General features: G+C 60.0%; 61 protein-coding genes, 2 tRNA genes and 1 pseudogene. 49 read left to right on the forward strand and 15 right to left on the reverse strand.

The window, feature by feature from the left end; all coding sequences use genetic code 11:
- Nucleotides 1-12 precede the first annotated feature (12 nt).
- The gene (gene fdxA, locus KKQ10_RS14020) at nt 13-336 is read right to left on the reverse strand and encodes a ferredoxin FdxA (RefSeq protein WP_007908827.1); all 324 of its coding nucleotides are present in this window, start codon (nt 334-336) and stop codon (nt 13-15) included.
- 163 nt (nt 337-499) lie between these two features.
- Nucleotides 500-3,082: a DNA mismatch repair protein MutS gene (mutS, locus tag KKQ10_RS14025; protein WP_007964305.1), complete on the reverse strand. Its 2,583-nt coding sequence runs from the start codon at nt 3,080-3,082 to the stop codon at nt 500-502.
- A 201-nt stretch (nt 3,083-3,283) separates the two neighbouring features.
- Here mutS and KKQ10_RS14030 point away from each other — a divergent pair, with 201 nt between their 5' ends.
- From KKQ10_RS14030 to recX, 43 genes and pseudogenes are all read left to right on the forward strand, one after another.
- Nucleotides 3,284-4,027, forward strand: coding sequence for a LexA family transcriptional regulator (locus KKQ10_RS14030; RefSeq protein WP_215501430.1), 744 nt, complete (start codon nt 3,284-3,286; stop codon nt 4,025-4,027).
- 527 nt (nt 4,028-4,554) lie between these two features.
- Nucleotides 4,555-4,899, forward strand: coding sequence for a phage holin family protein (locus tag KKQ10_RS14035; RefSeq protein WP_215501431.1), 345 nt, complete (start codon nt 4,555-4,557; stop codon nt 4,897-4,899).
- A 38-nt stretch (nt 4,900-4,937) separates the two neighbouring features.
- A complete protein-coding gene (locus tag KKQ10_RS14040; RefSeq protein WP_215501432.1) occupies nt 4,938-5,096 on the forward strand; it encodes a Com family DNA-binding transcriptional regulator in 159 nt (52 codons plus the stop codon).
- Between the two features lie 36 nt (nt 5,097-5,132).
- On the forward strand, nt 5,133-5,978 hold the full coding sequence (locus KKQ10_RS14045) for a putidacin L1 family lectin-like bacteriocin (RefSeq protein WP_215501433.1): 846 nt from the start codon (nt 5,133-5,135) through the stop codon (nt 5,976-5,978).
- A gap of 215 nt (nt 5,979-6,193) precedes the next feature.
- Nucleotides 6,194-6,715: a hypothetical protein gene (locus tag KKQ10_RS14050; RefSeq protein ID WP_215501434.1), complete on the forward strand. Its 522-nt coding sequence runs from the start codon at nt 6,194-6,196 to the stop codon at nt 6,713-6,715.
- Nucleotides 6,716-6,718: 3 nt separating this feature from the next.
- Entirely contained in the window at nt 6,719-7,327 is a 609-nt protein-coding gene (locus tag KKQ10_RS14055) for a phage baseplate assembly protein V (RefSeq protein WP_215501435.1), read from the forward strand.
- A gap of 14 nt (nt 7,328-7,341) precedes the next feature.
- On the forward strand, nt 7,342-7,674 hold the full coding sequence (locus KKQ10_RS14060) for a phage baseplate protein (RefSeq protein ID WP_047291927.1): 333 nt from the start codon (nt 7,342-7,344) through the stop codon (nt 7,672-7,674).
- The gene (locus tag KKQ10_RS14065; RefSeq protein ID WP_215501436.1) at nt 7,671-8,666 is read left to right on the forward strand and encodes a baseplate J/gp47 family protein; all 996 of its coding nucleotides are present in this window, start codon (nt 7,671-7,673) and stop codon (nt 8,664-8,666) included. Before KKQ10_RS14060 ends, KKQ10_RS14065 begins: the two co-directional genes overlap by 4 nt.
- On the forward strand, nt 8,663-9,298 hold the full coding sequence (locus tag KKQ10_RS14070) for a phage tail protein I (protein ID WP_215501437.1): 636 nt from the start codon (nt 8,663-8,665) through the stop codon (nt 9,296-9,298). The genes KKQ10_RS14065 and KKQ10_RS14070 overlap by 4 nt, the downstream gene beginning before the upstream one ends.
- Nucleotides 9,299-10,096: pseudogene (locus KKQ10_RS28760) on the forward strand (phage tail protein); the annotation flags it as partial. It abuts the gene before it with no gap.
- 483 nt (nt 10,097-10,579) lie between these two features.
- Nucleotides 10,580-10,837 (forward strand): gp53-like domain-containing protein, encoded by a 258-nt coding sequence (locus tag KKQ10_RS28765; protein ID WP_425518804.1) that lies wholly within the window; start codon nt 10,580-10,582, stop codon nt 10,835-10,837.
- Between the two features lie 2 nt (nt 10,838-10,839).
- The gene (locus tag KKQ10_RS14080; protein WP_252191614.1) at nt 10,840-11,283 is read left to right on the forward strand and encodes a tail fiber assembly protein; all 444 of its coding nucleotides are present in this window, start codon (nt 10,840-10,842) and stop codon (nt 11,281-11,283) included.
- A gap of 100 nt (nt 11,284-11,383) precedes the next feature.
- On the forward strand, nt 11,384-11,569 hold the full coding sequence (locus KKQ10_RS14085; RefSeq protein WP_007964321.1) for a hypothetical protein: 186 nt from the start codon (nt 11,384-11,386) through the stop codon (nt 11,567-11,569).
- Between the two features lie 2 nt (nt 11,570-11,571).
- Entirely contained in the window at nt 11,572-12,738 is a 1,167-nt protein-coding gene (locus KKQ10_RS14090; protein WP_215501440.1) for a phage tail sheath protein, read from the forward strand.
- Entirely contained in the window at nt 12,738-13,244 is a 507-nt protein-coding gene (locus tag KKQ10_RS14095) for a phage major tail tube protein (RefSeq protein ID WP_215501441.1), read from the forward strand. The genes KKQ10_RS14090 and KKQ10_RS14095 overlap by 1 nt, the downstream gene beginning before the upstream one ends.
- Nucleotides 13,245-13,401: 157 nt before the next feature.
- The gene (locus KKQ10_RS14100; protein WP_215501442.1) at nt 13,402-13,983 is read left to right on the forward strand and encodes a phage tail assembly protein; all 582 of its coding nucleotides are present in this window, start codon (nt 13,402-13,404) and stop codon (nt 13,981-13,983) included.
- A 128-nt stretch (nt 13,984-14,111) separates the two neighbouring features.
- Nucleotides 14,112-16,226, forward strand: coding sequence for a phage tail tape measure protein (locus tag KKQ10_RS14105; protein WP_215501443.1), 2,115 nt, complete (start codon nt 14,112-14,114; stop codon nt 16,224-16,226).
- The gene (locus KKQ10_RS14110) at nt 16,223-16,606 is read left to right on the forward strand and encodes a phage tail protein (RefSeq protein ID WP_127652508.1); all 384 of its coding nucleotides are present in this window, start codon (nt 16,223-16,225) and stop codon (nt 16,604-16,606) included. Before KKQ10_RS14105 ends, KKQ10_RS14110 begins: the two co-directional genes overlap by 4 nt.
- On the forward strand, nt 16,599-16,811 hold the full coding sequence (locus KKQ10_RS14115) for a tail protein X (RefSeq protein WP_127652509.1): 213 nt from the start codon (nt 16,599-16,601) through the stop codon (nt 16,809-16,811). Before KKQ10_RS14110 ends, KKQ10_RS14115 begins: the two co-directional genes overlap by 8 nt.
- 9 nt (nt 16,812-16,820) lie before the next feature.
- Nucleotides 16,821-17,849: a phage late control D family protein gene (locus KKQ10_RS14120; RefSeq protein WP_215501444.1), complete on the forward strand. Its 1,029-nt coding sequence runs from the start codon at nt 16,821-16,823 to the stop codon at nt 17,847-17,849.
- A gap of 148 nt (nt 17,850-17,997) precedes the next feature.
- Nucleotides 17,998-18,582: a phage tail terminator protein gene (locus KKQ10_RS14125; RefSeq protein WP_215501445.1), complete on the forward strand. Its 585-nt coding sequence runs from the start codon at nt 17,998-18,000 to the stop codon at nt 18,580-18,582.
- Complete coding sequence (locus KKQ10_RS14130; RefSeq protein ID WP_041072263.1) at nt 18,579-18,761, forward strand: DUF2635 domain-containing protein; 183 nt, start codon at nt 18,579-18,581, stop codon at nt 18,759-18,761. Before KKQ10_RS14125 ends, KKQ10_RS14130 begins: the two co-directional genes overlap by 4 nt.
- On the forward strand, nt 18,761-20,257 hold the full coding sequence (locus tag KKQ10_RS14135) for a phage tail sheath subtilisin-like domain-containing protein (protein WP_215501446.1): 1,497 nt from the start codon (nt 18,761-18,763) through the stop codon (nt 20,255-20,257). Before KKQ10_RS14130 ends, KKQ10_RS14135 begins: the two co-directional genes overlap by 1 nt.
- A gap of 67 nt (nt 20,258-20,324) precedes the next feature.
- Nucleotides 20,325-20,672, forward strand: a complete 348-nt coding sequence (locus KKQ10_RS14140) for a phage tail tube protein (RefSeq protein ID WP_007964335.1) — start codon at nt 20,325-20,327, stop codon at nt 20,670-20,672.
- The gene (locus KKQ10_RS14145; protein WP_003222226.1) at nt 20,669-20,965 is read left to right on the forward strand and encodes a phage tail assembly protein; all 297 of its coding nucleotides are present in this window, start codon (nt 20,669-20,671) and stop codon (nt 20,963-20,965) included. Before KKQ10_RS14140 ends, KKQ10_RS14145 begins: the two co-directional genes overlap by 4 nt.
- A gap of 130 nt (nt 20,966-21,095) precedes the next feature.
- On the forward strand, nt 21,096-22,994 hold the full coding sequence (locus tag KKQ10_RS14150) for a phage tail protein (protein ID WP_215501447.1): 1,899 nt from the start codon (nt 21,096-21,098) through the stop codon (nt 22,992-22,994).
- The gene (locus KKQ10_RS14155; RefSeq protein WP_215501448.1) at nt 22,981-24,216 is read left to right on the forward strand and encodes a DNA circularization protein; all 1,236 of its coding nucleotides are present in this window, start codon (nt 22,981-22,983) and stop codon (nt 24,214-24,216) included. The genes KKQ10_RS14150 and KKQ10_RS14155 overlap by 14 nt, the downstream gene beginning before the upstream one ends.
- Before the next feature lie 3 nt (nt 24,217-24,219).
- A complete protein-coding gene (locus tag KKQ10_RS14160) occupies nt 24,220-25,266 on the forward strand; it encodes a phage baseplate assembly protein (protein WP_215501449.1) in 1,047 nt (348 codons plus the stop codon).
- Between the two features lie 114 nt (nt 25,267-25,380).
- Entirely contained in the window at nt 25,381-25,890 is a 510-nt protein-coding gene (locus KKQ10_RS14165) for a phage baseplate assembly protein V (RefSeq protein WP_215501450.1), read from the forward strand.
- On the forward strand, nt 25,890-26,288 hold the full coding sequence (locus KKQ10_RS14170) for a phage GP46 family protein (protein WP_003222234.1): 399 nt from the start codon (nt 25,890-25,892) through the stop codon (nt 26,286-26,288). Before KKQ10_RS14165 ends, KKQ10_RS14170 begins: the two co-directional genes overlap by 1 nt.
- Nucleotides 26,278-27,324, forward strand: a complete 1,047-nt coding sequence (locus KKQ10_RS14175) for a baseplate J/gp47 family protein (protein ID WP_215501451.1) — start codon at nt 26,278-26,280, stop codon at nt 27,322-27,324. The genes KKQ10_RS14170 and KKQ10_RS14175 overlap by 11 nt, the downstream gene beginning before the upstream one ends.
- Nucleotides 27,312-27,911, forward strand: a complete 600-nt coding sequence (locus KKQ10_RS14180) for a YmfQ family protein (RefSeq protein ID WP_215501452.1) — start codon at nt 27,312-27,314, stop codon at nt 27,909-27,911. Before KKQ10_RS14175 ends, KKQ10_RS14180 begins: the two co-directional genes overlap by 13 nt.
- Before the next feature lie 14 nt (nt 27,912-27,925).
- Nucleotides 27,926-28,861, forward strand: coding sequence for a hypothetical protein (locus tag KKQ10_RS14185; protein WP_215501453.1), 936 nt, complete (start codon nt 27,926-27,928; stop codon nt 28,859-28,861).
- A gap of 2 nt (nt 28,862-28,863) precedes the next feature.
- The gene (locus KKQ10_RS14190) at nt 28,864-29,265 is read left to right on the forward strand and encodes a phage tail assembly chaperone (RefSeq protein ID WP_215501454.1); all 402 of its coding nucleotides are present in this window, start codon (nt 28,864-28,866) and stop codon (nt 29,263-29,265) included.
- A 154-nt stretch (nt 29,266-29,419) separates the two neighbouring features.
- Nucleotides 29,420-30,499 carry a phage tail protein gene (locus KKQ10_RS14195; RefSeq protein ID WP_215501455.1) on the forward strand — a complete coding sequence of 360 codons (1,080 nt, stop codon included), beginning with the start codon at nt 29,420-29,422 and terminating at the stop codon, nt 30,497-30,499.
- Between the two features lie 8 nt (nt 30,500-30,507).
- On the forward strand, nt 30,508-31,074 hold the full coding sequence (locus KKQ10_RS14200) for a tail fiber assembly protein (protein ID WP_215501456.1): 567 nt from the start codon (nt 30,508-30,510) through the stop codon (nt 31,072-31,074).
- 24 nt (nt 31,075-31,098) lie between these two features.
- Nucleotides 31,099-31,995 carry a gp53-like domain-containing protein gene (locus KKQ10_RS14205; RefSeq protein WP_215501457.1) on the forward strand — a complete coding sequence of 299 codons (897 nt, stop codon included), beginning with the start codon at nt 31,099-31,101 and terminating at the stop codon, nt 31,993-31,995.
- Nucleotides 31,996-32,442, forward strand: a complete 447-nt coding sequence (locus KKQ10_RS14210) for a tail fiber assembly protein (RefSeq protein WP_215501458.1) — start codon at nt 31,996-31,998, stop codon at nt 32,440-32,442. It abuts the gene before it with no gap.
- 206 nt (nt 32,443-32,648) lie between these two features.
- Nucleotides 32,649-33,206, forward strand: a complete 558-nt coding sequence (locus KKQ10_RS14215) for a glycoside hydrolase family 19 protein (RefSeq protein WP_215501459.1) — start codon at nt 32,649-32,651, stop codon at nt 33,204-33,206.
- Nucleotides 33,194-33,718 (forward strand): lysis system spanin subunit, encoded by a 525-nt coding sequence (locus KKQ10_RS14220; RefSeq protein ID WP_215501460.1) that lies wholly within the window; start codon nt 33,194-33,196, stop codon nt 33,716-33,718. The genes KKQ10_RS14215 and KKQ10_RS14220 overlap by 13 nt, the downstream gene beginning before the upstream one ends.
- 68 nt (nt 33,719-33,786) lie before the next feature.
- Nucleotides 33,787-34,287: a CinA family protein gene (locus KKQ10_RS14225; protein ID WP_127652530.1), complete on the forward strand. Its 501-nt coding sequence runs from the start codon at nt 33,787-33,789 to the stop codon at nt 34,285-34,287.
- 83 nt (nt 34,288-34,370) lie between these two features.
- Complete coding sequence (recA, locus tag KKQ10_RS14230; protein ID WP_215501461.1) at nt 34,371-35,423, forward strand: recombinase RecA; 1,053 nt, start codon at nt 34,371-34,373, stop codon at nt 35,421-35,423.
- A gap of 8 nt (nt 35,424-35,431) precedes the next feature.
- Nucleotides 35,432-35,902 (forward strand): recombination regulator RecX, encoded by a 471-nt coding sequence (recX, locus tag KKQ10_RS14235; RefSeq protein WP_215501462.1) that lies wholly within the window; start codon nt 35,432-35,434, stop codon nt 35,900-35,902.
- A 54-nt stretch (nt 35,903-35,956) separates the two neighbouring features.
- Here recX and KKQ10_RS14240 read toward each other — a convergent pair whose 3' ends face one another.
- Complete coding sequence (locus KKQ10_RS14240; protein ID WP_215501463.1) at nt 35,957-37,075, reverse strand: LOG family protein; 1,119 nt, start codon at nt 37,073-37,075, stop codon at nt 35,957-35,959.
- Between the two features lie 361 nt (nt 37,076-37,436).
- On the opposite strand from KKQ10_RS14240, the gene KKQ10_RS14245 reads away from it, so the two are divergent.
- Complete coding sequence (locus KKQ10_RS14245) at nt 37,437-37,631, forward strand: hypothetical protein (protein ID WP_127652534.1); 195 nt, start codon at nt 37,437-37,439, stop codon at nt 37,629-37,631.
- Here the strand turns inward: KKQ10_RS14245 and KKQ10_RS14250 are convergent, their stop codons facing one another.
- Nucleotides 37,632-38,057 (reverse strand): PA3611 family quorum-sensing-regulated virulence factor, encoded by a 426-nt coding sequence (locus KKQ10_RS14250; protein WP_127652535.1) that lies wholly within the window; start codon nt 38,055-38,057, stop codon nt 37,632-37,634. It abuts the gene before it with no gap.
- 186 nt (nt 38,058-38,243) lie between these two features.
- Here KKQ10_RS14250 and KKQ10_RS14255 point away from each other — a divergent pair, with 186 nt between their 5' ends.
- From KKQ10_RS14255 to KKQ10_RS14265, 3 genes are all read left to right on the forward strand, one after another.
- Nucleotides 38,244-38,993: a tRNA-uridine aminocarboxypropyltransferase gene (locus KKQ10_RS14255; protein ID WP_127652536.1), complete on the forward strand. Its 750-nt coding sequence runs from the start codon at nt 38,244-38,246 to the stop codon at nt 38,991-38,993.
- A 223-nt stretch (nt 38,994-39,216) separates the two neighbouring features.
- The gene (gene erdR / locus KKQ10_RS14260) at nt 39,217-39,867 is read left to right on the forward strand and encodes a response regulator transcription factor ErdR (RefSeq protein WP_127652537.1); all 651 of its coding nucleotides are present in this window, start codon (nt 39,217-39,219) and stop codon (nt 39,865-39,867) included.
- 74 nt (nt 39,868-39,941) lie between these two features.
- Nucleotides 39,942-40,304: a diacylglycerol kinase gene (locus KKQ10_RS14265; RefSeq protein ID WP_042607041.1), complete on the forward strand. Its 363-nt coding sequence runs from the start codon at nt 39,942-39,944 to the stop codon at nt 40,302-40,304.
- Here the strand turns inward: KKQ10_RS14265 and KKQ10_RS14270 are convergent.
- Nucleotides 40,301-41,227 (reverse strand): LysR family transcriptional regulator, encoded by a 927-nt coding sequence (locus KKQ10_RS14270; protein ID WP_127652538.1) that lies wholly within the window; start codon nt 41,225-41,227, stop codon nt 40,301-40,303. The genes KKQ10_RS14265 and KKQ10_RS14270 overlap by 4 nt on opposite strands.
- Before the next feature lie 133 nt (nt 41,228-41,360).
- Between KKQ10_RS14270 and fpr the strand changes: the two genes are divergently transcribed.
- Nucleotides 41,361-42,140: a ferredoxin-NADP reductase gene (gene fpr, locus KKQ10_RS14275; RefSeq protein ID WP_003222277.1), complete on the forward strand. Its 780-nt coding sequence runs from the start codon at nt 41,361-41,363 to the stop codon at nt 42,138-42,140.
- Nucleotides 42,141-42,240: 100 nt separating this feature from the next.
- Here fpr and tsaA read toward each other — a convergent pair whose 3' ends face one another.
- From tsaA to rimO, 5 genes are all read right to left on the reverse strand, one after another.
- Nucleotides 42,241-42,939 carry a tRNA (N6-threonylcarbamoyladenosine(37)-N6)-methyltransferase TrmO gene (gene tsaA / locus KKQ10_RS14280; protein WP_215501464.1) on the reverse strand — a complete coding sequence of 233 codons (699 nt, stop codon included), beginning with the start codon at nt 42,937-42,939 and terminating at the stop codon, nt 42,241-42,243.
- A gap of 9 nt (nt 42,940-42,948) precedes the next feature.
- The gene (locus tag KKQ10_RS14285) at nt 42,949-43,416 is read right to left on the reverse strand and encodes a YehS family protein (protein ID WP_215501465.1); all 468 of its coding nucleotides are present in this window, start codon (nt 43,414-43,416) and stop codon (nt 42,949-42,951) included.
- Between the two features lie 73 nt (nt 43,417-43,489).
- The gene (locus KKQ10_RS14290; protein WP_215501466.1) at nt 43,490-44,200 is read right to left on the reverse strand and encodes an rRNA pseudouridine synthase; all 711 of its coding nucleotides are present in this window, start codon (nt 44,198-44,200) and stop codon (nt 43,490-43,492) included.
- Between the two features lie 193 nt (nt 44,201-44,393).
- The gene (locus KKQ10_RS14295; RefSeq protein WP_127649612.1) at nt 44,394-44,867 is read right to left on the reverse strand and encodes a GNAT family N-acetyltransferase; all 474 of its coding nucleotides are present in this window, start codon (nt 44,865-44,867) and stop codon (nt 44,394-44,396) included.
- A gap of 210 nt (nt 44,868-45,077) precedes the next feature.
- Nucleotides 45,078-46,415 carry a 30S ribosomal protein S12 methylthiotransferase RimO gene (gene rimO / locus KKQ10_RS14300; RefSeq protein WP_024011887.1) on the reverse strand — a complete coding sequence of 446 codons (1,338 nt, stop codon included), beginning with the start codon at nt 46,413-46,415 and terminating at the stop codon, nt 45,078-45,080.
- A 350-nt stretch (nt 46,416-46,765) separates the two neighbouring features.
- Here rimO and KKQ10_RS14305 point away from each other — a divergent pair, with 350 nt between their 5' ends.
- A complete protein-coding gene (locus tag KKQ10_RS14305; protein WP_414892094.1) occupies nt 46,766-48,607 on the forward strand; it encodes a potassium transporter Kup in 1,842 nt (613 codons plus the stop codon).
- Nucleotides 48,608-48,840: 233 nt separating this feature from the next.
- Here the strand turns inward: KKQ10_RS14305 and KKQ10_RS14310 are convergent, their stop codons facing one another.
- The 5 genes from KKQ10_RS14310 to KKQ10_RS14330 all read right to left on the reverse strand — a co-directional run bounded on the left by KKQ10_RS14310 (nt 48,841) and on the right by KKQ10_RS14330 (nt 54,431).
- Nucleotides 48,841-49,161 carry a DUF3077 domain-containing protein gene (locus tag KKQ10_RS14310; RefSeq protein ID WP_215501467.1) on the reverse strand — a complete coding sequence of 107 codons (321 nt, stop codon included), beginning with the start codon at nt 49,159-49,161 and terminating at the stop codon, nt 48,841-48,843.
- 683 nt (nt 49,162-49,844) lie between these two features.
- The gene (locus KKQ10_RS14315; RefSeq protein ID WP_127649615.1) at nt 49,845-51,140 is read right to left on the reverse strand and encodes a virulence factor family protein; all 1,296 of its coding nucleotides are present in this window, start codon (nt 51,138-51,140) and stop codon (nt 49,845-49,847) included.
- Nucleotides 51,140-53,779, reverse strand: coding sequence for a bifunctional lysylphosphatidylglycerol flippase/synthetase MprF (gene mprF, locus KKQ10_RS14320; RefSeq protein ID WP_215501468.1), 2,640 nt, complete (start codon nt 53,777-53,779; stop codon nt 51,140-51,142). The genes KKQ10_RS14315 and mprF overlap by 1 nt, the downstream gene beginning before the upstream one ends.
- Nucleotides 53,780-54,058: 279 nt before the next feature.
- A tRNA-Met gene (locus KKQ10_RS14325) sits at nt 54,059-54,135 on the reverse strand.
- A 219-nt stretch (nt 54,136-54,354) separates the two neighbouring features.
- Nucleotides 54,355-54,431: transfer RNA gene (locus KKQ10_RS14330), tRNA-Met, on the reverse strand.
- Between the last annotated feature and the right edge of the window lie 166 nt (nt 54,432-54,597).

The following is a 54,597-nucleotide window of genomic DNA, read 5'->3' on the forward strand; positions in this document are numbered from 1 at the left end:
ACGCGTGACAGATCAGCGTTCGAGGTCTTTGATCTTGCCTTTGACGCCATCCCACTCTTCGGCATCCGGCAGCGATTCTTTCTTCTCGGTGATGTTCGGCCAGATTTCGGCCAATTCAACGTTCAGTTGAATGAACTCCTGCATCTCTTCCGGAACTTCGTCCTCGGAGAAAATGGCCACGGCCGGGCATTCTGGTTCGCACAGGGCGCAGTCGATGCACTCATCCGGGTGAATTACCAGGAAGTTCGGGCCTTCGTAAAAGCAGTCCACCGGACACACTTCTACGCAGTCGGTGTACTTGCACTTGATGCAGTTGTCGGTGACGACGAAGGTCATTTCTAATTTTCTCCTCAGGCGGCGGCAGCGTTGCCCCTTCACGGTTGGGGTCGCCAGGTTCGGGAGCGATGTCTGCCAGCCAGGCTATTAGCCAGCAGCATCCCAAACCGCGCGAGATTCTAACAGCTTGAAGCCGTTTGCGTTATATCCGGTTCTTCGGTGCTTAGATCCGGTTCTTAAGTGCATATAACAATTCGAGTGCTCGACGCGGAGTCAGGTCATCGAGATCCACTTTCGCCAACTCATCCAGCACCGGATGCGGCAGGCTGGCGAACATGTCGCTCTGCTGCGGGGCGGCCGGCTTGCCTTTGACGGCAGGCTTCGGCGCCTCATGTGGCAATGCGGTGTCTTCCAGTCGGCTCAGGTGCTCACGGGCACGCACGATCACTTCGCTCGGTACGCCGGCCAGTTGCGCCACGGCCAGACCGTAGCTCTGGCTGGCAGGCCCCGGCAACACGTGGTGCAGGAACACGATGCGCTCGTTGTGCTCGGTGGCGTTGAGGTGCACGTTGGCCACCAACGGCTCGGCTTCCGGCAACACGGTGAGTTCGAAATAGTGCGTCGCAAATAGAGTATAGGCACGCAGGTGCGCCAGACGCTCGGCCGCCGCCCATGCCAGCGACAGACCGTCGAATGTGCTGGTGCCGCGACCGACTTCGTCCATCAGCACCAGGCTGCGTTCGGTGGCGTTGTGCAGGATATTGGCGGTTTCACTCATTTCGACCATGAAGGTCGAACGGCCACCGGCCAGGTCATCGCTGGAGCCGATCCGGGTGAAGATCCGGTCCACCAGCGACAATTCGCAACTGGCCGCCGGCACGAAGCTGCCGATATGTGCCAGCAGCACGATCAATGCGGTTTGCCGCATGTAGGTGGATTTACCGCCCATGTTCGGACCGGTAATCACCAGCATTCGGGTGTTGTCATCCAGGCTCAGATCGTTGGCCACGAACGGCGTGGTCAGCACTTGCTCGACCACCGGGTGACGACCCTGAGTGATGCGCATGCACGGCTCGCTGACGAAACGCGGGCAGTTCAGGTCGAGGTTCAGCGCACGCTCGGCCAGGTTGCTCAGCACGTCCAGCTCGGCCAGTGCACCGGCAGTGTCCTGCAGGGGTGGCAGCTGGCTGATCAGGTCTTCCAGCAGCGCTTCATAAAGCATCTTCTCGCGGGCCAGGGCACGGCTTTTGGCCGACAGCGCCTTGTCTTCGAATTCTTTCAGTTCCGGGGTGATGAAGCGCTCGGCGCCCTTGAGCGTCTGGCGACGGATGTAATCCGCCGGCGCGGACTCCGCCTGTTTGCTCGGCAACTCGATGAAGTAGCCGTGGATGCGGTTGTAACCGACTTTCAGGTTGGCCAGGCCAGTGCGGGCCTTCTCCCGTGCTTCGAGGTCGATCAGGAACTGGCCGGCGTTTTCGCTCAGTGATTGCAGCTCGTCGAGTTCGCTGTCGTAACCGGTTTTCAGCACGCCGCCGTCGCGGATCACCGCTGGCGGGTTGTCGATAATGGCTTTTTCCAGCAGCGCCGCCAGTTCCGGGTAGGTGCTGGTGGTGGTCGCCAGGCGTTGCAGGTGCGGCGCCTCAAGGTCGGTCATCGCCACTTGCAGTTGCGGTAGCGCGCCGAGGGCATCGCGTAGACGCGCAAGGTCACGAGGACGCGCGTTGCGCAGGCCGATCCGCGCCAGAATCCGCTCGATGTCGCCGATTTCCTTGAGTTGTGGTTGCAGCTTTTCGAAGCGATAACCGTCGAGCAGACAAGTGATCGACGTCTGCCGCGCCAGCAGCACGGTCAGATCGCGCAGCGGACGGTTCAGCCAACGGGTCAGCAGACGGCTGCCCATCGCGGTCTGGCAGCGATCGACCACCGATTGCAGGGTGTTGTCGCGGCCACCGGCCAGGTTGGTGTCGAGTTCGAGGTTGCGGCGGCTCGCGCCGTCGAGTACCACGGTGTCGTCCAGGCGCTCATGGCGCAGGCTGCGCAGATGGGGCAGGGCGGTGCGCTGGGTTTCCTTGGCGTAGGCCAGCAGGCAACCGGCGGCGCCGATGGCCAGAGTCAGGGTTTCGCAACCGAAGCCTTTCAGGTCTTGCGTGGAGAACTGCTGGCAGAGACTTTTCAGCGCCGAATCGCGCTCGAAATCCCACGGCGCACGACGACGCACGCCACGGCGTTTTTCCGCGGGCAGGTCTTTCGGCCAGTCGTCCGGGATCAGCAGTTCCACCGGGTTCACCCGTTCCAGCTCCGCCAGCAGGTTTTCCCAGCCCTTGATCTCGAGCACGGTGAAGTTGCCGCTGGTGATGTCCAGCACGGCCAGGCCGAACAGGCGCTCGTCGCCCAATACCGCCGCGATCAGGTTGTCGCGACGTTCATCCAGCAACGCCTCGTCACTGACCGTACCCGGGGTGATGATCCGCACCACCTGACGTTCCACCGGACCCTTGCTGGTGGCCGGGTCGCCGACCTGCTCGCAGATCACCACCGACTCGCCGAGCTTGACCAGTTTCGCCAGGTAACCTTCCGCCGCGTGGTATGGAATCCCGCACATCGGAATCGCCTGACCCGCCGACTGACCGCGCGCGGTCAGGGTGATGTCGAGCAACTTGGCAGCCTTCTTCGCGTCTTCATAGAAGATCTCGTAGAAGTCGCCCATGCGATAGAACATCAGCTGATCCGGGTGCTGATTCTTCAGGCGCCAGTACTGCTGCATCATCGGGGTGTGGGAGGACAGGTCGGAGACGGCTTTATTCATCGGATTGTCAGGCAACTCGTTAAAAGATGTAGGGCAAAAGCGGGGGCGACGGCCGGGCTTTTCCGCGATGGGCGCAAGGTTACCATGGGTGGTCTGCTCGACGCAGGCACGACGGTCCGCTGACACATTTCTGCGTTTAATGGTGATTTATGCACGTTTTATGCAAATCAGCATTTGTCTTCCGAAAAAACTTCAAGCACTATGCGCGTTATGCAAAAACGCAACGTATCCTCCGTCTTAAGAGCACTGCTCGACCAGCACGGGATCTCCCCCACGGAGCTCCACCGTCGCACCGGCGTGCCTCAATCAACGCTCTCGCGGATTCTCAGCGGGAAGATCGTCGATCCTTCGGATAAACACATATCGAAGATCGCCGAATACTTCAATGTGAGCACCGATCAGTTGCGCGGCCGCGCAGACCTCGCGACCGTGACCGGTGGCGCGCGTGATGACGTGCATGCGGAACTCAAGGACATAAGCCTGTGGGACGACGATACCCCTGTCGATGATGACGAGGTGTCGGTGCCCTTTCTTCGCGAGGTTGAATTGGCTGCTGGATCAGGAAGATTCGTCATTGAAGAGAGCGAACGCTCTAGCCTGCGCTTCGGCAAGCGCAGCCTGCGCCATAACGGTGTGCAGTTCGACCAGGCCAAATGCGTGACCGTACGCGGCAACAGCATGTTGCCGGTGTTGCGGGACGGCGCCACCGTCGGTGTAAATGCGGGCAAGTGTGGTATCGGCGACATCATCGATGGCGACTTGTACGCGATCAATCACAACGGTCAGTTGCGCGTGAAGCAACTCTACCGCCTGCCCACCGGTATCCGTCTGCGCAGCTTCAACCGCGATGAGCATCCGGACGAGGACTACAGCTTCCAGGATATGCAGGAAGAGCAGATCGTCATCCTCGGTCACGTCTTCTGGTGGGGCATGTACGCCCGCTAACCTGAACCCCCTCAGATAGAACCCGCCCTTGGCGGGTTTTTTTTCGTCTGTACAAAAACCTCCAACCCTTGAACGGCGTGGCTTTCATGCGTCCGTGCATTTCTCGTGCATAAATAAATGCATTTGCGCATTGACTGTATATGCATTCATGCATATCCTTGCCACCAAGCCGCTCGACAAAGCGGCTGGCAACAACAGCTCTTTAGTTCCACAAGAACAGGCAGCGATGAACCGGCCTCAACGGTTCAGAGGGTTGGCAACTGACCCGGGTGTGCAGCGTAAAGCACCAAGAGCAGTTATCCGGCGGGCAGGGACCGCGGTCGGAAAAACAATTTGAATGGACTCGTACCGCGCCAGTAGCGCCGAAAAGTCAGCTTCCTTTTTTGAACACAGGATTTAAAGGAAGGCGAAGGAGCGCATTACTGAAAAGCCCGGCTCTAGCGCCGGGCTTTTTGGAATGCCTACCTGAAGAGACATCGCTTGAACCCAACACACAACACTCATCAACTAAAAACAGGAGGCGTGACATGACAAACGAGCAACAAGCGTTGGCAGACATGCCGATCTGGCTGGTCATCCTTCTCGCCGTAGTGGGCGGGGTGTCCGGCGAGATGTGGCGCGCCGACAAGGAGGGCGCTCGCGGCTGGCCATTGCTGCGGCGTCTGGCCCTGCGCTCCGGCGCCTGCATGATCTGCGGCGTGTCGGCAATCATGCTGCTGTACGCCGCCGGCATGTCGATCTGGGCCGCTGGCGCCTTCGGCTGCTTGACGGCCATGGCCGGGGCCGACGTAGCCATTGGTCTTTACGAGCGCTGGGCGGCCAAGCGCATTGGCGTTTGCGAAGTACCGCCTGGTAATACAAACAAGGAGTAAAGAGGCGTCACAGCGGTATTTGAGAAGGAGTTCAATTCATGCTGAGCGATTTTCGTTGCGGTAAATGCAATCGTTTACTTGCAAAAGTAGATGCATTTCATCAAGTGCAAATCAAATGTCCTCGGTGCAGGACATTGAATCACACGAAGACCCGAGGTCTCGTCAGCCCGCCTGTGAGCGATCCAACGCAGCATTGACTGCCCACAATAACCAATCGGTCAATAGGTGAATATATGGCTACGCTACCACGCTACCCGTTTACTACGAACGGCAGTTCGATTTTGCTGCCTCTGCATGAGATGTCCGCTGGGCAATATCTTGAATCACCGGACAAGCGCTTCAAGTTAATTGTCCAGCCCGATGGCAATCTGGCCATTTACGAGGGGGGCAATACAGTTTGGGTGGCGATTGCCGGTCAACCGTATACAAGTTCCGGAAAGCAGATAGATAACTCAAAAATTTATTTCTACCTGATGTATTACGCGTTTCTCAATGATCCAACGCGCGGCCGTATGTGGGGCACTGCCAACAGCACGCCGCTTAACGCTGATATTTGGGCAGCTTACAATCGGGCCTATCTGTCTCTGCAAAATGACGGCAATCTCGTCGTGATCGACTCGATCCCGGTCTGGGCAAGTAACTCTGCCATCCCGATCAGCCCCTCTGTGGAATCGACCTATATTCCAGCCGGGACGACTCTCGAAGTTGATCGACGGTATGTGGTCGGTGGTACTACGCTGGTCTTCCAGTCGGACGGTAATCTGGTTGTTTCGAACGGACCGCTCGGTGTTCTTTGGGCGAGCTGGACACAGAACAAGGGCGCTACTCGTGCCGTGATGCAGGATGACGGAAATTTCGTGATCTATGGCGCGAACAATACGCCGCTTTGGTTTACCGGCACGGCTGGTCGTCCTGGGGCGATTGCGAAAATTCAGGCAAATGGAAGCTTCTCCATTGTCAGTGAAAAACCCGTCTGGGCTCGATTTGGTTTTACTCCAACTATTTTGCCGAAACGTGTTTACCACTGGGATAACAGCACTTGGAGTTTGCCTCTGAGTAAAGTTCTCTGGACCTTCTGACGTACAAATAATGATGTATGCCCCGTGTAGCAACGGGGCTTTTATATTTGAGTGTTACTCCGCCATGTGGCGGTTTTATTCTCGTTGGCAGCCGATAAAAAGCCACGTTGGCCCAGCCATCTCACACCATCATCGCAATCAGCCATCCCCCCACGTTTTTTGCCTGCAACTCCTGCGGCGGGACTGCGCGTGGACATTTGAAAAGGAGGTCATGCATGCCCGCACCGATCCAGCAGCCGTCGCAACTGTTCACGGCGATGGCGGCAACCTTGCGCAACAGCGCCGGCCTGAATCTGCAGGTTGGCAGTCACGACGACTTCACGGCACCTGGCGCTCAGGCCTGGGCGCTGATCGACTTCGACCGCAATGCACCGGGAGCACGTGCCGCTGACGGGCGTATCGCCCACATCATGAGCGTATCGCTGCAAGTCATCCCGGCCGTTTCTGCCAGCGCTTTCGCCGCCTGCGATCTGATCGCCGTGCTGAAAAACCTGATCACCGACAACCGTTGGGGCCTGCCCGGCGATCAATGCGATCTGCCGATGAACATTGATGGTTTGCCGTCAGTGCTGATTCGCGCCGACCAGCCATACAAGGCGTGGACGCTGACCTTCACCCAAACCCTCTACCTCGGCCCGACCCTGCTCGACGATCCGCTCGGTACGCCGAAATTCGCCCGCACCTGGGAAGTCAGCGACATCGACGACCCCGACCAATACACCGCGCTGGAGGCCTGATTGATGTTCGACGCATTACTGCGCATGCAACTGGGGCCGATCATCGAGCGGCTGGCGGAAATGGAAGCGGAAATCGACGACCTGCACCGACGTGCCGAGAGTTTCTGTCGCATCGGCGTCTGTCAGGCGGTCGATGCGGCGAGCAATACCTGCCAGGTCAGCCACGGTGGATTGCTGACGCCGGCCATCAAGTTCTTCAACCCGAGTGCCGGCGCCCAGAGCGAGTCGCGGATTCCCACCGTGGGCGAGCAGTGTCTGCTGTTCAACTATGGCAGTGGTGAAAGCGGAGCGCAGAGCGTGGCGTTGTTCGGCCTGAACAGCGACCGCTTTCCGCCGGTCGCGACGGTACCGACGCTGACGCGTCGGGTGCATGTCGACGGCAGCGAAAGCGGCTACGACGACGCCAGCCACACCCTGCACTGGCAGAACGGGCCGGCAGCTTTCAGCGGTTCCCGCGAATCGCTGGAACTGAGCATCGGCCCGGCGCGACTGGCCATGACGTCGCAGCTCATCAGCCTGCAACTGGGCGAAGTCGGCCTGACCATCGACGCCTCCGGCGTGCACTTCAGCGGCCCGTTGGTGGATCACCAGGGCCGCGTCATCAGTCCCTGAATCAAGAGCGTCCCATGATCGGAATCGATAGAGACAGCGGGGCCACGGTCGACGACTGGCTGCAGTTTGTGCAGCGCGCGACCCGGGCCCTGACCACGCCGCTGGGCACCCGGCAAAAAAGGCCCCTTTATGGCTCGCTGATCCCCACGCTGCTGGGGCAGAACCTTGGTGACGACGTTCTGCTTCTGGCCCAGAGCCACGCAGCTCAGGCGTTCTACAACACGCAGAACGGCATCAGCGATTTTCAGCCGAGCGTGATCGTCGCCAGCCGCCAGGGCGCCGGTCTGCTGCTGCGTTTCGCCGGCACCTGGAAAAACCGACAACAGACTTTCGAGGTAGTGACATGAGCATGTTGATCCCCGGCCAGAACCAGTTGGCCGAACCGGCGCTGATCACCGTCGACGCCTTCGAAGACCTGCTCGCCGAGTTCAAGACCTTCGTCGTCGAATACGTCGGCGCCCGAGCGCCCGACAGCGCGGCGAAACTCAAGACCAGTCTGGACAACGAAAGCGAACTGCTGACCCTGGCGCTCGAAGCCTTCTGCGTGCGCCTGCAAACCCATGAACGCAAATACAACGCTCGCATCAAGCAGATGCTGGCGTGGTGGGCGACCGGCAGCAATCTCGATGCTCGGCTGGCGGACATGGGCCTGGAGCGGCAGTTGCTCGACCCGGGCGACCCGGCGGCATTTCCGCCGGTACCGCCGATTTATGAAAGTGACGACGACGCCCGGTTGCGTTATTACCTGGCGCCACACGCCCCGGCAGCCGGTTCGCGGATGCAGTACCGCCGCGAGGTGTTCACCCTCGGTGAACGACCGACGGTGAAGGTCGAATCCAGCGATGCCGGTGTGGTGAACGTCACTTATACCTTCAACCCGGACGGCCTCGCGGCGCAGGTCAAGGACGGCAATGGTCGGCGCACTGCGCCGGGCGAAGTACAGGTCACCGTGCTTGCGCGGGACGGTGACGGCATGCCGTCCGAGGCATTGCTTGCAGGCGTGCGTCAGCACTTCGCCCGACCCGATGTACGACCGGAAACCGACCTGGTCACGGTCAAGGCTGCCGACATTCAGCGCTACAAGATTCGCGTGGTGGCGAAGATCAATTCCGGCCCCGACTCGGGCCTGACCAAAGTCGCCGCGCAGCAGCAATTGCAGGCTTACGCCGACAGTTGTCATCGCCTCGAAGGCCGGGTCGATCCGAGCTGGATCGACTACACGCTGCACAGCGCCGGCGCCGTGCAACTGCAGATTCTTGAACCGCTGAAGCCGATCGTGACCAGCGCGTTTCAGGCGCCGTACTGCGAGGCCGTCGAGGTCGAGGTGCTGACACTATGAGTGAGCCAACTCAACGTCCGACGCTGCTGCCGGCCAACAGTTCGGCGCTCGAACGCGGTCTGGATCTGGGCTTCGGTGCACTGCTGGATCGCATCGCGCCGCCGTTTCCCGAGTTGATGAACCCGAGCGAAACACCTGTCGCGTTTCTGCCCTATCTGGCAGCGGATCGTGGCGTCGCCGAGTGGAGCAGCGCTGCACCGGAAGCGGAAAAGCGCCTGACCGTCGAACTCGCCTGGCCCACCGCGCGCCAGGCCGGCACTCGCAAGGCACTGGAAAACGCGGCCAAGGGCTTGCAACTGCGCCCCGATGTCCGCGCCTGGTACGAACAGACGCCGCCCGGCGTGCCTTACAGCTTCAGCGTGCGAGCGTTCAGCGACCAACCCTACAGCGAAGAAATCGACGCCCGTCTCGACCGACGCCTGGCCGATGCCAAAAGCGAACGGGATGTGCTGTCGGTGTCGGTGGGTTTGAGCGCGTTCGGCAGTCACTCCATCGCCGCCGCGACTTTCTGCGGTGAGCTGACGACGATCTATCCGGTGTTCATCGAAGGGCTTGAAACCTCTGGCGAGGCGTTCATGGCCGCCGGTATGTACACCGTCGAAACATCCACTATTTATCCTCAGGGGGCCTGAATGGCTGACTATTACACCCTGCTCACCAACGCAGGGATTGCCTACGAAACGGCGTGCAAGGCCGCGGGCGTGCCGATCAAGTTGACGCAGATTTCTGTCGGCGACGGCAACGGATCGGTCTACAACCCGGCCGCGACTGCCACCGCGCTGAAACGCGAAGTCTGGCGCGGGCCGCTCAATGCACTGTTCCTGGACGAGAAAAACCCGAGCTGGTTGCTCGCCGAAGTCACTATTCCGCCAGACGTCGGCGGCTGGTACGTGCGTGAAGCCGGGCTGTGGACCGACACCGGGATTCTCTACGCCATCGTCAAATACCCAGAGTCGTTCAAACCGGTTCTGGCCACGTCAGGCTCGGGCAAAGAGTTCTATATTCGCTCGATTTTCGAGACCAGCAACGCGTCGCTCGTGACGTTGTTGATTGATGACACGGTGGTCAAGGCGACTCGTGCTTGGGTGGCTGGGTATGTGGCGGATGAGCTTGCCAAGCTCGATTCCAAGCAATCGGTACGTGTTGCCACTACGGGTAATATTGCGCTGAAAGCTTCACAAACCGTTGATGGTATTGCCGTCATTGCGGGTGACAGGGTGCTGGTGAAGAACCAGACATTATCGAAAGACAATGGACTCTACGTTGTCACAAATGAAGCTTGGGTTCGGACAAAAGATGCAGACACGAATCTGAAGGTCACCTCAGGCTTGTGCGTGTCTGTAGAGCAAGGCACAACTCAGGCCGATACGATCTGGCAACTGGTTACCGATGGCCCTGTAGTGCTTGGCACTACTACTTTGGTGTTTCAAAACATCACCTTCGGTTTTGCACCGCTCAGTTCACCGGTGTTCTCCGGTAGCCCGACAGCGCCAACGGCTAACGTTTTTAGCAATGATGATGTTCTGGCAACTACGAAGTTTGTCCAACGAGCGCTGGGTAGTTACGCCGGCCAGACAAACTATGACTCCGATACCCAGTTGACCGTTGCCGACGTCGGCAAACTGTCGATCTTTACCACTGCAGGTTCGACGGCGACGCTGCCCGATTGGAACAGCGTGCCTCCGGGGGGCTTGGTACATCTGACAACCACTGGGGGGCTAACCGTCAAGACCCGGGCAGGGGAAACCTTTGGAGCTGTAAACACAACCAACTTGACTAGCGTTGTGCTCCAACCAGGCAATTTTGCGGTTTTCCGGCGCTTGTTGCTTGGTCCTGGCTGGAGTCTGGATTCGGGGGATACTGCGCTGAAATATTCTCCGATGTTTTCCACCAACGGGGCAACAGTGGGATATATGAAACACCCTGGCGGAGCGATTGAACAATGGGGGATAGGGACGACGAATGCAGAGGGCTATGTTTACATCACCTATCCCTTAGCTTTCCCCTCGAGCATGCGCTCAATCAGTTGCCTTCATGGGGGTACCATGGCGTTGATGGGCTGCGTTGTTTACGACTCTATCGAGAAGACCGGATGTACTCTTCGAGTCCAAAACGGCAGTAATGGGTCTTTAGCCGGTTGGGCCGTTTACTGGCGAGCGATAGGGATTTGAACATGACAGACATTATTTTATTCAGCCCAAGCACATGTGGTGCTTACCTTCCAAATGTCCATGAACTCGATATTCCAGACGATGTGGTACCGGTGTCCCTGCTAAATTGGGAGGCGCTGCTTAACGAGTTAGCGACAACGCCAAAAAAAATCGGAGCGGGACCGGATGGTCACCCCATCCTAGTCGAGCCTCCACCGTTTGACAGAGAGACTTTGCAGTCCATAGAACTCGAATGGCGCAACGCGCAGTTGGCATCAACCGATACTCTTGTTTCAAGGCATCGAGACGAATTGGAGGGAAGCGGCCTTACCACGCTGACCGCTATGCAGTACTCAGATTTGCAAACGTATCGACAGCGGCTACGTCAGTGGCCGCAACGCGAGGAGTTTCCTTCGAATCAATATCGTCCCCCTATGCCTGATTGGCTTATCGAAAAGACTCAATAAACACCCCGCACCCCCAAGACGTTTCTTGCCCGCTTAAAACAATTCAACACCTAACAAAGCCCCTCCCCGAGGGGCTTTCCCGTTTATGGAGAAACGAAAAATGGCAACCCGCCAAACCTACACCGTGCTCGTCCCATTCCCCACCGGCGGTGGGCACTGGTCGAGCGTCGGTCAAGACCTTGATCTGCTCGACGTTGAGGCCAGTGCCTTGCACAGCGCCGGTCGACTGGAACTGAAAACACCCTCCACCCAGGCCAAAAAGGCCGCTGCCAAGAAGGCTGACTAACTATGGCTGAGGTTCTGAACTTCGAGCACAACGGCATTACCGTCAATGCCACCGAATCCCCCGAGGCCATGGGTGGCCTGGGTGACAACGTCATCGGTCTGGTCGGCACTGCGCCGAAAGCCGATCCGCTGATTCCGCGTAACGCGCCGTTCCGCATCAATAGCTTCACCACCCATGCGCTGCTCGATCCGACCGGTTCGGAAGAGGGCACGCTGTACCACGCGGTTTACCAGATCCTCAAAGTGGTCAAGGTGCCGGTCTACGTGGTGATCGTCGAAGCGGGCGCGACCCCGGCCGACACCGTTAACGCAGTGATCGGCGGCGTCGAGCCGGCGACTGGCCGCAAGCTCGGTCTGGCGGCGCTGGGCAGTGTCCCGGAAGACCTGACCATCATCGGCGCGCCGGGCTTCACCGGCACCAAAGCGGTGGCCAGCGAGTTTGCCTCGTTCGGCAAGCGCATCAAGGCTCGTGTGGTGCTGGATGGCAAGGACGTGTCCGTCGCCGATCAGGTGCTGTACAGCCAGGAACTGGGCGGCGCCGATCTCGGTTTCGACCGTTGCCTGGTGGTGCACAACATGCCGGCCGTGTACTCGAAAGCGGCGAAGAAAAACGTCTTTCTCGCACCCTCCAGCCTGGCGATTGCTGCGCTGGCCAAGGTCAAGCAGTGGGAGAGCCCGGGCAACCAGGTGACGTACGCCGAAGACGTTTCCCGCGTCGTTGAGTACAACATCCTCGACACCTCCACCGAGGGCGATCTGCTCAACCGCTACGGCGTCAGCTACTACGCCCGCACTGTGCTGGGTGGCTTCTCGCTGCTGGGTAACCGCTCGATCACCGGCAAGTTCATCAGCTATGTCGGCCTTGAAGATGCGATCAGCCGCAAGCTGGTCAAGGCCGGCCAGAAAGCCATGGCCAAGAACCTGACCAAGTCGTTCATGGATCAGGAGGTCAAGCGCATCAACGACTGGCTGCAAACCCTGGTCGCCGACGAGACCATTCCTGGCGGCAGCGTGTACCTGCACCCGGAACTCAACAGCGTCGAGAAGTACAAGAACGGCACCTGGTACGTGGTCATCGACTACGGCCGCTACGCGCCGAACGAACACATGGTTTATCAACTCAACGCCCGCGATGAAATCATCGAGCAGTTCCTGGAGGACGTTCTCTAATGTTTACCAACCGCGTAAGACAGGCCATCGCGGCCACCCTGCAAGGCCTGCCGTTGTCGGCGACCGTTGAGGAATTCACCCCGCCGAAAATCGACTTCGACATGGAAAGCATGACGGGCGGGCGCTTCATCGTTGAGGAAATGGCCAAGAGCGCCAAGGCGCTTAATGCTCAGATCAAGCTGCAAGGCACCGGTGCTGAGGTGTTGCTGGCGATGGGCGTGAAACTGGGCGACGACATCCTGCTGAACGTGCGTGAAGCCGGTCAGGATCAGGACGGCAACACCTGGTTCACCTATCACACCATCGGCGGCAAGCTCAAAACCATGGGTGAAGACGCAATCAAAATGGGCGGCAAAGCCCTGACGACACTGGACTTCTCCTGCCGCACCTACAACCGCCTGGAAAACGGCATCCCGGTGATCGACATCGACGTGCGCACCCAGAAGTTCGTGCTCAATGGCGTCGACATTCTCGGTGATGCGCGTCGTGCGGTGCTGATGCCGTAATCCACGGCACACCACAAACCCTGTAGGAGTGAGCCTGCTCGCGATAGCGGGCTTTCAGTCACATCGAAGTTGCATGTGCTGTCCTCATCGCGAGCAGGCTCGCTCCTACAAGGGAATAGCGATACCTCCAAAAAAAGAACCACCAAGGAATTCATACATGTCGTGGATGCCACCCAAGCATGACCTGCTGTCGCCGATCACCGGCGACGACGGCTCGCAGATTGAGCAGATCCAGCTCAAGCCGCTGTTTTACGCCGCGCAGAAAGAAGCGCTGGAACGCGCCGGCGATGATGAAGACGATCAGTTCTTCGAACTGGCGCTGCTCGCCACCGGCCTGTCGGTCAAGGAACTCGACCAACTCAAACGCCCGGACTACGTGAGCATCGCCCAGTACGTGCACGAGATGTCGACACGTCCGGCGTCGTACTTTCTGGCGCAGGTCGAAGACGCGGAACAATCCGCCGATCCCGATCAGGTGCAATTGCTGCAACCGCTCGCTGTGACCGGCCGCACTGTGACCTCGCTGTCACTGGAAATGCCGGCACTGCGCGCCACCAAAGTGATGAAGAAACTGAAAACGGCCAAGGAACGCGCCGAGTTCATCACTGCCCATTGCACCGGTCTGATGATCCCCGATCTGGCCCGGATGAGCGTCCCTGACTGGACCCAATTGCAGGTGCGCATCGACGATTTTTTAAACCAGCCGGCGGCCTACTTTCGGAACGCGACATCGAAGTAATCCTCGATATCGTCCCGCTCATTTACTCGGTAAGTGAGGCGGAGATTCTGGAGTGGGACGCCGAAAAGGCGTTGCGCCGCTACGACATAGCGATCACTCGCCTTGGCGTGAAACAGGAGTAGAGCGGCATGGCAGAGAGTAAAAATGCGCTCATGTACGCCGATGAGAGCACAAGTGCGGCGAATCGTAATCTCAGCTTGGTTACCGCAAACACGAACTTGGCCAAGGATTCAGTGGCCGGCCTCAGACAAACGTTGACGACCGCAAGTGACCGCATTCTTTTGCTGACGACAGCCATCGATTCGTTAAACCTGACACTGGCGAGCAAACGTGATTTGTCGCAGAGCATGGCCAGCAATATCACTGGATTGTCTGAGCAAAAGAGTTCGCAGAAGGTGGCTGGTGCTACACCTCCCGACTCGCTTAAAGCAGCGGTGGCTATGGATTCTGCCGCTGCAGCCTTGAGCGATGCAGCCCGAATCAGTCGGACTCAAGGCAAGGAAGCGGCTCATGAGAGTCTGATCATGGCCAGCGCACCGCTGGTGGCTGCCGGTGGGACCACCGGGGTTGAGTTGGTCAATGCCGCGGCACTGGGTGCCAAGGCGGGGGTCGGCCTCGACTTGCCCAATGCCTCGGACAAAAAGTTCGAGCTGCTGAAGTTTGCTGATGACGCCGCGATCACCGCATCGGCATTCAAGGTGCCTGGGTTACAAGCCGCCGAGATGATGGCGGTCTGGCGCACTTCGATGAAGTTGACCCGCGATGAGGCTGTCGATCTGGCGGATGCGGCCCATCACCTAGGCAAAATGACTGGCGATGTAAACGCGGCAGACATCGGTTCTGTCTTGCAGCAATCGGGTGACGCGGCAATTGCCGCGGGTTTTCAACCCGAACAGTCTGCAGCATTGTCGGCAGCATTACTCAACACCGGAACGAAGGAAGGCGAAGCTGGCGCTGCGCTGAAGAGCATTTCCACTGCCTTGAGTAAAGGAGGCCAGGTCTCTGCCGTCGAGCAGGGTGCATGGAAGCAGTTGGGGCTTGACCCCAAGGCAGTGGCTGCTGCGATGCGTGATCCGAACAAGGACAATGCGCAAGGTGCATTGTTATCGGTGTTGGCGGCATTGAACGCCAGACCGCCAGAGCAACGTGCGGTGTTAGCCCGGACGTTGTTTTCAGATGGCGGTGACGCCGCGCAAAAGCTCTCGCAAAATCTGAGTGAGGTGAATGAAGCCTTCTGGCAGGTCAAGGACAAGCGCCAATATGCAACGTCGGAACTGGGCGAGAAGAGTTCGGTAAGACAGGCTGCTCTCGCGCTTTCCAACACCTATCAAGGGCAGCTGAACATTCTCAATGCCCGAAGGGAACGGCTGGACGTCGCTAAAGGCAACGCGCTGGACCCCTCAAGCGACACGCTGGCCTCCGCTGGTGTCGACAAGCTCAGTGAACTGACTGAAACCTATCCGAAAACCGCTGGCGTGGTGTTGACGGTGAGCGCGTTTCTCAAACCGTTGTTCGATCATGCGCTGGATGCCATTGGTAGCGAGATCAAGGATCGGTTTGGCAAGAAGGTCGTGGATAAGGGGCTGTCCGTTTTCACCGGTGCAGCCACAGGAACGGCGGAGGGGGCAGCTGCTGGCACCGGTTTGAAGATCCTTGAGCAAACCTCACGGGTGCGGGCCCCGCTTTTGGAGTCGACCACCGCTGCCATGCGCCCCCTGTCACGCGCAATGCCCTGGCCTGTAAAAACCGTCGCGGCCCTCGCAGGCCTGGCGGCGGGGGTGGCCAGCGGTGACGAAACCCAGATAGCTAAAAGCGTCGGCGCGGCGGGCGGTGGAATGGCTGGCGCTCTCGCAGGTTCTGCTTTCGGCGCATCACTCGGAGCCGTGGGTGGCCCTCCCGGCGTGGCCATAGGTGGCCTGCTTGGTGGATTGCTTGGCGGTTGGCTGGGCACTGAGGGCGGTTCCCTTCTGGGCGAAAAACTCGGCAGTGCCGCACCGGACAAACTCGAAGCACCGGCTCAGGTAAGTCAGGCGTTGGCCAGCGCCCAGGTACCCTCGGTGCCAGCCACCTACGCGCCCACCGTTCAGGTGTATTGCAGCGATCCGGGCAGTGCGGAAAAGATCGGTCAGTTGGTCGACTTTCACCTGAGATCTCAATTCAGCAACGAATTTACCCCGCTGATGGGTAGCCATTCCCTCGCCACCCGCCGTGACGCAGCCCTGACCGATGGAGTCGCCACATGAAACAGCAAATGGCACTGGGCAGTTTCATCTTCGGCCTCTCGCGCAACTTCGCCTACAGCACGCTGGCGCGAAAGTCCGACGGTGGCTGGACCGAAATACAGATCCTGACCAGCAAACCCAAATCCAGTCAGACCGGGCAGAAAGCGGAAACGCTGACCATCAGCGGCACCTCGATGTATGCCGTGGCCATGGATCGACTCGATGAGTTGCGCGCACTTCAGGCACTGCGTGTGCCGCTGCCGTTGATTGACGGTATCGGTCGCAACTGGGGCCTGTGGCGGATCAACAGCATCGACGAAAACCAGAGCGAGGTCATCGATGACGGCACCGCGATGGTGATCAAGTGGGTGGTCGGATTAACGGAGTTCAACAATGCGTAAGGTAAGAAGCGTGGCCGGTGATTCGGTGAATCTGCTGCTTTACCGCGAAACCGGTCGCAGTGATGACGCCGCCGAAGAGGCCCTGTGGAAACTCAACCCGACCTTGGCTGAACACGGTCCGATCCTGCCCGCAGGTGTATGGGTCGTACTGCCGGAACTCGATTCGAAACCGGCCGTGATCAAACCGGTCACGGCCTGGGATTAAGGAGGACGCATGGCACTGGGTTTTACCCCGACGGTAAAAATCTACGGGGCTAATTCGGCCCTGCTCAATCAGCGCCTGATCAGTTGGGAACACATCGATGCAGCCGGTTTCGAGTCCGATCAGCTGACCTTGACGATTGATCTTGAAGGCCTCGAAGGGCTGCCGAACCTGGGTGGGAAAATCGGCCTGGAGGTCGGTTACCTGGAGTCGGGAATGGTCGACAAGGGCCAATTCAAAGTGACGCGCCTGACCCCGACCCTGTTTCCGTTTCGCCTGACCCTGGTGGCCACGGCGGCACCGTTCAGCAAGGATGATGAAACGGGCTTCAAGCAACGCCGCACGGCCAGTCATGGCCCGACCACATTGGGTTCGCTGTTTCACGAGCTGGTGTCGAGCCATGGCTTTTCACCGCGCGTCGCGCCCGAGGTGTCGATGATCAGGATCGAGCACGTCGACCAGTCCAACGAAACCGACATGAGCTTTCTGACGCGCCTGGCGAAAAAGTACAACGCGGTGACCAAACCCTACGACAACGTGTACGTGCTGGCCCGTCCCGGCCAGACCAAATCGTTGTCGGGCCAGGTGCTGGCGGACGTGACCTTGTCGGTGACCAGCAACAACCGTCCCGGCGATCACGCGTTCGTCAGCGCCACGCTGGAGGAATCTGCCCGCGAGCAGACCAAGGGTTGCAAGACCTGTTTCTGGGATGGCGCCGCGGGTGTGTTGCGCTGGGTCGAAACGGGGCTGGCGCCGTTCAAGACCCTCCGCCAGAAGCAACCCAGCGAAGCTGATGCCATTGCCGTCGGCGAAGGCGAAGTGCGCAAGATGCTGCGTCAGAAATACAAGGTGAAGATCACCTGTCCCGGCGACCCACGGCTGACGGCCGAAGGCCTGGTGCTGCTGGATGAGACCTGGCCGGACTTCATGCGCGGACGCTGGTCGATCGACAAGGTCACCGCCAGCGGCAATCGCGAGAACAGCTATCGCTGCGTGATTGATGCCAGCTGTCTCGATCCCAAGGCCGAGTCCAAAGACTGATTCAGCAGCGACACGAATCCCTTGTAGGAGTGAGCCTGCTCGCGATAGCGGTGCCACAGTCAAAATCAATGTGTCTGACCCACCGCAATCGCGAGCAGGCTCACTCCTACAGGGGCCTGTGGTCATTTTCATAATCTGGAACACCACCATGAAGATCACCCCGATCCTCACGCAGCTGCGTGCGCAATGCCCTGGCCTTGCCAACCACATTGCCGTTGGTATCGATCTGGCCTTGCTGCAAGGCAACGCCGATCTGCCGACACCTTCGGGCCATGTGCTGCCGCTGGCCGATCTGGCCAGCAACAGCTCCGCGCAAAACCTCATCGCCCAACCGATCCGCGACCGCTTCGAAATCGTCCTGGCGCTGGATGCCAGCGACGGCACAAAAGCGCTGGATCTGTTGCACGACCTGCGTGCCGAACTGTGGCGCGCGCTGGTGGGGTTCAAGCCGGGCACCGACTACAGCGCCATCGTTTATGACGGCGGCGAAATGATCACGATCAACAGCAGCCGCGCCTTCTACCGGCTGCGCTTTTTTGCCGAGTTCCAGCTCGGCCGCAATCTGCCCGGTCAGCCTGCGGAGAGTTGGCACGAACGTGAACTGGACGGTTTGTCGTCCTTTACCGGGGTCACCGTGCGGGTGGATGCGATCGACCCGGCCGACCCCAACCTGAAACACCCGGGCCCAGACGGGCGCGTGGAACTGACTTTCTCTGGAGACGTAACCCCATGAGCAATCGCATCACCGTACTGCCGGCCGCTGGCCGTGCCGTGCCTGACCCGGAGGCGGGCGATCTGCTGCCCAAGGAAGGCCGTGAAGTGCTGGACAGCGCCTGGTGGCGCCGGCGTCTGGCCGACGGCGATATCACACTCAAAACCGCAAAAGCGGCTAAACCACAGGGAGCCAAATAATGGCGATCGGATTCAGCAACATCCCCGCGGACATTCGTGTACCGCTGTTCTATGCCGAAATGGACAACTCGGCCGCCAATAGCGCGAGCTCGACCCTGCGTCGTCTGATCGTCGCTCAGGTCAACGACAACATCGCCGCGACTGAAGTCGGCAAACTGGTGCTGGTCTCCAGCGTTGCGCTGGCAAAAAGCATTGGCGGTCAGGGCTCGATGCTCGCCTCGATGTACGAGACCTTCCGCAAGGCCGACCCGATCGGTGAGATCTGGTGCCTGCCGCTGCACAACACTGAAGGCGCCATCGCCAAAGGCGTGCTGACCCTGACCGGCACCGCGACCCAGGCTGGCGTACTCAACCTGTACGTCGGCGGTGTGCGTGTGCAAGCCACCGTGGTCAACGGTGCCACCGCTGCCCAGGCCGCCACTGCACTGGCACAGAAAATCAACGCCACGGCCGATCTGCCGGTGAGCGCTGCGGCTGCCGAAGGTGTGGTCACCCTGAATGCCAAATGGACTGGCGACAGCGGTAACGACATCAGCCTGCAGTTCAATCGCCTGGGCAAGAGCAACGGCGAAGAAACCCCGGCCGGTCTGACCGCTGCGATCACCGCCATGACCGGCGGCGCCGGCGTGCCGGATCAGATCGCGGCGGTTGCCGCACTGGGCGACGAACCGTTCGAGTTCATCGCACTGCCATGGTCCGATCTGTCGACCCTCAACACCTGGCAAGCGGTCATGGATGACAGCACCGGTCGCTGGTCCTGGGCCAAGCAACTGTTCGGTCACGTCTACAGCGCCAAGCGCGGCACCGTCGGCACGCTGGTCGCAGCAGGCCAGGCGCGCAATGACCAGCACATGACCATTCAGGCGCTGGAGCCGGGCGTACCGCAACCGTTCTGGGTACAAGCTGCAGCACTGGCTGCGCGCACCGCGGTGTTCATCTCCGCCGACGCCAGTCGCCCGACCCAAAGCGGCAGCTTGCCGGGCGTTGACCCAGCACCGGCGAGTGAGCGTTTCACCCTGACCGAGCGCCAGTCGCTGCTCAACTACGGCATCGCCACTGCGTACTACGAAGGCGGTTATGTGCGCATCCAGCGTTCGATCACCACCTACCAGAAGAACGCTTACGGTCAGGCCGATAACTCCTACCTGGACAGCGAAACCATGCACCAGTCGGCGTTCATCGTGCGTCGTCTGCAAAGCGTGATCACCAGCAAGTACGGTCGCCACAAACTGGCGTCCGACGGCACCCGTTTCGGCGCCGGCCAGCCGATCGTGACGCCAGCGACCATTCGCGGCGAGCTGATCGCGCAATACGCCAAGCTGGAACTGGAAGGCCACGTGGAGAACGCCGAGCTGTTCGCCGAGCACCTGATCGTCGAGCGCGACGTGCAGGACCCGAGCCGCGTGAACGTGCTGTTCCCGCCGGATTACATCAACGGTCTGCGCGTGTTCGCACTGCTCAACCAATTCCGTCTGCAATACGACGACGCGGCCTGATCGCCGCGTTTGACCGTAAGCATTCAGCCCACCTCGCGTGGGCTTTTTATTTGAAGGGAGTAACACCATGGGTCAAGTGATTGCAGGCACCTGCTACGTCAAAGTGGACGGTGCACAACTGACTATCAACGGCGGCTGCGAAGCCCCGCTGATGGCCGTCAAACGCGAAACCGTCGTACCGGGTTTCTACAAGGAAACCGACGTCGCGCCGTCGTTCAAAGTGACCGCGCTGCACACCGCCGACTTCCCGCTGAAGAAGCTGATCGAAGGCACCGACATCACCGTCACCTGCGAATTCAGCAACGGCAAAGTCTACGTGCTGGCCGGTGCCTATCTGGTCGAAGAGCCGGTTTCCAAGGGCGATGACGCCACCATCGAACTGAAGTTCGAAGGCATCAAGGGGACTTGGCAATGAGCGGCGCCGTGAAGCTTCAGGTTGCGATCGAAGCTCACGGCGAGCCCCTGACCGAACTCGTCCTGCGTCGTCCGACGGTGCAGGAAGTGCGAGCGATCAAGGCGCTGCCGTACAAGATCGACAAGAGCGAAGAAGTCAGTCTCGACATGGACGTGGCGGCCAAATACATCGCCGTGTGCGCCGGTATTCCACCGTCGTCGGTCAACCAGCTCGATCTGGCTGACCTCAACGCGTTGAGCTGGGCCGTTGCGAGTTTTTTCATGAGTGCGGCGTCGGAGCCATCACCGACCTGATCGCAGTCGCCTATGACCTGGCCTGGTTCTGGAAGGTTGACCCCGAACAGATGATGGCCAGGCCACTGGATGTGCTCCGCGAATCGCTGGAGCACGCGCAACGGATCAATGCGATGCAGCAGGTGCAGTGATGGCAGACGAAGAAAAGCAAGTGAAGACTCCGGTGCTGATCACGGGCATCGATGAACTGTCGCCAAAACTCGGCGCCCTTCGGGCAAAGGTCGAGAGCTTCAAGAAAAATCTCGAGCAGACTGGCCTCGGCAAACTGGATATCAGCGGTCTGTTCAAGGGCGGCAGCGTGATCACGCCGTTCGTGGACGGGATCAAATCGGCGGCGGCGTTTCAGGGCAAGTTGACCGAAGTCAGCGAGACGGCGAAAACCGTCGACCTGCCTGCTGCGCCGAAAGTCGCCGCGCAGAACATGAACGTGTTCAGTGCGTCGATGGAAAAGGTGTCTGCCGCTGTCGACGCGGCTTTGGTGCCGGCAGTCGGGGCGGTGGTGGTCGGGCTTGAGCCGATGATGACTCAGGTCGGCAGCCTGCTCGCCGACAATCCGAAACTGGTGGAAGGACTGGCGGCGGGGGCCATCGCCTTCTCGGCGATGCAAACCGCGGTCACCGGGGCGACGCAAGTGGTCGATGTCATGAGCATGGTGCTCAAGACCAATCCGATCATGCTGATCGCCATGGGCATTGCTGTGGCGGCGGGGCTGATCGTGGCCAACTGGACGCCGATCAGCGCGTTCTTTACGGGTATGTGGGAAAGCGTGAAAAACGCCGGGGCGAATGCCATGGCGATCTTGCGCTCGGTGCTCGACTGGCGCCCGCTCGATACGCTGGCGGCGCTTTGGCAACCGGTCACGGAATTCTTCTCGGGAATCTGGGACAAGGTCAAAGCGGTCACCCGCCCGGTGATCGACTTTTTCAAAACGGTTTTCTCCTGGACCCCTTACGGCATGATCCTGGAAAACTGGGGGCCGCTGACAGGGCTGTTTTCGGCGATCTGGGAACTGCTCAAGGCCTTGAGTGTGCCGGTGATGGCGTTCCTCAGAAACCTGTTTGATTTCTCGCCGATGCAGATGATCAACAGTGCGTGGGGTGGTGTTGTCAGGTTCTTCGAACCGATGTTCAGCGGCCTGCGAAAAGTCGCGCAGCCGGCTAAAGAGTTTCTGGTGTCGTTGTTCGACTTCTCGCCCATGCAGATGATCACCAGCGCCTGGGGCGGTGTCGTTGCGTACTTCCAGCCGATGTGGACGACGCTGCAATCGGCCGTGCAAGGCACCCGGGATGCGTTGCGGACGCTGTTCGATTTTTTCCCAATGGAAATGATCACCAGCGCCTGGGGTGGTGTCATGGGATTTTTCGAACCGATGTGGACGGCACTGCAAACGTCGGTGCAGCGGGTCAAAGGCTTTTTCACCAGTCTGTTCGAGTGGTCGCCGCTGGAGCAGATTGCGCAGTACTGGCAGCCGGTCGGCGAAGTCTTTTCGGCGCTGTGGGATGTTGTGCTGGCGGCGTCTGCGCCGGTCGTGGACTTTTTGCACACCCTGTTCGAATGGAAACCTCTGGATCAGATTATCGAGAGCTGGGGGCCGATCATCGGGTGGTTCGGCGAGTTGTGGCAAAAGCTGCAAACCGTCATCGCGCCGATCAAGGAGCTGTTCGACGGTGGTTTTGCCGGGTTGATCGCCAAGGTCACCGGCAAGGTCGAAACCCTGACCCAAGCGCAGCGCCAGACCAATGCCGAAGGCAAGGGTGAGCTGGCGCCGGCGTTCTTTGGCGCGAGTCCTGCGCCTGCTGGAAACGGCGCGTTGCAAAGCGGTTCGTTGCCACAATCCTCCAGTGCCCTCATCCAGCAAAGCGCCGCCAACAACCGCACGCAACTCGAAGGCGGCCTGACCGTACGCTTCGAAAATGCGCCGGCAGGGCTGCGTACCGATCAACCGCAAACCAATCAACCAGGGCTGGCGCTGTCTTCGCGCATCGGCTATCGCTCGCTGTCGGCAGGAGGTTCCAATGAACTGGCGTGACCGTTTGTTGCCGGCATCATTTCGTGGTGTCGGGTTCTGGATCGATCAGGCGAAAACCCCGGTCGGTCGCAAAGGTCAGTTGCACGAATACCCGCAACGCGACCTGCCGTATTTCGAGGATCTGGGCCAGCAGGCCAAGACCCACGATCTGACGGCGTTCATCATCGGCGCCGATTGCCTGGAGCAGCGTGACAAGCTGCTCAAGGCACTGGAGGCGGGCAGTGGCGAGCTGGTGCATCCGTGGCTTGGGCGCCTGCAAGTCAAGGTCGGCGAATGCGACATGACCCACACCCGCCAGGACGGCGGGCTGGTGACGTTCAGCCTGAAGTTCTATCCCGACCGGCCGCTGTCGTTCCCGACCGCCACCGTCAGTACGCAGAAAGTGCTGTTGGCCAAGGCCGATACGTTGCTGGGGTCGGCGGTGGCGCGCTTCGAGCAGGCGATGACGTTGATCAAGGCTGCGCGGATCGGCATCGCCAATCTGCGCAACAGCCTGACCGGGGTCTATGAGGTGATCAAAGAGCAGCTCAAACCGCTGATCGAGCAGTACAAGCAAATCACTGAACTGGTCAAGGCCGTGAAGGAGTTGCCCAAGGAAGTGGCGACGGAGTTCAAGGGCTTGCTCGGCGATATCAAGGAGCTGAAGGCGTTCGCGAAGGAAGGCTACCGTGGCGTGATTGCCGACGTATCTCAACAACTCGAAGCCATCCGCAAGGCGGATGCACCGAAGATCACCACCGGCAAGGACACCAACGCCGCGGCGCAAGCCATGGCGGATCTGGTGCAGGACACGATGCTGGTCAAAGTGGCGCAATGGGTAGCGTCGATGCCGGTGGCGACCCCGACAGTAAAACTGACATCGACACCTTCGGTGGCGCATCAGGCGGATCAACCGGTAACCCGTCAGGAAGTACCGGTGACCGATGAGATGAAGGCGCTGCAGAAGGCGATCGGGGTGGCGATTGACCCGATGCTGGACAAGGCCGATCCCAAGCACCACCAGGCAATCAACGATGTGAAGGACGCGCTGATTGCGCATCTCAAGGCTGTGGCGTCATCCGGTGTGCGACAGGTCACTAAATCGTTCCAGGAAAGCCTGCCGGCGCTGGTTGTGGCCTACAAGCAATTTGCCGATGCCACACGGGTGACTCAGGTGACTCAGAGCAACGCGATGAACCATCCGGGCTTTTCACCCAACGACGTGAAAGTGTCCAGGGAGTGAGCCATGAGCGAGATGGATAACCATGTCACGTTGACCGTCGACAACATGGAATATGGCGGCTGGAAAAGCGTGGAAATCACCGCCGATCTGGAGCGCCAGTTCCGCACCTTCAAGCTCGACATCACCTGGCAATGGCCGGGGCAAACGGTGGACAAACCGATCAAGCCCGGCGACCCGTGCGAGGTGAAAATCGGCAACGATCTGGTGCTCACCGGCTACGTGTTCAAGGCGCCGATCCACTATGACGGGCGGCAGATCAGTCTGAGCATCGAGGGCAGCTCCAAGACTCAGGATCTGGTTGATTGCGCGGCCACCAACCGGCCGAATCAATGGCAGGAGCAACCGTTGCTGAGCATCGTGCAGGCGCTGGCGATGGACTACTCGCTGATGGTGGTCAATCAAATTCCCGAGACCGCGCGGCTTGCCAAGCACACCATCGTGCCGGGCGAAACGGTGTTCCAGTCGATCGACCGTCTGCTCTCGCTGTTCCGGGTGTTCTCCACGGATGACGAGCAGGGCCGGCTGGTGCTGGCCAAACCCGGCAGCGGTGGGCGGGCCAGTGATGCGCTGGAGCTGGGCAAGAACATTCTGTCGGCCAACGCGCCGATGGATCAGAGCCAGGTGTTTTCCGAATACCGGGTGATCGGCCAGCAGAAAGGTTCGGACAAGAAGAGCGGGGCGGCGGTCAGCGAGGTTGAATCCAGCGCGGCCGACCTGAGTTTCAAACGTCGACGCACCACGATCATCAACGAGGGCACCGCGCTGACGTTCGAACTGGCCCAGCAGCGCGCCCAGTGGGAAAGTGCCACGCGCATGGGCCGGGCGCTGACCACCACCTATCAGGTGCAGGGCTGGCGCCAGTCCAACGGCGATCTGTGGCGTCACAACACGTTGGTCAAGGTCAAGGATCCGGTGCTGGGGTTCGATGGCGACATGCTGATCTCGAAAGTGACGTATTCGCTGTCGGCGCAAGGCTCGGTGACCACCCTGCAAGTGGCGCCGCCGCATACTTTCGATGCCAATCCCAGCCCTTCTAAAACAACCTCATAGGCCCGGAAAAGATCGCAGCCTTCGGCAGCTCCTACAGGTGTACGCCGATCTTATGTAGGAGCTGCCGAAGGCTGCGATCTTTTGACCTCGGCCCGTTTCTTACAGGAACCAAGCATGAGCCTACTGACACGCCTGCTGGCGCGCGGCACTGTCGTGCTCGCCAACTCGGCATCCAAGCTGCAATCGCTGCAAATGCGCCTCACCGCCGGCGAGGTGAACGACGACATGGAGCATTTCGAACCCTACGGTTTCACCAGTAACCCGCTGGCCGGCGCCGAAGGCATCGTCACGTTTCTCGGGGGCGATCGCTCCCACGCCATCGCCCTGGTGGTCGCCGACCGCCGCTATCGCCTGCAGTCGCTGGCCTCTGGTGAAGTGGCGATCTACACCGACGAGGGCGACAAGATTCACTTCAAACGCGGGCGGATCATCGACATTGAAACCGCCACGCTGAACATCCGCGCCAGCCACGCTGTGAACTTCGACACACCGGTGATCAACCAGACCGGCAAGATCGTGTCCACCGGTGATCAACTCGCCGGTGGCATCAGCCAGATCAAACACGTGCACGTCGGCGTGCAGGCCGGCAATGGCCAGACCGGTGCGCCGGCGGGAGGCCAATGATGCTCATCAGCCAGAACCTCCACGCCGCACTGACCCGCGCCGTGCTCATCAGCCTGTTCACCTGGCGTCGCGCCGCCGATGACGACGCCCTCGACGACGAGGAGCGCTTCGGCTGGTGGGGCGACAGCTTTCCCACCGTCGCCGACGACCGCATCGGCTCGCGGCTGTGGCTGTTGCGCCGGGTCAAGCTGACCCGACAGACCCAGATGGACGCCGAGTTCTATGCCCGCGAAGCCCTGCAATGGCTGATCGACGACGGCCACTGCAGCGCCATCGACATCATCAGCGAACGCCTCGACGCCCAGCGCCTGAACCTGCGCACGGTCTTGACCCTGGCCGACGGCGAGCGTCTGGACATCAACCCCGATAACAGTTGGCAGGTGATCTATGCCGTTTGAAACCCCTTCGCTGCCGGTGCTGATCAAGCGCACCCAAAGCGACCTGGCCGGCGATTCGCTGCGCCAGTCCGATGCGCAAGTGCTGGCCCGCACCCTCGGCGGCGCTGCTTATGGCCTCTACGGTTATCTCGACTGGATTGCCGAGCAGATTCTGCCGGACAAGGCCGATGAATCGACCCTTGAGCGCATCGCTGCCCTGCGTCTGAACCAGCCACGCAAAGCTGCGCAAGTCGCCACCGGCAGCGTCAGTTTTACCGCCACCGCCGGTGCCGTGCTGGATGTCGACACGCTGCTGCAAGCGAGCGATGGCCGTACCTACAAAGTCACCACCGCACGCACCACCGTCAATGGCAGCAACACCACCACCATCGCCGCGCTGGATGCCGGCAGCCTCGGTAATGCCGACGCCGGGCTGGCGTTGAATCCGGTGCAGCCGATTACCGGCGTCGTCGGCAACAGTTTCGTGGTGCTGGCGCCGGGCCTCAGCGGCGGTGTGGCGCGGGAAAGTCTGGAATCGCTGCGCTCGCGAGTGATCCGCTCCTATCGCGTGATCCCGCACGGCGGCTCGGCCAGTGACTACGAGACGTGGGCGCTGGAAGTGCCGGGCGTGACCCGCGCCTGGTGCCGTGGCGGCCTGCTCGGGCCGGGCACGGTGACGGTGTTCATCATGCGTGACGAAGACCCGCAACCGGTGCCCAACGATGAGCAGTTGGCAGAGGTTCAGGACTACATCGAACCGCTGCGTCCGGTGACCGCGGAAGTGCACGTGCAGCGGCCGATTCAGGTGCCGGTGGTGTATCGCTTCAAGAGCGTCAATCCGGACACCACCGCCGTGCGCGCCGCCGTTGAAGCGCAGTTGCGCGACCTGCACAACCGCGAGGCCGATCTGGGTGTGCCACTGTTGATCAGCCATATCCGCGAAGCCATCAGCAGCGCCGGTGGTGAGTACGATCACACGCTGACCGCACCGGCCGCTGACGTAGCGGCCGGTCAGAGCGAACTGCTCACCTTCGGAGGTTGCGTATGGGGGGCATAAGAACCGCCGCGCAATACCAGGCGCAGCTGCGTGCGCTGCTCCCCAGCGGTCCGGCGTGGGATCCGGAGCGCGTCCCGGAACTTGAGGAAGTGCTGCAAGGCGTCGCCGTCGAACTGGCACGCCTCGACGCCCGCGCAGCCGACCTGCTCAACGAAATGGACCCGGCTGGCGTCAGCGAACTGGTGCCGGACTGGGAGCGGGTGATGGAGCTGCCCGACCCGTGTCTGGGCGCCACCCCGCTGTTCGACGACCGCCGCCTCGCCGTACGCCGCCGATTGCTGGCGGTCGGCAGCCAGGCCGTCGGTTACTACCTCGACATCGCCAAAAGCCAAGGCTACCCCAACGCCAGCATCACCGAACTCGAAGCCCCACGCATGGGCCGCTCGCGTTTCGGCGCGGCGCACTGGGGCACCTGGGAAGCGCAGTTCATGTGGACCCTCAACACCGGCGGTCGCCTGCTGCTCGGACGGCGTTACGGCGCGAGCTACTGGGGCGAGCGCTTCGGCGTCAACCCGGGCTCGGCGCTGGAATGCCTGATCCACCGCAGTGCGCCGGCGCATACCAAGGTGCACATCAATTATGACTAGGGAGGAATGACAGGATGGATTATCCGAAGAGTGCGCCCAGTTCCGGATTGGTGAACGGGAAGTTTGCCGATGAGAATCCGCTGACCGGTACGCCGGGGTCGCTGATTTCCTCCAGTTGGGGCAATGGAGTGACCGAAGAGTTACTGAACGTTATTCGCGCAGCGGGGCTGGTGCCTTCCGAGAGCCAGTCAGATCAGTTGCTCAAGGCACTCAAAGTGGTGCTGACTCAGGACGCGCTGCCTCTGGCTGCACTGGCATTCCCGACTGTGGCCACGGCTGATGGACGCATCCCGGTGACTGCGGCTACCGGAGCGACGGGTGGAACCGTGTCGGTGCCTGGCGGTGTGCTGGTCAGCCTCTGCGAAGAAGTGTCTGCTGGCATGACCGCCCGCCCGCGTGCGCTGTTCACGCCGGTATGGGCATCGCCTGCACTGGATATCAACAGCACGTATTTCCTGCGCATGCAGGTTCGTGATGGGTTGCTGGTTTGCTATACGCAGAAAGGCGTCGATACCGACGTCATTCCAGCCGCGATGAAGGGCGGTACCGGCAGTAGCGGCGGTGGTTTCGACTCCACCTGTATCGACATGCTGGTGGCCAAAATCGTCACCACTGGAGCGGGTACGCTGCCCAAACTGACGTTGTTGGCAAACAAGGCCCGGCTTGAGGCTGTCGGGGTCTGGTCGGGTGCCAATGGCAACTACTCGGTGACCTTGAACTGGGCTCGAAAGCCTCGTGCCTACATTGCCGGGATTTTTGACTTTGATGACAACGTCAAAACCGATTACGGCGTGATCAGTGAGGATACCGGTGTCAATTTCGTAGGCACGCAGTTCATGCCTGCGGGTGGGTTTACTGATCGTTACATGGGGCGCGTGGCCATTGCTGCGTGGGCACAGAACCTGACGACTTCAGGCCTGATGAACGCCCGTGTGCGATGGGAGGTTTGACGATGAAAGCGATGATTGAAAATGGAGTAGTGACCGCTCTTGTGACGGGTGATGTCGATTGCGGCGTTGTGGTACCGGCTGGCACGCCGGTGTCCGCCGGCTGGGCCTACAAGGACGACACCTTCAGTGCGCCGGCCGGCGCGCCAGTGACGCAAGACACCGCAACCCGTTCGGAGCGTCTGTGGCGGACGGCGAGGCTGAGCGAATCGGACTGGCTGGTGAGCCGCCACCGCGATGAACTGGATGCTGGATCCGACACCTCTCTGAGCAGCAAGCAATTCTCCAGGTTGCTGGCCTACCGCCAGGCACTGCGCGACTGGCCTGTTGCCAACGATACCACTGACGCAGAGTCTCGCCCGCAACCGCCCAAGTGGCTGGCGCGAATATCACTACGGCCTCTTTGACGCGTTTTTTGTCGAAGACTCGTAGTCATCCTTCTGCAGCACCCAAGCCCACTTCAGCGTGGGCTTTTTATTTTCAGAAAACAGCCCGCTGCAGGCTCGCAATCGCGATCGTCCTGACGCGGTTGATTTGTTTTTTCAGAGGAACGAAAGACCTATGGATTATCCAAAAAGCGTCCCCAGCGTCGGTCTGGTCGATGGCCGCTTCGTCGATGAAAACCCGGTGGCGGGCACGCCGGGATCGTTGATTCCGGCGGTGTGGGGCAACAGTGTGACTCAGGAAATTCTGAGTGTGATTACCGGTGGCGGGTTGGTGGCTTCCGAGGCGGATACCGGGCAGTTGTTCAAAGCGATTCAATCGATTGTTGGCAATGCCAGTCCGATGCGTTCGGTGATTACTCGGGTTGGAGTGTCCAGGTCATTGACCATTGAAGAGTTGGGCTTGGTTCTGATCGACGCCGGGGCCAGCGCACTGACCGTCAGTCTGCCTCCAGCCAATACCAGCTTGGGGGTGCGTGACGTCATTGTGCGGCGCGTCGATAACAGCGGTAACCGCTTGATCGTAAGAAGTGCAAGCGGCGATGCGATCAAGTTTCACACCCACCTGAATGCTTCGGGTTATCCGTTTCTCGTATTGATGGGAGCCGGTGACTGGTGGCATTTGCGCAGTGATACAGCGGGCAATTGGTGGCCAGTCGGTCGTCTGGATGGCTCTTCACTTGGGCACATAGCCTTTGAGACCACATTGGCTGTACTGCCCGGTGGCTATGCCGCGCTGAGTGGTTCCTTAATGAACCGCGCGGAATGGCCATGGCTTTGGGACCACGCGCAGCAGTCGGGGATGTTGCGTTCTGAAACCGATCGCGGCGGTGCGTGGACGCCAGGAGACGGCGCCACGACTTTCCGCTTGCCAGAAGCCCGTGGTGAGTTTCTGCGCGTACTAGCCGAGGGCGGTCTGGTCGATACCGGTCGGGCGCCGGGGTCTTGGCAAAAAGGCTCTTTGGTTCAGGGCGACAATGGCATTGGCGACAATATTCTGTTCGCGACACACATCGGTACCCAGAAGACCCAGTTGGGTTTCGATATGGGTAACTACGTCGATTACGCGGGCGCCACCGTCAAATACATCACACCTTCAGAGCTGGTTTCCCCAATCACGGATGCTGATTTGCTGAACCACGGTGGTATTACGCGCCCTCGCAACATCGCCTATCCCGGGCGCATCAAACTTATCTGAGGTACGTCATGTTCAATTATCTATTTGATGGCTCGGGCGCTCTATCCGGCCCCGTCGAGTTTCCCGTTACGCCCGGAATCGGGATTCAGCTTCCCGCCAACGCCGTCGAACTGACGTACGAGTTGCCCGAGCCGGAAGCCGGTCGCAGCTGGGCGCTCATCAACGGCGTACCTCGTGAAGTGATTGACCGGCGTGGTGTGGTTTATCGCAAGGACGGCGGCGCGCAACAGATCTGGAGCGAACTGGGTGAATTGCCTGACACCCTCACCGCACAGCCGTGGCCAGGTGAGTTCCATGTCTGGCGCGACAACGCCTGGGTGCTGGATGAGCAGGCTCGCTTGTCGAGCGTGAGACAGCAATGTCTCGACAAGCGCGACGCACTGCTTCGCGACGCCGTCCTGCGCATCGCGCCTCTGCAATACGCCGAAGACATCGGCGATGCCAACCATGATGAGCAACTGCTGCTGATCGAATGGAAGCTCTACAGCGTCGAGTTGAACCGTATCGAACAACAGGTCGGTTTCCCCGTTGAAATCAGCTGGCCGGTGGTGCCCGGAACGACGGTAAACACCTGATTCACACACACAAGGAGAATTACAGTGGACTATCCAAACAGTGTCCCGAGTGCCGGACTGGTCAACGGCCGGTTTGTTGATGAAGACCCGATTGCCGGCAAACCGGGATCGTTGATTCCGGCCAGTTGGGGCAATGGCATTACGCAGGAGTTGCTTAATGTCATCCAGGCCGCCGGCCTCACCGCGTCAGAAGCCAAGACCGATCAGCTGCTGACTGCCTTGCGCAGCAACCGATTGTTTGCAACACCGCCACAGTTCGATAACAGCCAGAACGTCGCCACCACCGGGTTTGTGAACCGCAGCGGTACGCAGTTTTCCGGTTTCACGACCTATACGACCAGCGCCGCCCTGACAGCGGCTCAAGCGGGCGGAGTAGTGAGTTTCTACAGCAGCACGGCGGCCACCGCTACGATGCCGGTTACCACCAGTGTCATGAGCACAAGCACGCTGACCATCCTTAATCTTGGCACCGGTGTGCTGACGATCAACCCGGCGCCCAATGACCGTATCGTCAGCAGCAATACGGTGGGGGCGCTGGTACTGGGTATCGGTGATTCCGCGCAGTTGTTCCGCACAGGCAACGACTGGCGCCTTTACGGCGGCTCGGTCAGCGACCGGTTCGCTTCGGTTCATTCCGGTGTCTTTGGCGACGCCGGCTATCAGCGGTTTGCGAGCGGTGTGATCGAGCAGTGGGGATCGGCAGTTTCGGATGCCAACGGCGATATCAATGTCGTATTCCCTATCGCTTTCCCCAATGCATTCAGCAACATCGTGGCGACTCATGCCGGGGGCGATAGCGCCATGGTTATTCTGAATGGCAACCCGGCGGCAAACAAATTCGGGTGCCATTTGAAAATACGCAGCTATCTCGGCACGGTCTCTGCCGGCTGGACTGTCCACTATCAGGTGAAGGGTTATTGAATGAACGTCTACAGTGTTCTCTTCAGCGCCAGCACCCGGGGCGTTTATGTACCGGGTATCCATTTGTCGGACATTCCCGACGACGTTATCGAAATTCCCCAAGCCTACTGGACCTCGCTCCTGCAACAACTGTCGGTCTCGGCAAAAGTCATTGGTGTGCGGGCGGATAACGGCTTTCCAATTCTCGTCGACCCGCCGCCGCCTTCTGCAGAGGAAGCCGCCGACGCTGAACGGCATTGGCGCACCGCGCAACTGGCCGCCACCGACGGTCTGGTGGCCCGTGACCGCGATGAGCTGGAGGACGGCGGCGGTACCACATTGACCACTGAGCAATACAGCGAACTACAAACCTATCGTCGTCAATTGCGTGACTGGCCGCAGGGGGCTTTCTTTCCGTTCAGCGAGCATCGGCCGGTGGCGCCGCGTTGGTTGGCTAGCGCGCTGTAGGTCTTCAGGGATGCTCAAATGGATTATCCAGAAAGCGTTCCCGGCGTACAGCGGGTGAACGGCAAGTTCGCCAATGAAGATATCGTCGCCGGTCTGCCCGGATCACAGTACCGAACAACACCCTGAAAACTCTGGCAAAAAAATGGCTGGGGGCCGTTGTCCGCCAACCATGATTCAATCGGAGCATCCAGGGAGGATCGAGCATTATGCAAATAACTGAAGACAACCTTAAAACCATCATGCCAAACGCCCGCAGCCAAGCGGGCGTTTTTGTTTCTGCGCTCAACAGCGCCATGGACAACCACCGCATCGACTCGCCCAAACGGGTCGCTGCGTTTCTCGCGCAAATCGGCCACGAGTCGGGCCAGTTGCAATACGTGCGTGAACTGGGCAACAACCAGTACCTGAGCAAATACGACACCGGTACTTTGGCTTTACGTCTGGGCAATACGCCGGAGGCTGACGGCGACGGGCAAAAATATCGTGGTCGCGGGCTGATCCAGATCACCGGTCGCAGCAACTATCGTCAGTGCAGCCTGGGTCTGTTTGGCGACGAGCGTCTGCTGTCCTTGCCGGAGTTGCTGGAACAGCCGCAATGGGCGGCCGAGTCTGCCGCGTGGTTCTGGGAGCAGAACGGTTTGAACGAACTGGCTGATCGCGACCAGTTCAACAGCATCACCCGCCGAATCAACGGCGGGTTGAATGGCCTGCAGGATCGCCTCGACATCTGGGCACGGGCGAGGGCGGTGCTATGCCAGCCCTGAACGTCTGGCGGCTGATCGGTCTTTTGCTGCTGGCCGGTGGCTCGGCCGCGCTGGCCTGGCAGTTTCAGGATTGGCGCTACGGTCGCCAACTGGCCGAGCAGGCGCGACAGCAGGCCGACACCCTCAATCAACTGACCTCGGCTGCTGCCACCGCGCAGCAGGCCGAGCAGGACAAGCGTCTGGCCCTCGAGCAACGCCTCGCGACCAGTGAACAAACCCACTATCGAGCCATGAGCGATGCCCAACGTGATCAGGATCGCCTGCGCGATCGTCTTGCCACTGCTGATCTGCGCCTGTCAGTCCTCATCGACGCAGGCGACGCTGCCCAGGGCTGCGGGCTGCCAGCCACCGCCAGCACCGGCGGCGTGGATCATGCAACCGTACGCGCCCGACTTGACCCGGCGCATGCTCAACGAATTATCGCCATCACCGACACCGGCGACCGCGGACTGATCGCCCTGCAGGCGTGTCAGGCCTATGTCAGAGCGCTGGCGCCCGAACATTTTGAATGAGTCTGTGTATTGAAAGCGCAACCGGCTCGTGTACGGTGGTAGTCATTCCACCCGATCCGGAGCGCACCGTGAAAGAGATCACTCAACTGGCTGCCGAGCTTGGCCGACGTCTGCAATTGCTCAATGCCCACGTCACCACCGCCGAATCCTGCACCGGTGGCGGGATTGCCGAAGCGATCACGCGCATTCCGGGGAGCTCGGCGTGGTTCGAGGCCGGTTACGTGACGTACTCCAACCGGCAGAAAACCCAGCAATTGAATGTCCCCGCCGAACTGTTCGGCACGGTGGGGGCGGTCAGTCGCGAGGTGGTCGAGTCGATGGTGCGTGGCGCGCAGAAAAACAGCCTGGCACGGTTTGCCGTGGCGGTCAGCGGCGTGGCCGGGCCCGACGGCGGTACACCGAACAAACCGGTGGGCACGGTGTGGCTGGCCTGGGGAGTGGGCGACGCGGTTTCCAGCGAGGTCCAGCACTTCCCCGGTAACCGCGACGAAGTCCGCCGACAAACGGTGAAGGCCGCGCTAGAGGGGCTTCTGCGACTAGCGGCACGAGAAATCGAAAATCAGGGGTAGGCGATCCGCGAACGCTGTGGAATAATACTGGCTACTTATACAGGTGTTGGCCGTCAGGCCTTATTGATTACGTGAGGACTTTAATGGACGACAACAAGAAGAAAGCCTTGGCTGCGGCCCTGGGTCAGATCGAACGTCAATTCGGCAAGGGTGCCGTAATGCGTATGGGCGATCAGGACCGTCAGGCGATCCCATCCATCTCCACTGGCTCTCTGGGTCTGGACATTGCACTCGGCATCGGCGGCCTGCCAAAAGGCCGTATTGTTGAAATCTACGGTCCTGAATCCTCCGGTAAAACCACACTGACTCTGTCCGTGATCGCCCAGGCTCAAAAAGCCGGCGCGACCTGCGCTTTCGTCGACGCTGAACACGCCCTCGACCCTGAGTACGCCGGCAAGCTGGGCGTCAACGTCGATGACCTGCTGGTGTCCCAGCCGGATACCGGCGAACAGGCGCTGGAAATCACCGACATGCTGGTGCGCTCCAACGCAGTAGACGTGATCATCGTCGACTCCGTGGCCGCGCTGGTACCGAAAGCTGAAATCGAAGGCGAAATGGGTGACATGCATGTGGGCCTGCAAGCCCGTCTGATGTCCCAGGCACTGCGTAAAATCACCGGTAACATCAAGAACGCCAACTGCCTGGTGATCTTCATCAACCAGATCCGCATGAAGATCGGCGTGATGTTCGGCAGCCCGGAAACCACCACCGGTGGTAACGCGTTGAAGTTCTACGCGTCGGTCCGTCTCGACATCCGCCGCACCGGCGCGGTGAAGGAAGGCGACGAAGTGGTCGGCAGCGAAACCCGCGTCAAGGTTGTGAAGAACAAGGTCGCTTCGCCGTTCCGTCAGGCCGAGTTCCAGATTCTTTACGGCAAGGGCATCTACCTCAACGGTGAGATGATCGACCTGGGCGTGCTGCATGGTTTCGTTGAGAAGTCCGGCGCCTGGTATGCCTACGAAGGCACCAAGATTGGTCAGGGCAAGGCCAACTCGGCCAAGTTCCTGGCAGACAATCCGGAAGTTGCTGCCAAGCTTGAGAAACAACTGCGTGACAAGCTGCTGACCCCAGCACCTGACACCAAGGCTTCGCCGGTCAAAGTGACCGAAGACGACTTGGCTGACGCTGATATCTGATCGCAGCGATGACCACCGCCGTACTCGATACCCTCGTCGCGGTGCGGCGAACCGCCATGGACCTGCTTGCTCGACGCGAGCATGGTCGAGTCGAACTGACGCGTAAACTGCGTCAGCGTGGCGCTGAGGCGCAGATGATCGAAACAGCCCTCGACCGTTTGACGGAAGAGGGCCTGCTTTCCGAAGCCCGTTACCTTGAAAGCTTTGTTTCCTACCGTGCCCGCTCCGGCTACGGCCCTTTGCGCATTCGCGAAGAGCTGGGCCAGCGCGGTTTGCAACGCGCCGATATCGAACTCGCCCTGCGAGAAAGCGGTATCGACTGGCAGGAGCAGCTTCGGGATACGTGGCAGCGCAAGTTCTCCGGACACTTGCCCATTGATGCCAAGGAACGGGCCAGACAAGGGCGGTTCCTTGCGTATCGGGGCTTCTCAATGGAGATGATCAACCGCTTGTTCAGCGGCAGAGGGATGGACGATTAAGACGGTTAAATAAAAACGGCCCGCTATGAAAATAGCGGGCCGTTTTTTTTGCCTTCAAATAACCTTCGAGGGCTCACGTGTGTGTTGAGTGGTCTGCTGTCTGGTATGGGCCCAGTTTTCCGGGAGGTTGATGTAATCCACCAGTTCCCTGAGTCGGCCATGATCCCGGGCATTGAACGCGAAGGCCAACCGCACCAGATGGCTGTACTGTGCTTCGTCGTGTTCCTCGCCGCTGTAGGCGTGTTGATGGAACTGGTCACTCAGACACAGATCGGCGAAAGCCTCCTGCATATGCTCCAGCGCTTGATCGCTGAGCTTGTGATTCATGCGGATCACGAACTGGCGCTTGAGCCAGCGGCTGGAGTGGAAGTTGCTGTAGAACTGGTTGATCTGCTCCACCGCCTCGTCGACGCTGTAGACCAGCCGCATCAGTTTCAGGTCGGTCGGCAGGATGTAGCGGTTGTCTTCGAGTTGCTGGCGAATGAAATCCAGTGCGCCTTGCCAGAACGTACCGCCCGGCGCATCCAGTAACACCACCGGTACCAATGGGCTTTTACCGGTCTGGATCAGCGTCAGTACTTCCAGTGCCTCGTCCAGTGTGCCGAACCCGCCAGGGCACAGCACCAGCGCATCGGCTTCCTTGACGAAGAACAGTTTGCGGGTGAAGAAGAAATGAAACGGCAGCAGGTTGCCGGTGCCGTTCACGGTCGGGTTGGCATGTTGTTCGAAGGGCAGGGTGATATTGAACCCGAGGCTGTGATCGCGGCCGGCGCCTTCATGCGCGGCAGCCATGATCCCGCCACCGGCCCCGGTGATGACCATCATGTTCGAGCGTGTCAGGGCCGCGCCGAGTTCCCGGGCCATTGCATACAGTGGATGCTCGACCGGTGTGCGTGCCGAGCCGAACACGGTGACCTTGCGGCGTCCCTTGAACTGTTCCAGCACCCGGAACGCCTGCTCCAGTTCGCGCAGGGCCTGCAGGGTGATCTTGGCGTTCCAGCGGTTGTGATCTTCCTGGGCCATGCGCAGCACGGTCAGGATCATGTCGCGATAAATCGGCAGATTCGGGCTGTTGGGGGAAACCTGGTTGAGTTGTTCTTCGACCTTGCTGATGAGGTCGGGGCCGCTTTCCTGAAAATGACGGCTGAGCAGGTCATTCGGTTGGTAAGGCATTCAACGTCTCCTTCTGCACAGAGCTTGCGGCTCTGACGTGCGGCGTCAGTGCCGCGCTGCAAAAAAAACACACACACTCGGCAGCTCCTTTTTCTGCCGTGAACAAGTGATCGGGAATACTTTGAATCTAGACCCTCGTGGGCCATTGCGCTGAGTTGATCATTACGCCGCGAAGTCTTTTCTGGCAACCGTTGGTTGTCGATGGGCAAAGGGCGTTCACCGCTCGTCCGAACGTGCGCCGTAGAGCAATAGCTCTGATTTACTAACTTACAGGCACCGTACGACAGCTTTAAGTCAGCAACCGTACCCAAGGTGCGCGCTTTTCAAGGATTCGCGGGTAGCAGGCAAGGAGGCGGTATAGATGGTCAGAGTGGTTCTGGAGATCGATACGCAGCTGTATCGGATGCTGAAAGCATCAGCCGAGACCAATCAAGTGAGTCTCGAAGAGGAGTGCTGTCGTCGGTTGGCAGGTGGAGAACGACGTTCTCGCTACTTGCAGGCCCTGGTGGCCGAATTGCGCGCCGAGGATGAACAGCGGCGCGCCAATACCGGATGATTACTTCTTCTTCGCCGGGGCCGCTTTCGGGCAATCGGAATCCTGATAGCTGGCCGAGCCGATGGCTTTGTTGGTTTTATATTCACTGAAGTCGTAACGCATGATCGCGCCCTTGGCCATCAGCTTGCGGTACGACGGGTTACTGCACACCGAAGCACCCAGCTGGAAATACACGGCCTTTGGATCAGCACGCATTTTTTCGGCGTGGCTGGCTTGCACGCTCAGGTGGTTGATCAGGGTAACGCCCTCAACGGTGTAGCCCTGATCAAGAATGTCTTCGTTGATCGCCCGTGGCGTGCCGACGCTGCTTTGTTCGGCGACGTTGCGCAGTTCTCGGTTCAGATTCTGCTCTTTCAAGGACGCCGCTTGTGCGCTGAAGGACAACGCCAGCGCGATGGCGGCGGTGGGAACGATTAGGCGCAGCATGAAACTCTCCTGATTCAGTGACTGGTGGTTCGACCAGCCCTGTGGCTGTGCGTTCAGTGGCGCCGGATTATAGGGGAGCCGGTCGGGACGGTACAGGTTTGCGCTCGCCGCTCTGGTAAACTGCCGGCCTTTATTGCCTTGCCGAGTGCTGTGCGTGTCGAGTTTCCCTGCTGTGGTGCGTCGTCCGTGACCAATCATGCCCCCAACGCCGTAGCCCGCCTGCGCGACCAGCGCGAGGACGAGGGCATCAAGCCGATTCAGGCCCGTGGTTTTCGCTCCGAGCGCTGCCGCGACTGCCGGGTGATCATCAGCCATTGCCTGTGCGCCTGGCGACCGACGGTCGAAACCCGTTCCGGCGTGTGCCTGATCATGACCGGCAAGGAAGTGTTCAAACCGAGCAACACCGGCTGGCTGATCGCCGACGTGGTGCGCGACAACCACGCGTTCATCTGGTCGCGCACCGAACCCGACCCGCAGATGCTGGCGCTGCTCAATGACCCGCAATGGCAGCCGTACCTGGTGTTTCCCGGCGAATACGTCGAGCCGTCGCGGGTGACCAACACTGTCGCCGTCGATAGCAACAAGCGTCCGCTGTTCATTCTGCTGGATGCAACCTGGACCGAGGCGCGCAAGATCTTCCGCAAGAGTCCGTATTTCGATCGTTTGCCGATTCTCAGCCTGTTGCCTGACAAACTCTCGCGCTATCGCCTGCGTCGTTCCACCCGCAGCGAGCACCTGTGCACCGCCGAAGTCGCGGCGTTGTGCCTGGAACTGGCAGGGGACAGCGATGCCGCTTCAGCGCTGGACGCTTATTTCGATGTGTTCAGCCAGCATTACCTGGGCGCCAAACAACAGTTGGACATGAACGAGTCGACCCCGGCCCACGCCGAGTTGTTGCCTTATATACGAAAGCCGCAAGCGGTGTTGGCCCCATAGTGGCCCATACTTCATACAGTGGCGGCCGTGCTGCTTGACCACCCCGGCTTCGCTGGGCATGCTTGGCGCCGATTAGGGTGCGGCCAAGGTTTGAAACGCCGTGTTTGCAAGTGATTGGCGTTGAACGTGCCCCTTTGGATACCGCTGTGCGGTGGTATCTTGAGTTGCTTTGGTGAGGCCCGAATGCGTCGGGTCTGCCATCAAAAACAGGATCATTTGAAAAATGGCCACATACGACATCCTGATTGCCGATGATCACCCTCTATTTCGTAGCGCATTGCATCAAGCGGTGACTTTGGGCCTTGGCCCGGATGTACGACTGGTGGAGGTGGCGAGCATCGCCGAACTGGAAGCGCGCCTGACCGAAAAGGCTGACTGGGATCTGGTTCTGCTGGACCTGAACATGCCCGGCGCTTTCGGGTTTTCCGGGTTGGTCATGCTACGCGGCCAGTACCCGCAGATTCCGGTGGTGATGGTCTCGGCCCAGGAAGAGGCTTCGGTCATGGTCAAGTCCCGGGAGTTCGGTGCCAGTGGCTTCATTCCCAAGTCCAGCGACCTGAGCGTGATCCAGGAAGCGGTGCGCAAAGTGCTCGATGGCGACGTGTTCTGGCCGCCGCAGGCGTTCGAGGCGGTCAAAGTCTCCGACGAGGCCAAAGCTGCCAGCGATGGCCTGGCCAGCCTTACCCCGCAGCAGTTCCGCGTATTGACCATGGTCTGTGAAGGCTTGCTGAACAAGCAGATTGCCTATGAGCTGAACGTGTCCGAGGCAACCATCAAGGCCCACGTCACGGCGATCTTTCGCAAGTTGAACGTGCGCACCCGGACACAAGCTGCATTACTTCTGCAACAACTTGAGTCAATTCCGAGCCAATAATGGCCGGCGTCTTCACGCTTTTTTGACTTTTGTTGCTCTAGCTTTCCCACTCCTTTTTGGTTGGTTTTTACTTTATGTCACCTTTCAAGGGCCAGACCGGCCTGAAACGTATCCTCAACGCTTCCGGTTATTCGCTGGACGGCCTGCGCGCAGCCTTCACCGGCGAAGCGGCCTTCCGCCAACTGGTGCTGCTCAATGTGGTTTTGATTCCGCTGACGTTCTTCCTGAATGTCAGCCGTGTCGAACAGGCTGTGCTGATCGCAGTCTGCCTGCTGGCGTTGATCGTCGAGTTGCTGAACTCGGCAGTAGAGGCGGCCATCGACCGCATCTCCCTGGAGCTGCATCCACTGTCCAAGAACGCCAAGGACATGGGCAGCGCCGCGCAATTCGTGGCCCTGAGCATGATTGCCCTGGTGTGGGCGGTGATTCTGCTTTAAGCGATACTCGGCAACACGATCTCGTCGCTGCGCTGCACCCCGGCGGTGAAAGCGCGGCACAGCTCGAGAAACTCGCGCATGGCCGAGGTCTGGTATTTCTGTTTGTGCCAGATGAAGTAGAACTGCCGGGACAGATCCAGATCCGGCGTTTCCACCGCCACCAGACTGCCGCGCCGAAAGGCATCGCGCAGTGCCAGCCGCGAGATGCAGCCAATCCCCAGCCCTGATTCCACTGCGCGCTTGATCGCTTCGGTGTGTTCCAGTTCCAGACGGATATTCAGCGCACTGCGATGGTGACGCATGGCCTGATCGAAGGTCAGCCGCGTGCCAGAGCCCTGTTCACGCAGAATCCACGCCTCATGCGTCAACTCTTCCATGGTCGCGCTGCCGCGTTGGGCCAGCGGATGTTGCGGCGCACAGAACACCACCAGCTCATCCTCGACCCAACTCTGCACTTCGATGTCCGGATGGCTGCAATCGCCTTCGATTAGACCCAGATCAATTTCGTAGTGGGCGACCTGGTGCACGATGTTGGCAGTGTTCTGTACGTGCAGCTTCACCTGACTTTCCGGATGGCGCTGCATGAAGCCGCCGATCAGCAAGGTCGCCAGGTAATTGCCAATGGTCAGCGTGGCGCCCACCGACAGTGAGCCGAAGCCGGATTTGCCATTGAGCAGGTCTTCGATTTCCTTGGACTGGTCGAGCAGGGCCACCGCTTGCGGCAACAGCTGCTTGCCGAGGGCGTTGAGGCTCAGGCGTTTGCCGGCGCGATCGAACAGCTGGCAGCTGGACTGGCGCTCCAGTTCGGTGATCGAGGTGCTTGCCGCCGATTGCGAGAGGTTGAGCAGACCCGCAGCACGGGATACGCTTTCCTGCTGGGCGACGGCGACGAAGACTTGCAGTTGACGAAGAGTAAATCGCATATCGATATAACCGATAACCCTTATCTTAATAATCCAGTTAACAGATATTGTCGTCGCTATTAGAATGCGATGCAATTGCGCACTGTCGGCCGCAAAGGCGAGCGCAGACCCAATATCCAGGAGTCCCACGTACATGAGCAACATGAACCACGAGCGTGTCCTCAGTGTTCACCACTGGAACGACACTCTGTTCAGCTTCAAGTGCACCCGCGATCCGGGCCTGCGCTTCGAGAACGGTCAGTTCGTGATGATCGGCCTGCAACAGCCCAACGGCCGCCCGCTTATGCGCGCTTACTCGATCGCCAGCCCGAACTGGGAAGAGCATCTCGAGTTCTTCAGCATCAAGGTGCCTGATGGTCCGCTGACGTCGCAGCTGCAGCACCTGAAGGAAGGCGACGAGATCATCATCTCGAAGAAGCCTACCGGCACCCTGGTCCTCGACGACCTGAACCCGGGCAAGCATCTGTACCTGCTGAGCACCGGCACTGGTCTGGCGCCATTCATGAGCGTGATCCAGGACCCGGAAACCTACGAGCGCTTTGAAAAAGTGATCCTGGTGCACGGCGTGCGTTACGTCAACGAAGTCGCCTACCGCGAATTCATCACCGAGCACCTGCCGCAGAACGAGTTCTTCGGCGAAGCGCTGCGTGACAAGCTGATCTACTACCCGACCGTGACCCGCGAGCCGTTCGAGAACCAGGGCCGCCTGACCGACCTGATGCGCAGCGGCAAGCTGTTCAGCGACATCGGTCTGCCACCGATCAACCCGCAGGACGACCGCGCGATGATCTGCGGCAGCCCGAGCATGCTCGACGAGACCAGCGAAGTGCTCGACAGCTTCGGCCTGAAGATCTCGGCGCGTATGCGCGAGCCGGGTGATTACCTGATCGAGCGTGCGTTCGTCGAGAAGTAAGCACCACGAAAAAGCCCCCATTGCCGGCGAAGGCAATGGGGGCTTTTGTATGCCCGAAACATTTCCTTCATGCCTGCCACAATCCATGTAGAGCGATACTTCAGGCGTTGGCAGGGATCACTTCCAGCACGCGGATCTGCTCCGGCGTCGGGTAGTGCCAGCGTACGTCCAGATCCCAGAACTGCGCGCCGTACTCGCGCTCCGGCGCCGGCGTTTGATACGCCGGACGCGGATCCTGCGCCAGGCACTGCTCGATCAACTCGACCAAGGGCTCACCAAGGCGCTGTGCATGTGTGTGCGCCTGTTGCAGCGAGGCGTCCGTCCACTGCACGGCGATCAGCTGTGGCGCCGCGCTGGCGATGCTGTTGGTGGCGTCAGCGATGATGTCGGCGTAAGGCACATAGGGTTTGATGTCGAGAATCGGCGTGCCGTCGAGCAAGTCTATTCCCGAGATGAACAGCCGATTGGCCTCGACCTTGTCCAGCTTCACGACTGACTGGCCGATGCCATTGGGACGGTGGGTGGCGCGGGTGGCGAACACGCCCATGGACTTGTTGCCGCCCAGCCGTGGCGGGCGCACTTTCAGGCGCGGCTTTTCTTCCAGCGCCTGATGAAACAGGAACAGCAGCCAGACATGACTGACCTGCTCCAGACCTTGCACGGCGTCACCCTGATCGAACGGCGCCACCAGTTCCAGCACGCCACGGGCGGCGGGGGCCAGTTGCGGCTGGCGCGGGATGGCGAACTTCTCCTTGAAGCAGGAGCGCACGAAGCCGATAGGAGAGACGCTGTAAGTCATCTTCCGCGATCAGCCGCGAACGCGCAGAGTCAGGCCCTTGAGGAAGTTGCGCAGCAACTGGTCGCCGCACGGGCGGTAGTTGGTGTGGCCGACCTTGCGGAACAGCGCGCTCAGCTCAGGCTTGGACACCGGGAACTCGGCAGCCTTGAGGATGGCGTGCATGTCGTCTTCTTTGAGTTCGAAGGCCACACGCAGCTTCTTCAGGATGATGTTGTTGGTCACCGGCACTTCGATCGGCTGCGGCGGACGGCTTTCGTCCTTGCCCCGCTTGAAGATCACCAGGCCATCGAGGAAGTGCGCCATGACTTCGTCCGGGCAGCGCACGAAGCCTTCTTCGTCTTCTTCTTTCTTGTCGAGGTACGCGACCACGTCTTTCAGCTCCGCGTCCATGCCGCCGAGCTTGATGATCTCGATGACTTTCTTGTCGCTGATGTCGAGCATGTAGCGCACGCTGCGCAGTACGTCGTTATGAATCATGTGGGCAATCCTGATATTTCGTTGTGGGCAACGCGCAGGCGCGTTGCCGGAATGTGTGGCGGCTACAGAGGCGTCAGAACTTCTCTTTGCCGGACAGGTAGCGCCATTGGCCGACCGGAACCTTGCCGATCGACACGCCGCCGATGCGGATGCGGCGAATACCGATGACCTTCAGGCCAACCGCTTCGCAAAACTGGGCGATGATCCCCGGTTGCGGGTTCTTCATGGCGAAGCGCAGACGGTTTTCGTTCTGCCAACTGGCCTTGACCGGCGGCAGCTCCTTGCCCTTGTGGGTAAGGCCGTGCTGCAGGCGATTGAGGCCGTGAGCGACCATGTCGCCTTCGACTTCAACTACGTATTCCTGCTCGATCTTGGCCGCGTCGGCGGTGAGCTTGCGCAGCGCTTTCCAGTCCTGAGTGAACACCAGCAGGCCGCTGGCGCCGGGTTGCAGATCGGCACTGGCGGTCAGGCGCAGGAAGTGCCCGCGCAACGGACGTTTGCCGTAGCGGTGTTCTTCGCTGAGGGTGTCGGCGCCGAGCGTTTGCATGGCGGTGTCGACGTCCATGCCGGCCGGCACGTTGAGCAGCAGGGTGACTGGCTCGGGCGCGGTGGCCTTGGCGTCCTTGTCGAGCTCGACTTTCTGGTCGCCGACCTTGAACTGCGGCTCGTCGATCACTTCGCCGTCCACGGTGACCCAGCCGCCCTCGATGAACAGCTCGGCCTCCCGGCGGGAGCAACCAACCAGTTCGATGAGGCGTTTGGAGAGGCGAATCGGGTCAGTCATGACAGGGCCGTAACAAAAAAGGGGTGGGCATTGTACCTGCCTGGCGCCGGTTAAGCCCGGTTCCATTTCACGGTGTGGCTTTTTGTAGGAGTGAGCCTGCTCGCGATAGCCATCTGACATTTGACATGGATGTTGGCTGATCTGGCGCTATCGCGAGCAGGCTCACTCCTACATGGGTTTTTTTTGTGGTGTGTCAGGCATGGTTTGAGCGCTGTTGATTCTGACGCAAGCGCATATGCAGCAACGGATACGGCTGGCCCATGCCATCGACTTCCGAGCGACCGATCACTTCAAAACCTTGCTTGAAGTAAAAGCCCAGTGCCTGCGGGTTCTGTTCGTTGACGTCCAGTTCATCGGCGTTCAGGTGCTGCATGGCGTAGTTCAGCAGTTTCTTGCCCAGCCCCTGACCCCGATGGGCGGGATCGATGAACAGCATCTCGATCTTGCCCGCCGCGACCCCGGCGAATCCGGTAATGCGCTGCTGATGATCCTTGGTGCAGATCAACATCACCGCGTCCAGATAACGGGTGAGCACCAGATTGCGCAGCAACTCGATGTAACTGTCCGGCAGAAAATCATGGGTCGCGCGGACCGAGGCCTCCCAGACCCGGGTCAGTTCCTGATAATCGCTGAGTTTCGGCGTGTGAATGACCGAATGCTGACGCATGCCCGATGGCCTCATGTTCGTTTCAAGGGAGTCCGTCCCCCGCTAAACGATAGCCGTAAAAAAGCCCCGCATCTCGTAAAAAGAGCGGGGCTTTTCAAATTCAGTACAACGTCTGCAGGAGCTGCCGAAGGCTGCGATCTTTTGATCCTTGCTGTTAAAAGACAAAGTCAAAAGATCGCAGCCTGCGGCAGCTCCTACATCAGTCAGGCGTCAAATCTGTTCAGCCCACAGGTCGTATTCGTCGGCGTCAGTCACCTTGCACCAGACCTTGTCGCCAGGCTTGAGGTTGCTGCCGTTATCGATGAACACATTGCCGTCGATTTCCGGGGCATCGAAGAAGCAGCGGCCGACCGCGCCTTGCTCGTCGACTTCGTCCACCAGCACTTCGATCTCGCGGCCGATGCGCATCTGCAGACGGGCCGAGCTGATTGCTTGCTGGTGCGCCATGAAGCGCTCCCAACGGTCCTGCTTGACGTCGTCCGGGACCACTTCCAGGTCCAGGTCATTGGCGGGCGCGCCGTCTACCGGCGAGTACTGGAAGCAGCCGACGCGGTCGAGTTGGGCTTCGGTCAGCCAGTTGAGCAGGTACTGGAAATCTTCTTCGGTCTCGCCCGGGAAACCAACGATGAAGGTCGAACGGATGATCAGGTCCGGGCAGATTTCGCGCCAGTTCTTGATCCGCGCCAGAGTCTTGTCTTCGAACGCCGGGCGTTTCATCGACTTCAGCACTTTCGGGCTGGCGTGCTGGAACGGGATGTCCAGGTACGGCAGGATCTTGCCGGCGGCCATCAGCGGGATCAACTCGTCAACGTGCGGGTACGGGTAAACGTAGTGCAGACGAACCCAGACGCCCAAGGTGCTCAGCGCTTCGCAGAGTTCGGTCATGCGGGTTTTCACCGGCGCGCCGTTCCAGAAACCGGTGCGGTATTTCACGTCGACGCCGTAAGCGCTGGTGTCCTGAGAGATCACCAGCAGCTCTTTGACGCCCGACTTGACCAGACGCTGGGCCTCGTCGAGTACGTCGCCGACTGGACGGCTCACCAGTTTGCCGCGCATCGACGGGATGATGCAGAAGCTGCAGCTGTGGTTGCAGCCTTCGGAAATCTTCAGGTACGCGTAGTGACGCGGGGTCAGCTTGATGCCTTGCGGCGGCACCAGGTCGATCAGCGGGTTGTGATCCTGACGCGGCGGCACCACTTCGTGCACCGCGTTGACCACTTGTTCGTACTGCTGCGGACCGGTCACGGCCAGCACGCTCGGGTGTACGTCGCGGATGTTGCCTTCTTCCACGCCCATGCAACCGGTGACGATCACCTTGCCGTTTTCCTTGATCGCCTCGCCGATCACTTCCAGCGATTCAGCCTTGGCCGAATCGATGAAACCGCAGGTGTTGACCACGACCACGTCGGCGTCCTGATAGGTGGACACCACGTCATAGCCTTCCATGCGCAGCTGGGTCAGGATGCGCTCGGAGTCGACCAGTGCTTTCGGGCAACCCAGAGATACGAAGCCAACCTTTGGATTGGCCGGCGCAGGAGTGGTGGACATGTCTAACCTCGGTGTTTTGTGACGCCGCTTTCCTGATGCGAAAAGCCGACGGACGGGCGCTTGAAGGGCGCCTCTGATCAAAAAGTGCGCAATTCTAGCGGTGAGCAACGCACTTGACCAGCTTTATGCAGGGAAATACGACGAGTGCTGCGCTATGCTTCGCGCCGTTGAGCTTTACCAATTTTTTACAGTCAACAAAACGTCTGTAACAACGGGTAAAACAGCGCATGCTGCACCACAAAGCATAGTGCTTCATTTAAGAAGCCGGTTCTGAGAAGTAGGAGTGTTGGATGGGTCAGGCAAGTAGTCAGGCGGCGGGCGCCGAGCATTCGGCTGCAAAACCGCTGAGCATGCTGGTCGCGGCAGTCGGGGTGGTTTACGGCGACATCGGCACGAGCCCGTTGTACACCCTCAAAGAAGTGTTTTCCGGCGCGTATGGCGTGCCCGTCAATCACGATGGGGTGCTGGGCATTCTGTCGTTGATCTTCTGGTCGCTGATCTGGGTCGTCTCGATCAAGTACATGATGTTCGTCCTGCGCGCCGACAACCAGGGCGAGGGCGGCATCATGGCGCTGACCGCACTGGCACGTCGTGCGGCGGGCAAGCGCAAGAAGTTGCGTTCGTTGCTGGTGGTTTGCGGGCTGATCGGTGCGGCGCTGTTTTATGGCGACAGCATGATTACCCCGGCGATTTCCGTTTTGTCGGCGATCGAAGGCCTGGGCCTGGCATTCGATGGAATTGATCACTGGGTGGTACCGCTGTCGCTGGTGGTGCTGGTCGGGTTGTTCCTGATCCAGAGCCACGGTACGGCGCGGATCGGCATTCTGTTCGGGCCGATCATGGTCACCTGGTTCCTCGTCCTCGGCGCCCTCGGCGTCTATGGCATCAGCCACACCCCGGACGTACTACACGCACTGAACCCGGTCTGGGCGGTGCGTTTCTTCATGGTGCATACCGGCATGGGCGTGGCAATTCTCGGCGCGGTGGTGCTGGCGCTGACCGGTGCCGAAGCGTTGTATGCCGACATGGGCCACTTCGGCCGCAAGCCGATTGCCCGTGCGTGGTTCCTGCTGGTGCTGCCGGCGCTGGTGCTGAACTACTTCGGTCAGGGCGCTCTGCTGCTGGAAAACCCGGAAGCGGCACGTAACCCGTTCTACCTGCTGGCGCCGAGCTGGGCGCTGATTCCTCTGGTGGGATTGTCGACGCTGGCAACTGTCATTGCATCGCAAGCGGTCATTTCCGGCGCGTTCTCCCTGACCCGTCAGGCGATCCAGCTCGGTTACATCCCGCGCATGTACATTCAGCACACCTCCAGCGACGAGCAGGGCCAGATCTACATTGGCGCGGTGAACTGGGCGTTGATGGTTGGCGTGGTGCTGCTGGTGCTGGGCTTCGAATCCTCCGGCGCTTTGGCCTCGGCCTACGGCGTGGCAGTCACCGGCACCATGCTGATGACCACCATTCTGGTGTCGGCGGTGATGCTGCTGCTGTGGAAGTGGCCACCGATCCTCGCGGTGCCGGTGCTGATCGGTTTCCTGCTGGTGGACGGCCTGTACTTCGCCGCCAACGTGCCGAAGATCGTCCAGGGCGGTGCATTCCCGGTAATCGCCGGTATCGCCTTGTTCGTGCTGATGACCACCTGGAAGCGCGGCAAGCAATTGCTGGTCGAGCGTCTCGACGAAGGCGCGCTACCGCTGCCGATCTTCATCAGCAGCATCCGCGTACAACCGCCGCACCGGGTGCAGGGCACGGCGGTGTTCCTCACCGCGCGCTCCGACGCCGTGCCTCACGCGCTGTTGCACAACCTGCTGCATAACCAGGTGCTGCACGAGCAAGTGGTGCTGCTGACCGTGGTCTACGAAGACATCCCGCGTGTGCCGTCATCGCGCCGCTTCGAGGTTGAGGCCCACGGCGAAGGCTTCTTCCGGGTGATCCTGCACTTCGGCTTCACCGATGAGCCGGACGTGCCGCAGGCGCTGAAGCTGTGTCATCTGGATGATCTGGATTTCAGCCCGATGCGTACCACGTACTTCCTCAGCCGCGAAACGGTGATTGCTTCGAAGCTTGAAGGCATGGCGCGTTGGCGTGAGGCGTTGTTTGCGTTCATGTTGAAGAATGCCAATGGCAACCTGAGGTTCTTCAATCTGCCGCTGAACCGGGTGATTGAGCTGGGGACGCAGGTGGAGATGTAGTCCTGCATCAACTGAAAAGCCCCCGTCAGCCTTGCGGCTGGCGGGGGCTTTTTTGTGTCTGTGCATAAACTTCAAATCCACTACAAAATCCCCTGTGGGAGCGAGCTTGATGGCGAAGACGTAGTGTCAGTCGAACACTTCAGATCAAAAGATCGCAGCCTTCGGCAGCTCCTACAGGTTTTGCATTCCATGTAGGAGCTGCCGAAGGCTGCGATCTTTTGATCTCTGTGTCTCTACAGGTTTTCAGACAGATTGGATTCGGTCTTCGTCCGCGCAGGTCGTGGGATTAGCGCTTGGATCACGTCATCAATCAAAGCCTTGCCCATCACCGTCAGGTAATGCGCGGCCCAGGCATGGCGGTCGGTGTCTGTGTTGTAGGCGGCATCCTCGGCGAAGGATTTGGCGAGGCACAGCAGGTCGGACGCTTGTGACAAGGCATCGGCGATGGGGATGCCGGAGCGAACGTTGAAAAACGCTTGATCCGAGTTGTAGAGGAAAGGGGTGAAGCCGACGGTTTTAAGGTGTGCGAGTCCGTGCTGATCAGTTTCGGTCATCGTGTTACTCCTTGGTTCGAAGTGCCGCGACTTTCGTTACCACGCGAAAGGGAGGCAGCTGTACGCAGGGTGGTAAACCGGGAACCAAGGAAACCGGCACGCCCGAAAGCGTCCCACGCACAGCCGCCAAAACTCGATGAGCTTGCTGTCGTGTTGGTTTCTCCGGGTTACCACACCCGATCGCTGAATGAGTCAGCGACGTCCGGAGAGTATCCCGTCAAAAAACAGCGCAACAGGGCAGCAAGCCGCTCAAATATGAGATTCGGAGTTTGCCTACAAGGTCTGTGGGCGTCATCCGATATTGCGAAACCAGACGTAAACGAAACTAAACGTTGCTGGCGATTTTGTGGGTATTTGTTCGGTAGATGAATGAGTGTGAAGTTGACGATTCGATAATGCCAATTAAGCAGGTGTCCACGTTTTATGGAATGTGGACACTTGGCGTTTTTAGCTTCCTGAAGAGTCAAGAGATTTACGGTACTGCACAAAAATCTCGAATCCAGCGCCATCCCTTGTAGGAGTGAGCCTGCTCGCGATAGCGGTGTGTCAGTTGGCAAATAGGTGGCTGACACTCCGCTATCGCGAGCAGGCTCACTCCTACAGGGGAACGAGTTCATCATCCGAGATGTAAAAAAGCCCCCGTAACGGTGAAGTTGCGGGGGCTTTTTGTGAGGCGTTTTAGATCACTCTTCGGCGACCGAGTCCTTGCTCTGGCGTTTCTCGATCAAGTCCACCAGCCGCTTGGCCAGCGCCGGGTAGTTCTCGTCGAAGTGGTGGCCGCCGGGCAGTTTTACTGCTTCGCCCACTGCAGTCTTGTCGGTGCAGCCGCTTTCATCGGTTTCTTCTGCGCCATAGATGCACACCACTTTGGCGGCTGGCAGCTTGGCCATTTCCGGGCCGGTGGCGGCTTCTTTGCCGGCGTTGCCGAGCCAGCCTTCGACTTCGATTTCGAAGCTGCCGGTGCGGGCGAAGGCCAGCAGGATGATGGCGTCGACGCGCTGCTGCTCGGTGTCTGGCAGGCGGTTGTAGATTGCCGGCAGGACGTCGGCACCGAACGAGTAACCGGTCAGGATGAAGCGCTTGGTGCCCCATTTCTGGCGGTAGTGCTGCATCAGTTCGGTCAGGTCCAGCGCGCTTTGCTCCGGGCTCTTGTGCTGCCAGTAGTAGCGCAGGGTGTCGATGCCGACCACCGGGTAGCCGATCTTGGCCATCTCGCCGGCCACGTCGCGGTCGAGGTCGCGCCAGCCGCCGTCACCGGAGAGGAACAGGGTCACGGTGTCTTTCGCCTGACCGGCCGGCACTTCAACCACCGGGATCGCCAGACCGCCGTTGGCCTTGTCGCCGCCGACGAGGATCTTGCGCAGTTCGTTGTTCAGCACTTGCGGCAGGTTGATGTCATAGTCGCTGATGCTGGTTTCGGCGTTCGGTTGATCGCGTACGAAACCAGCGCTGGTGTCGTCCGGGTTGTCGTTCCACGCCACCAGCCAGTGGCCATGAGCCGCGGATTTCGGCAGCAGGTGCGTGCAGCCGGGTTTTTCCAGCGCCAGGTCAACCGAGATGGCCTGGGCCTTGTCGTCCTTCTGCTCGGACAACCAGCGCCAGGCCAGCACGGCGCCAGGGCCGATACCGCTGACCAGCGTGGCCGGGCCATTCAGTTCGCGCAGGCCGGTTTGCAGGGCGCGGCTCTGTTGCAGGCAGTCCTTGGGCAGAATCACCTGAACGATCTGCGCCGAGGCGCTGCGGCTCAGGGTGCTCAGTTGGTTGTCGGTCAGCTTCTGGTCGTCATTGACCGCCACCAGCACCTGCGCCTTGGGCTGGGTGCCCGGGATCACGCGGGTCATGACCGTGCCGTCAGCGGCAGTCAGCGGTTGCAGCGTCGGTTGGGGGGCCGGACGTTTGAGGTACCAGTAACCGCCGCCGGCAATCACGGCCAGCACAATCAGTGCGGCCAGGATGTACTTCAGGGAGCGTTGAATCATCAGCGTTTCACCAATCCAGTCAAGCCGCCCGCGATCAGGGCAGCAGTATCGGCCAGCGCCACCAGCGGATCGAGTCCGGCGGGCACGGCCATATAACGGGGTTCCCAGTCAGGCTGGAACTTGTCTTTGAAGCGGCGCAAGCCTTGGAAGTTGTACAGCTGCTCACCACGGCGGAAGACCATCGAGCCCAGACGCTGGGTCAGCGGTGCACCGCGCCGGGGTTGCAACCCCGACAACGGCACCATGCCCAGGCTGAAGCGCGCGTATCCGTGACTCTTATAGTGTTGAATCAGGCCGACCATCATGAATTCCATGGTCAGCTTGGGGGCGTCCGGGTGCGCGCGCATCAGGTCGAGACTGGCCAGGTCATGGCTGTAGGTCTCGAGCAGGTTGGCGAACGCCACCGGGCGGCCTTCGAAGCGAATCACCGCAATGCGGAAATGCTTCAGGTAATCGTCGCTGAAGCGGCCGAGGGAGAAACCTTTCTCACGCACGTTCTTGCCGGTCAGCCACGCATCGGAAATCACTTTGAGCTCGTCCATCGGCGCCTGGCCCGGCTCGTGGATTTCCAGCGACAGACCATCGCGGGTGCCACGGTTCCAGGTGTAGCGCAGATCCTTCATCTCTTTGCCCTTGGCTTCCAGGTCAAAGCGCTGCAGATCGACCCGGGCTTCTTCGCCGAGCTTGATCGCGGTCAGGCCGATGTCCATGTAGTACGGCAGGTTCTCTGCGCGAACTTGATAGAACACGGGACGGGTGTGATGAATGTCGCACAGGTCGCGGAACTGCCAGATCATCTCGGCGCGCTGCTGGCCGGGGCCGATCGGGTCGTACAGCGCCACCAGGCTGCGACCACGGCGGGCGTACATCAGAAACGCCTCGTCGTTGGGGTGAAACAGCAGCGCCTTGTCACCGGTCAGCGCGAGGCCGCCATCGGGTTGCGAGGAGGCCATCAGAATCTTCGCGGCGCGATCGAGTTCGTCCGGGGTCGGCAGATGGATCACCGGGCGAGCGGTGCGCAGCAGCCAGGTCAGGGCGATCACCAGCAACAACACGGCCGCGCCGAGCAGCGAGCGCAAGCCACGTGGGGCGTCAGCGTCGAGGGTGAACTGCCACCACAGTTGATGGCTGTACGGTACGTCCTGATAGGCGAACAGCAGCAGCCAGGTCGAAGCGCCCAATACGCAGAGGCTGGCCACCAGGTACAGCGGCGAGAACGGCAGTTCGGTCAGGCGACTCGGGCGATAGAACGAGCGGCGGAACACCCCCAGCAACGCGGCGGTGAGTGTCATCAGCGTGGCTTCTTCCCAGTCGAAGCCTTTGAGCAGCGAGAGCAGGGCGCCGACCAGCAACAGAATGGTGGTCAGCATCCACGCGGCCGACAGTCGGCGGCGCAGGCCCTGGGCGAGCAGCAGGCACAACACGCCGATCAGACTGGCGCCGAAGTGCGAGGCGTCGACCAGACGATGCGGGATCAGGAAACCGATGTGTTCCAGGCGAGTGTCGATCTCCGGGGTCGCGCCGGAAAACAGCAGCACCACGCCGGACAGGAATACCAGTACCGCCAGAATCGGCGCTGCCAGACCCGACGCCGCACGCATGGTCTGGGTCTGGAACAGGCGCTGGCCTTCGTTGATCAGTAAAAACACGCAGGCCACCAGCAGCGGCAGCACCACGTAGATCAGGCGATAGAGCAGCAGAGCAGCAGCCAGTGGCGCGGCACCGAGCGTATCGGCGAACGCGGCCAGCAGGATCGCTTCGAAAACCCCGACACCCCCCGGCACATGGCTGAGGACCCCGGCGGCCAAGGCGAGCAGATACACCAGCAGGAAGGCGCCGAAGGGCGGAGCTTCCGGCAGCAGCAGATAGAGCACGGTGGCCGCTGCGGCGACGTCGAGGGCGGTGATGATCAGTTGCAGGAAGGTCAGGCGTCGGCCCGGCAGGCGCAAGGTCCGGCGGCCGGCCCTGACCAGCAGGTTGTCGCGGTACGGCTGCTCCGGCAGGCGTCGACGATAGATGCCGATCGCCAGAATCGCGCCAAGCCCCAGCACCACCATGGCAATCGTGCCGAGCAGGCCTTCCGACAGGCCCAGGGCGGCGGAGGCGGCGGGCAGGTTGCTCAGGGTCGCGAGGGCAGCCAGCGGTGGCAGGGCGCAACCCAGCGACAGGCTGGCGAACAGGGTCATGTGTGCGACTTCCGACGCCCCCAGACCATGACGTGCATATAAACGGTAGCGTACCGAGCCGCCGGACAGCAGCGACAGGCCAATGGCGTTGCCAATCGCAAACGCAGTGAAGCCGCCCAGTGCCAGAGTCCGCGGCGGCAAGGTCACGCCAGCATAGCGGCTGGCCGACCATTCATAGCCCAGCAATATGATGAAGCCGACGACCGTCGCCCCCACTGCGCCGAGCAGGGCCGGTTTCGGCACGGCCAGGATCGAGTCATGCAGGGCGTCGAGATCGAGCTCGCTCAGCAGATGGCGACAGGCAATCAGCGCAATGGCAAACAGCAGCAACGTGACCGCCAGACCGATCGGTTGACGATATTTGCTTAACCGATCCAGCAAGCGCAGGCGCTCGGGTTTGATCGGATGGTCTGCTGTGACGGTGTCTTGTGAATCAGACGAGTTGGCGCGCATCAATCACCTCTTGGATTGTGCGCGACAGGATGGAGGTATCCAGCCAAGTTACCAATCCCTGTAGAAAAAAATAATCACAAAATACTACGCCTCTCATCGGGTATCGGCGAGGGCGGGTCATGGATTGCAGACGTCTTGCGTGCGACTCAAGCATAGTCGCAACTCGGCGGGTCTGATGATCCTGAGCGTTTCACTGCAGCGTGACAGATCATTGTTGCGAAAGGACTTTTTCCACAGATACAAAAAAGGCCACTCTTTCGAGCAGCCTTTTTTGATGTTTGGTTGCGGGAGCCGGATTTGAACCGACGACCTTCGGGTTATGAGCCCGACGAGCTACCAGACTGCTCCATCCCGCGTCTGTGTGGCGGCATTCTACAGGCGAACGGCGGGGTGTCAACCGCTAATCCCGTAAAGGGTCAAATAAGTGTGTATTTGCGTCAAACTGTCGCAGCCGAGCGGTAAGTTTCGGAAATGCAACGAATTCCTGTTTGCTCAAGGCGCTTGGTGCGCAAGCTGGTGTGAAAAACAGACAGGCACAAAAAAGGCCACTCTTTCGAGTAGCCTTTTTTGATGTTTGGTTGCGGGAGCCGGATTTGAACCGACGACCTTCGGGTTATGAGCCCGACGAGCTACCAGACTGCTCCATCCCGCGTCTGTGTGTCGGCATTCTACAGAGGATCGCTGGGCTGTCAACCTTGAATCTGGATAAATCTGTTCCTGTTCAATCGGTTAGCGCTATTTCTACTTTGGGCGAAGGGCGCGCAGGGCAGGTGGGGCAAGGCTTTCAGCTCTATCGGATAGCGTTTTTCGATTGAGAA

It is taken from the genome of Pseudomonas sp. MG-9, assembly GCF_018729515.1.
GTDB lineage: Bacteria > Pseudomonadota > Gammaproteobacteria > Pseudomonadales > Pseudomonadaceae > Aquipseudomonas > Aquipseudomonas serboccidentalis.

Bases quoted from the DNA above. Each gene is read 5' to 3' on its own strand.
- KKQ10_RS14135 (WP_215501446.1), top strand. From the start codon at position 18,761: ATGGCGATCGGATTCAGCAACATCCCCGCGGACATTCGTGTACCGCTG.
- KKQ10_RS14100 (WP_215501442.1), top strand. From the start codon at position 13,402: ATGTCGTGGATGCCACCCAAGCATGACCTGCTGTCGCCGATCACCGGC.
- KKQ10_RS14095 (WP_215501441.1), top strand. From the start codon at position 12,738: ATGTTTACCAACCGCGTAAGACAGGCCATCGCGGCCACCCTGCAAGGC.
- KKQ10_RS14085 (WP_007964321.1), top strand. From the start codon at position 11,384: ATGGCAACCCGCCAAACCTACACCGTGCTCGTCCCATTCCCCACCGGC.
- KKQ10_RS14065 (WP_215501436.1), top strand. From the start codon at position 7,671: ATGAGCATGTTGATCCCCGGCCAGAACCAGTTGGCCGAACCGGCGCTG.
- KKQ10_RS14160 (WP_215501449.1), top strand. From the start codon at position 24,220: ATGAGCGAGATGGATAACCATGTCACGTTGACCGTCGACAACATGGAA.
- KKQ10_RS14110 (WP_127652508.1), top strand. From the start codon at position 16,223: ATGAAACAGCAAATGGCACTGGGCAGTTTCATCTTCGGCCTCTCGCGC.
- KKQ10_RS14215 (WP_215501459.1), top strand. From the start codon at position 32,649: ATGCAAATAACTGAAGACAACCTTAAAACCATCATGCCAAACGCCCGC.
- KKQ10_RS14265 (WP_042607041.1), top strand. From the start codon at position 39,942: ATGTCACCTTTCAAGGGCCAGACCGGCCTGAAACGTATCCTCAACGCT.
- KKQ10_RS14200 (WP_215501456.1), top strand. From the start codon at position 30,508: ATGTTCAATTATCTATTTGATGGCTCGGGCGCTCTATCCGGCCCCGTC.
- KKQ10_RS14195 (WP_215501455.1), top strand. From the start codon at position 29,420: ATGGATTATCCAAAAAGCGTCCCCAGCGTCGGTCTGGTCGATGGCCGC.
- KKQ10_RS14190 (WP_215501454.1), top strand. From the start codon at position 28,864: ATGAAAGCGATGATTGAAAATGGAGTAGTGACCGCTCTTGTGACGGGT.
- KKQ10_RS14295 (WP_127649612.1), bottom strand. From the start codon at position 44,867: ATGCGTCAGCATTCGGTCATTCACACGCCGAAACTCAGCGATTATCAG.
- KKQ10_RS14060 (WP_047291927.1), top strand. From the start codon at position 7,342: ATGATCGGAATCGATAGAGACAGCGGGGCCACGGTCGACGACTGGCTG.
- KKQ10_RS14145 (WP_003222226.1), top strand. From the start codon at position 20,669: ATGAGCGGCGCCGTGAAGCTTCAGGTTGCGATCGAAGCTCACGGCGAG.
- KKQ10_RS14245 (WP_127652534.1), top strand. From the start codon at position 37,437: ATGGTCAGAGTGGTTCTGGAGATCGATACGCAGCTGTATCGGATGCTG.
- KKQ10_RS14040 (WP_215501432.1), top strand. From the start codon at position 4,938: ATGCTGAGCGATTTTCGTTGCGGTAAATGCAATCGTTTACTTGCAAAA.
- mutS (WP_007964305.1), bottom strand. From the start codon at position 3,082: ATGAATAAAGCCGTCTCCGACCTGTCCTCCCACACCCCGATGATGCAG.
- KKQ10_RS14220 (WP_215501460.1), top strand. From the start codon at position 33,194: ATGCCAGCCCTGAACGTCTGGCGGCTGATCGGTCTTTTGCTGCTGGCC.
- mprF (WP_215501468.1), bottom strand. From the start codon at position 53,779: ATGCGCGCCAACTCGTCTGATTCACAAGACACCGTCACAGCAGACCAT.
- rimO (WP_024011887.1), bottom strand. From the start codon at position 46,415: ATGTCCACCACTCCTGCGCCGGCCAATCCAAAGGTTGGCTTCGTATCT.
- erdR (WP_127652537.1), top strand. From the start codon at position 39,217: ATGGCCACATACGACATCCTGATTGCCGATGATCACCCTCTATTTCGT.
- KKQ10_RS14155 (WP_215501448.1), top strand. From the start codon at position 22,981: ATGAACTGGCGTGACCGTTTGTTGCCGGCATCATTTCGTGGTGTCGGG.
- KKQ10_RS14305 (WP_414892094.1), top strand. From the start codon at position 46,766: ATGCTGGTCGCGGCAGTCGGGGTGGTTTACGGCGACATCGGCACGAGC.
- KKQ10_RS14165 (WP_215501450.1), top strand. From the start codon at position 25,381: ATGAGCCTACTGACACGCCTGCTGGCGCGCGGCACTGTCGTGCTCGCC.
- KKQ10_RS14285 (WP_215501465.1), bottom strand. From the start codon at position 43,416: ATGATTCATAACGACGTACTGCGCAGCGTGCGCTACATGCTCGACATC.
- KKQ10_RS14185 (WP_215501453.1), top strand. From the start codon at position 27,926: ATGGATTATCCGAAGAGTGCGCCCAGTTCCGGATTGGTGAACGGGAAG.
- fdxA (WP_007908827.1), bottom strand. From the start codon at position 336: ATGACCTTCGTCGTCACCGACAACTGCATCAAGTGCAAGTACACCGAC.
- KKQ10_RS14315 (WP_127649615.1), bottom strand. From the start codon at position 51,140: ATGATTCAACGCTCCCTGAAGTACATCCTGGCCGCACTGATTGTGCTG.
- KKQ10_RS14045 (WP_215501433.1), top strand. From the start codon at position 5,133: ATGGCTACGCTACCACGCTACCCGTTTACTACGAACGGCAGTTCGATT.
- KKQ10_RS14115 (WP_127652509.1), top strand. From the start codon at position 16,599: ATGCGTAAGGTAAGAAGCGTGGCCGGTGATTCGGTGAATCTGCTGCTT.
- KKQ10_RS14120 (WP_215501444.1), top strand. From the start codon at position 16,821: ATGGCACTGGGTTTTACCCCGACGGTAAAAATCTACGGGGCTAATTCG.
- recA (WP_215501461.1), top strand. From the start codon at position 34,371: ATGGACGACAACAAGAAGAAAGCCTTGGCTGCGGCCCTGGGTCAGATC.
- KKQ10_RS14070 (WP_215501437.1), top strand. From the start codon at position 8,663: ATGAGTGAGCCAACTCAACGTCCGACGCTGCTGCCGGCCAACAGTTCG.
- KKQ10_RS14030 (WP_215501430.1), top strand. From the start codon at position 3,284: ATGCGCGTTATGCAAAAACGCAACGTATCCTCCGTCTTAAGAGCACTG.
- recX (WP_215501462.1), top strand. From the start codon at position 35,432: ATGACCACCGCCGTACTCGATACCCTCGTCGCGGTGCGGCGAACCGCC.
- KKQ10_RS14150 (WP_215501447.1), top strand. From the start codon at position 21,096: ATGGCAGACGAAGAAAAGCAAGTGAAGACTCCGGTGCTGATCACGGGC.
- KKQ10_RS14210 (WP_215501458.1), top strand. From the start codon at position 31,996: ATGAACGTCTACAGTGTTCTCTTCAGCGCCAGCACCCGGGGCGTTTAT.
- KKQ10_RS14250 (WP_127652535.1), bottom strand. From the start codon at position 38,057: ATGCTGCGCCTAATCGTTCCCACCGCCGCCATCGCGCTGGCGTTGTCC.
- KKQ10_RS14170 (WP_003222234.1), top strand. From the start codon at position 25,890: ATGCTCATCAGCCAGAACCTCCACGCCGCACTGACCCGCGCCGTGCTC.
- KKQ10_RS14055 (WP_215501435.1), top strand. From the start codon at position 6,719: ATGTTCGACGCATTACTGCGCATGCAACTGGGGCCGATCATCGAGCGG.
- KKQ10_RS28765 (WP_425518804.1), top strand. From the start codon at position 10,580: ATGAAACACCCTGGCGGAGCGATTGAACAATGGGGGATAGGGACGACG.
- KKQ10_RS14080 (WP_252191614.1), top strand. From the start codon at position 10,840: ATGACAGACATTATTTTATTCAGCCCAAGCACATGTGGTGCTTACCTT.
- tsaA (WP_215501464.1), bottom strand. From the start codon at position 42,939: ATGACTTACAGCGTCTCTCCTATCGGCTTCGTGCGCTCCTGCTTCAAG.
- KKQ10_RS14175 (WP_215501451.1), top strand. From the start codon at position 26,278: ATGCCGTTTGAAACCCCTTCGCTGCCGGTGCTGATCAAGCGCACCCAA.
- KKQ10_RS14310 (WP_215501467.1), bottom strand. From the start codon at position 49,161: ATGACCGAAACTGATCAGCACGGACTCGCACACCTTAAAACCGTCGGC.
- KKQ10_RS14290 (WP_215501466.1), bottom strand. From the start codon at position 44,200: ATGACTGACCCGATTCGCCTCTCCAAACGCCTCATCGAACTGGTTGGT.
- KKQ10_RS14140 (WP_007964335.1), top strand. From the start codon at position 20,325: ATGGGTCAAGTGATTGCAGGCACCTGCTACGTCAAAGTGGACGGTGCA.
- KKQ10_RS14125 (WP_215501445.1), top strand. From the start codon at position 17,998: ATGAAGATCACCCCGATCCTCACGCAGCTGCGTGCGCAATGCCCTGGC.
- KKQ10_RS14050 (WP_215501434.1), top strand. From the start codon at position 6,194: ATGCCCGCACCGATCCAGCAGCCGTCGCAACTGTTCACGGCGATGGCG.
- fpr (WP_003222277.1), top strand. From the start codon at position 41,361: ATGAGCAACATGAACCACGAGCGTGTCCTCAGTGTTCACCACTGGAAC.
- KKQ10_RS14180 (WP_215501452.1), top strand. From the start codon at position 27,312: ATGGGGGGCATAAGAACCGCCGCGCAATACCAGGCGCAGCTGCGTGCG.
- KKQ10_RS14035 (WP_215501431.1), top strand. From the start codon at position 4,555: ATGACAAACGAGCAACAAGCGTTGGCAGACATGCCGATCTGGCTGGTC.
- KKQ10_RS14240 (WP_215501463.1), bottom strand. From the start codon at position 37,075: ATGCCTTACCAACCGAATGACCTGCTCAGCCGTCATTTTCAGGAAAGC.
- KKQ10_RS14105 (WP_215501443.1), top strand. From the start codon at position 14,112: ATGGCAGAGAGTAAAAATGCGCTCATGTACGCCGATGAGAGCACAAGT.
- KKQ10_RS14130 (WP_041072263.1), top strand. From the start codon at position 18,579: ATGAGCAATCGCATCACCGTACTGCCGGCCGCTGGCCGTGCCGTGCCT.
- KKQ10_RS14270 (WP_127652538.1), bottom strand. From the start codon at position 41,227: ATGCGATTTACTCTTCGTCAACTGCAAGTCTTCGTCGCCGTCGCCCAG.
- KKQ10_RS14090 (WP_215501440.1), top strand. From the start codon at position 11,572: ATGGCTGAGGTTCTGAACTTCGAGCACAACGGCATTACCGTCAATGCC.